The sequence below is a fragment of the Sphingobium sp. TomMM7A genome (genome assembly GCF_055397305.1).
The window spans coordinates 55535-110312 of the sequence record NZ_AP027311.1 but is presented as its reverse complement, the minus strand read 5'-3'; the positions used below and the strand labels follow the sequence as shown (position 1 = coordinate 110312).

At 64.5% G+C, this 54778-nt stretch carries 57 protein-coding genes and 1 riboswitch (2 of these 58 cut by a window edge); of the genes, 11 read left to right on the top strand and 46 right to left on the bottom strand.

Translation table 11 applies throughout. From position 1 onward, the window contains the following. Together nadA and ACZ5ZH_RS00555 are read right to left on the bottom strand one after the other, a co-directional pair. Nucleotides 1-234, bottom strand: the beginning of a protein-coding gene (gene nadA / locus ACZ5ZH_RS00560) for a quinolinate synthase NadA (protein ID WP_460987449.1). It extends 753 nt beyond the left edge of the window; the window shows 234 of its 987 coding nt (coding positions 1-234); the start codon lies at nt 232-234; its stop codon lies off the left edge, out of view. A gap of 73 nt (nt 235-307) precedes the next feature. Continuing rightward, on the bottom strand, nt 308-1186 hold the full coding sequence (locus ACZ5ZH_RS00555) for an MBL fold metallo-hydrolase (protein ID WP_464771834.1): 879 nt from the start codon (nt 1184-1186) through the stop codon (nt 308-310). An 89-nt stretch (nt 1187-1275) separates the two neighbouring features. Here ACZ5ZH_RS00555 and ACZ5ZH_RS00550 point away from each other — a divergent pair, with 89 nt between their 5' ends. Next, nucleotides 1276-2172 (top strand): tyrosine recombinase XerC, encoded by an 897-nt coding sequence (locus tag ACZ5ZH_RS00550; RefSeq protein ID WP_464771833.1) that lies wholly within the window; start codon nt 1276-1278, stop codon nt 2170-2172. 183 nt (nt 2173-2355) lie between these two features. Here ACZ5ZH_RS00550 and ACZ5ZH_RS00545 read toward each other — a convergent pair whose 3' ends face one another. The 4 genes from ACZ5ZH_RS00545 to rsmI all read right to left on the bottom strand — a co-directional run bounded on the left by ACZ5ZH_RS00545 (nt 2356) and on the right by rsmI (nt 5263). Beyond that, nucleotides 2356-2955, bottom strand: coding sequence for a DedA family protein (locus ACZ5ZH_RS00545; RefSeq protein WP_460987446.1), 600 nt, complete (start codon nt 2953-2955; stop codon nt 2356-2358). 111 nt (nt 2956-3066) lie between these two features. Beyond that, nucleotides 3067-4041: a glutathione synthase gene (gene gshB, locus ACZ5ZH_RS00540; protein WP_464771832.1), complete on the bottom strand. Its 975-nt coding sequence runs from the start codon at nt 4039-4041 to the stop codon at nt 3067-3069. Between the two features lie 29 nt (nt 4042-4070). Then, entirely contained in the window at nt 4071-4424 is a 354-nt protein-coding gene (locus ACZ5ZH_RS00535; protein ID WP_460987444.1) for a YraN family protein, read from the bottom strand. Further along, on the bottom strand, nt 4421-5263 hold the full coding sequence (rsmI, locus tag ACZ5ZH_RS00530) for a 16S rRNA (cytidine(1402)-2'-O)-methyltransferase (protein ID WP_460987443.1): 843 nt from the start codon (nt 5261-5263) through the stop codon (nt 4421-4423). The genes ACZ5ZH_RS00535 and rsmI overlap by 4 nt, the downstream gene beginning before the upstream one ends. A gap of 11 nt (nt 5264-5274) precedes the next feature. On the opposite strand from rsmI, the gene ACZ5ZH_RS00525 reads away from it, so the two are divergent. Beyond that, the gene (locus tag ACZ5ZH_RS00525) at nt 5275-6477 is read left to right on the top strand and encodes a penicillin-binding protein activator (RefSeq protein WP_464771831.1); all 1203 of its coding nucleotides are present in this window, start codon (nt 5275-5277) and stop codon (nt 6475-6477) included. Between the two features lie 99 nt (nt 6478-6576). Here ACZ5ZH_RS00525 and ACZ5ZH_RS00520 read toward each other — a convergent pair whose 3' ends face one another. Together ACZ5ZH_RS00520 and ACZ5ZH_RS00515 are read right to left on the bottom strand one after the other, a co-directional pair. Beyond that, on the bottom strand, nt 6577-7356 hold the full coding sequence (locus ACZ5ZH_RS00520) for an ABC transporter ATP-binding protein (RefSeq protein ID WP_464771830.1): 780 nt from the start codon (nt 7354-7356) through the stop codon (nt 6577-6579). Continuing rightward, entirely contained in the window at nt 7350-8345 is a 996-nt protein-coding gene (locus ACZ5ZH_RS00515; protein ID WP_464771829.1) for a FecCD family ABC transporter permease, read from the bottom strand. The genes ACZ5ZH_RS00520 and ACZ5ZH_RS00515 overlap by 7 nt, the downstream gene beginning before the upstream one ends. 95 nt (nt 8346-8440) lie before the next feature. On the opposite strand from ACZ5ZH_RS00515, the gene ACZ5ZH_RS00510 reads away from it, so the two are divergent. Further along, nucleotides 8441-9268 (top strand): ABC transporter substrate-binding protein, encoded by an 828-nt coding sequence (locus ACZ5ZH_RS00510; RefSeq protein WP_464771828.1) that lies wholly within the window; start codon nt 8441-8443, stop codon nt 9266-9268. Nucleotides 9269-9304: 36 nt separating this feature from the next. On the opposite strand, the gene ACZ5ZH_RS00505 is transcribed toward ACZ5ZH_RS00510, so the two are convergent. After that, the gene (locus ACZ5ZH_RS00505) at nt 9305-11140 is read right to left on the bottom strand and encodes a TonB-dependent receptor plug domain-containing protein (RefSeq protein WP_464771827.1); all 1836 of its coding nucleotides are present in this window, start codon (nt 11138-11140) and stop codon (nt 9305-9307) included. A 171-nt stretch (nt 11141-11311) separates the two neighbouring features. Continuing rightward, a riboswitch (cobalamin riboswitch) is annotated at nt 11312-11536 on the bottom strand. A 61-nt stretch (nt 11537-11597) separates the two neighbouring features. On the opposite strand from ACZ5ZH_RS00505, the gene mobA reads away from it, so the two are divergent. Beyond that, a complete protein-coding gene (gene mobA / locus ACZ5ZH_RS00500; protein WP_464771826.1) occupies nt 11598-12134 on the top strand; it encodes a molybdenum cofactor guanylyltransferase in 537 nt (178 codons plus the stop codon). Nucleotides 12135-12218: 84 nt separating this feature from the next. Here the strand turns inward: mobA and cobA are convergent, their stop codons facing one another. The 8 genes from cobA to ACZ5ZH_RS00460 all read right to left on the bottom strand — a co-directional run bounded on the left by cobA (nt 12219) and on the right by ACZ5ZH_RS00460 (nt 22420). Beyond that, nucleotides 12219-13001: a uroporphyrinogen-III C-methyltransferase gene (cobA, locus tag ACZ5ZH_RS00495; protein ID WP_464771825.1), complete on the bottom strand. Its 783-nt coding sequence runs from the start codon at nt 12999-13001 to the stop codon at nt 12219-12221. After that, nucleotides 12988-15600, bottom strand: a complete 2613-nt coding sequence (locus ACZ5ZH_RS00490) for a molybdopterin-dependent oxidoreductase (protein WP_464771824.1) — start codon at nt 15598-15600, stop codon at nt 12988-12990. Before ACZ5ZH_RS00490 ends, cobA begins: the two co-directional genes overlap by 14 nt. Before the next feature lie 124 nt (nt 15601-15724). Further along, nucleotides 15725-16075: a nitrite reductase small subunit NirD gene (gene nirD, locus ACZ5ZH_RS00485; RefSeq protein ID WP_464771823.1), complete on the bottom strand. Its 351-nt coding sequence runs from the start codon at nt 16073-16075 to the stop codon at nt 15725-15727. Nucleotides 16076-16080: 5 nt separating this feature from the next. Continuing rightward, nucleotides 16081-18588, bottom strand: a complete 2508-nt coding sequence (gene nirB, locus ACZ5ZH_RS00480) for a nitrite reductase large subunit NirB (protein WP_464771822.1) — start codon at nt 18586-18588, stop codon at nt 16081-16083. A 392-nt stretch (nt 18589-18980) separates the two neighbouring features. After that, complete coding sequence (locus tag ACZ5ZH_RS00475) at nt 18981-20225, bottom strand: nitrate/nitrite transporter (protein ID WP_464771821.1); 1245 nt, start codon at nt 20223-20225, stop codon at nt 18981-18983. Between the two features lie 226 nt (nt 20226-20451). After that, a complete protein-coding gene (locus ACZ5ZH_RS00470) occupies nt 20452-21654 on the bottom strand; it encodes a CmpA/NrtA family ABC transporter substrate-binding protein (protein WP_449471104.1) in 1203 nt (400 codons plus the stop codon). After that, nucleotides 21651-22232, bottom strand: coding sequence for an ANTAR domain-containing response regulator (locus tag ACZ5ZH_RS00465; RefSeq protein WP_449471103.1), 582 nt, complete (start codon nt 22230-22232; stop codon nt 21651-21653). The genes ACZ5ZH_RS00470 and ACZ5ZH_RS00465 overlap by 4 nt, the downstream gene beginning before the upstream one ends. Before the next feature lie 47 nt (nt 22233-22279). After that, nucleotides 22280-22420 (bottom strand): hypothetical protein, encoded by a 141-nt coding sequence (locus tag ACZ5ZH_RS00460; protein WP_464771820.1) that lies wholly within the window; start codon nt 22418-22420, stop codon nt 22280-22282. On the opposite strand from ACZ5ZH_RS00460, the gene ACZ5ZH_RS00455 reads away from it, so the two are divergent. After that, nucleotides 22419-23996 (top strand): ABC-F family ATP-binding cassette domain-containing protein, encoded by a 1578-nt coding sequence (locus ACZ5ZH_RS00455; protein ID WP_464771819.1) that lies wholly within the window; start codon nt 22419-22421, stop codon nt 23994-23996. The two genes, ACZ5ZH_RS00460 and ACZ5ZH_RS00455, sit on opposite strands and share 2 nt — an antisense overlap. Here ACZ5ZH_RS00455 and ACZ5ZH_RS00450 read toward each other — a convergent pair. Genes ACZ5ZH_RS00450 through ACZ5ZH_RS00440 form a run of 3 tightly spaced genes read right to left on the bottom strand, consistent with a single transcriptional unit; the run spans nt 23993 to nt 28180 of the window. Next, a complete protein-coding gene (locus tag ACZ5ZH_RS00450; protein ID WP_464772662.1) occupies nt 23993-25489 on the bottom strand; it encodes a DHA2 family efflux MFS transporter permease subunit in 1497 nt (498 codons plus the stop codon). The two genes, ACZ5ZH_RS00455 and ACZ5ZH_RS00450, sit on opposite strands and share 4 nt — an antisense overlap. A gap of 38 nt (nt 25490-25527) precedes the next feature. Then, nucleotides 25528-26676 (bottom strand): EmrA/EmrK family multidrug efflux transporter periplasmic adaptor subunit, encoded by a 1149-nt coding sequence (locus tag ACZ5ZH_RS00445; RefSeq protein ID WP_460987430.1) that lies wholly within the window; start codon nt 26674-26676, stop codon nt 25528-25530. Next, nucleotides 26669-28180, bottom strand: a complete 1512-nt coding sequence (locus tag ACZ5ZH_RS00440) for an efflux transporter outer membrane subunit (RefSeq protein ID WP_464772661.1) — start codon at nt 28178-28180, stop codon at nt 26669-26671. The genes ACZ5ZH_RS00445 and ACZ5ZH_RS00440 overlap by 8 nt, the downstream gene beginning before the upstream one ends. Nucleotides 28181-28269: 89 nt before the next feature. Between ACZ5ZH_RS00440 and ACZ5ZH_RS00435 the strand changes: the two genes are divergently transcribed. Both ACZ5ZH_RS00435 and ACZ5ZH_RS00430 read left to right on the top strand, forming a co-directional pair. Continuing rightward, a complete protein-coding gene (locus ACZ5ZH_RS00435; RefSeq protein WP_464771818.1) occupies nt 28270-28941 on the top strand; it encodes a TetR/AcrR family transcriptional regulator in 672 nt (223 codons plus the stop codon). Nucleotides 28942-28993: 52 nt separating this feature from the next. Continuing rightward, complete coding sequence (locus ACZ5ZH_RS00430; RefSeq protein ID WP_464771817.1) at nt 28994-29617, top strand: response regulator transcription factor; 624 nt, start codon at nt 28994-28996, stop codon at nt 29615-29617. A 13-nt stretch (nt 29618-29630) separates the two neighbouring features. Here ACZ5ZH_RS00430 and ACZ5ZH_RS00425 read toward each other — a convergent pair whose 3' ends face one another. The 5 genes from ACZ5ZH_RS00425 to argH are packed head-to-tail and all read right to left on the bottom strand — an operon-like array spanning nt 29631 to nt 34257. Beyond that, complete coding sequence (locus ACZ5ZH_RS00425) at nt 29631-30587, bottom strand: zinc transporter ZntB (protein WP_464771816.1); 957 nt, start codon at nt 30585-30587, stop codon at nt 29631-29633. Further along, entirely contained in the window at nt 30584-31342 is a 759-nt protein-coding gene (locus ACZ5ZH_RS00420) for a precorrin-2 dehydrogenase/sirohydrochlorin ferrochelatase family protein (RefSeq protein ID WP_464771815.1), read from the bottom strand. The genes ACZ5ZH_RS00425 and ACZ5ZH_RS00420 overlap by 4 nt, the downstream gene beginning before the upstream one ends. Further along, nucleotides 31342-32607 carry a diaminopimelate decarboxylase gene (lysA, locus tag ACZ5ZH_RS00415; protein ID WP_464771814.1) on the bottom strand — a complete coding sequence of 422 codons (1266 nt, stop codon included), beginning with the start codon at nt 32605-32607 and terminating at the stop codon, nt 31342-31344. Before lysA ends, ACZ5ZH_RS00420 begins: the two co-directional genes overlap by 1 nt. A 25-nt stretch (nt 32608-32632) precedes the next feature. Beyond that, the gene (locus tag ACZ5ZH_RS00410) at nt 32633-32893 is read right to left on the bottom strand and encodes a hypothetical protein (RefSeq protein WP_464771813.1); all 261 of its coding nucleotides are present in this window, start codon (nt 32891-32893) and stop codon (nt 32633-32635) included. Next, nucleotides 32890-34257 (bottom strand): argininosuccinate lyase, encoded by a 1368-nt coding sequence (argH, locus tag ACZ5ZH_RS00405; protein ID WP_464771812.1) that lies wholly within the window; start codon nt 34255-34257, stop codon nt 32890-32892. The genes ACZ5ZH_RS00410 and argH overlap by 4 nt, the downstream gene beginning before the upstream one ends. 58 nt (nt 34258-34315) lie before the next feature. Between argH and ACZ5ZH_RS00400 the strand changes: the two genes are divergently transcribed. After that, the gene (locus ACZ5ZH_RS00400; RefSeq protein ID WP_464771811.1) at nt 34316-34924 is read left to right on the top strand and encodes a TlpA family protein disulfide reductase; all 609 of its coding nucleotides are present in this window, start codon (nt 34316-34318) and stop codon (nt 34922-34924) included. Nucleotides 34925-35069: 145 nt separating this feature from the next. Here the strand turns inward: ACZ5ZH_RS00400 and ACZ5ZH_RS00395 are convergent, their stop codons facing one another. The 7 genes from ACZ5ZH_RS00395 to ACZ5ZH_RS00365 all read right to left on the bottom strand — a co-directional run bounded on the left by ACZ5ZH_RS00395 (nt 35070) and on the right by ACZ5ZH_RS00365 (nt 39862). Then, the gene (locus ACZ5ZH_RS00395; RefSeq protein ID WP_464771810.1) at nt 35070-35243 is read right to left on the bottom strand and encodes a Trm112 family protein; all 174 of its coding nucleotides are present in this window, start codon (nt 35241-35243) and stop codon (nt 35070-35072) included. Next, nucleotides 35240-35851, bottom strand: a complete 612-nt coding sequence (locus ACZ5ZH_RS00390) for an LON peptidase substrate-binding domain-containing protein (RefSeq protein WP_460987419.1) — start codon at nt 35849-35851, stop codon at nt 35240-35242. The genes ACZ5ZH_RS00395 and ACZ5ZH_RS00390 overlap by 4 nt, the downstream gene beginning before the upstream one ends. Nucleotides 35852-35862: 11 nt before the next feature. Further along, nucleotides 35863-36774, bottom strand: a complete 912-nt coding sequence (locus ACZ5ZH_RS00385) for a tetratricopeptide repeat protein (RefSeq protein WP_464771809.1) — start codon at nt 36772-36774, stop codon at nt 35863-35865. Nucleotides 36775-36856: 82 nt separating this feature from the next. After that, a complete protein-coding gene (locus tag ACZ5ZH_RS00380) occupies nt 36857-37699 on the bottom strand; it encodes a MipA/OmpV family protein (protein WP_464771808.1) in 843 nt (280 codons plus the stop codon). 72 nt (nt 37700-37771) lie between these two features. Continuing rightward, nucleotides 37772-38209, bottom strand: coding sequence for a DUF2141 domain-containing protein (locus ACZ5ZH_RS00375; RefSeq protein ID WP_464771807.1), 438 nt, complete (start codon nt 38207-38209; stop codon nt 37772-37774). After that, nucleotides 38206-38934: a sterol desaturase family protein gene (locus ACZ5ZH_RS00370; protein ID WP_464772660.1), complete on the bottom strand. Its 729-nt coding sequence runs from the start codon at nt 38932-38934 to the stop codon at nt 38206-38208. Before ACZ5ZH_RS00370 ends, ACZ5ZH_RS00375 begins: the two co-directional genes overlap by 4 nt. Before the next feature lie 40 nt (nt 38935-38974). Then, on the bottom strand, nt 38975-39862 hold the full coding sequence (locus tag ACZ5ZH_RS00365; RefSeq protein WP_464771806.1) for a prephenate dehydratase: 888 nt from the start codon (nt 39860-39862) through the stop codon (nt 38975-38977). Nucleotides 39863-40049: 187 nt separating this feature from the next. Between ACZ5ZH_RS00365 and ACZ5ZH_RS00360 the strand changes: the two genes are divergently transcribed. Further along, nucleotides 40050-40709: a c-type cytochrome gene (locus ACZ5ZH_RS00360; RefSeq protein ID WP_449471072.1), complete on the top strand. Its 660-nt coding sequence runs from the start codon at nt 40050-40052 to the stop codon at nt 40707-40709. A 101-nt stretch (nt 40710-40810) separates the two neighbouring features. Here the strand turns inward: ACZ5ZH_RS00360 and ACZ5ZH_RS00355 are convergent, their stop codons facing one another. The 4 genes from ACZ5ZH_RS00355 to ACZ5ZH_RS00340 form a co-directional block, all read right to left on the bottom strand. After that, entirely contained in the window at nt 40811-41152 is a 342-nt protein-coding gene (locus ACZ5ZH_RS00355) for an ArsC/Spx/MgsR family protein (RefSeq protein WP_464771805.1), read from the bottom strand. A 61-nt stretch (nt 41153-41213) separates the two neighbouring features. Continuing rightward, on the bottom strand, nt 41214-41882 hold the full coding sequence (locus ACZ5ZH_RS00350; RefSeq protein ID WP_449471068.1) for an aquaporin: 669 nt from the start codon (nt 41880-41882) through the stop codon (nt 41214-41216). After that, a complete protein-coding gene (locus ACZ5ZH_RS00345) occupies nt 41879-42247 on the bottom strand; it encodes an ArsR/SmtB family transcription factor (RefSeq protein WP_464771804.1) in 369 nt (122 codons plus the stop codon). The genes ACZ5ZH_RS00350 and ACZ5ZH_RS00345 overlap by 4 nt, the downstream gene beginning before the upstream one ends. 160 nt (nt 42248-42407) lie before the next feature. After that, nucleotides 42408-43724 carry a hemolysin family protein gene (locus tag ACZ5ZH_RS00340; protein WP_464771803.1) on the bottom strand — a complete coding sequence of 439 codons (1317 nt, stop codon included), beginning with the start codon at nt 43722-43724 and terminating at the stop codon, nt 42408-42410. A 153-nt stretch (nt 43725-43877) separates the two neighbouring features. Here ACZ5ZH_RS00340 and ACZ5ZH_RS00335 point away from each other — a divergent pair, with 153 nt between their 5' ends. Continuing rightward, a complete protein-coding gene (locus ACZ5ZH_RS00335; protein WP_464771802.1) occupies nt 43878-44558 on the top strand; it encodes a YiaD family glycine zipper/OmpA-like lipoprotein in 681 nt (226 codons plus the stop codon). A gap of 181 nt (nt 44559-44739) precedes the next feature. Here ACZ5ZH_RS00335 and ACZ5ZH_RS00330 read toward each other — a convergent pair whose 3' ends face one another. From ACZ5ZH_RS00330 to ACZ5ZH_RS00285, 10 genes are all read right to left on the bottom strand, one after another. Continuing rightward, nucleotides 44740-45357 carry a MarC family protein gene (locus ACZ5ZH_RS00330; RefSeq protein WP_464771801.1) on the bottom strand — a complete coding sequence of 206 codons (618 nt, stop codon included), beginning with the start codon at nt 45355-45357 and terminating at the stop codon, nt 44740-44742. Continuing rightward, complete coding sequence (locus tag ACZ5ZH_RS00325) at nt 45354-46004, bottom strand: YybH family protein (protein ID WP_464771800.1); 651 nt, start codon at nt 46002-46004, stop codon at nt 45354-45356. Before ACZ5ZH_RS00325 ends, ACZ5ZH_RS00330 begins: the two co-directional genes overlap by 4 nt. Further along, entirely contained in the window at nt 46001-46894 is an 894-nt protein-coding gene (folD, locus tag ACZ5ZH_RS00320) for a bifunctional methylenetetrahydrofolate dehydrogenase/methenyltetrahydrofolate cyclohydrolase FolD (protein ID WP_464771799.1), read from the bottom strand. Before folD ends, ACZ5ZH_RS00325 begins: the two co-directional genes overlap by 4 nt. After that, nucleotides 46891-47214, bottom strand: a complete 324-nt coding sequence (locus ACZ5ZH_RS00315; protein ID WP_464771798.1) for a DUF167 domain-containing protein — start codon at nt 47212-47214, stop codon at nt 46891-46893. The genes folD and ACZ5ZH_RS00315 overlap by 4 nt, the downstream gene beginning before the upstream one ends. Further along, a complete protein-coding gene (locus tag ACZ5ZH_RS00310; protein ID WP_196225267.1) occupies nt 47211-47501 on the bottom strand; it encodes a YggT family protein in 291 nt (96 codons plus the stop codon). The genes ACZ5ZH_RS00315 and ACZ5ZH_RS00310 overlap by 4 nt, the downstream gene beginning before the upstream one ends. A gap of 155 nt (nt 47502-47656) precedes the next feature. Continuing rightward, nucleotides 47657-48562: an acetylglutamate kinase gene (gene argB / locus ACZ5ZH_RS00305; RefSeq protein ID WP_230463238.1), complete on the bottom strand. Its 906-nt coding sequence runs from the start codon at nt 48560-48562 to the stop codon at nt 47657-47659. A gap of 190 nt (nt 48563-48752) precedes the next feature. Beyond that, a complete protein-coding gene (locus tag ACZ5ZH_RS00300; RefSeq protein WP_464771797.1) occupies nt 48753-50267 on the bottom strand; it encodes a Ppx/GppA phosphatase family protein in 1515 nt (504 codons plus the stop codon). 6 nt (nt 50268-50273) lie between these two features. Continuing rightward, a complete protein-coding gene (locus ACZ5ZH_RS00295) occupies nt 50274-52412 on the bottom strand; it encodes an RNA degradosome polyphosphate kinase (protein ID WP_464771796.1) in 2139 nt (712 codons plus the stop codon). 10 nt (nt 52413-52422) lie between these two features. After that, nucleotides 52423-53055: a P-loop NTPase family protein gene (locus ACZ5ZH_RS00290; RefSeq protein WP_464771795.1), complete on the bottom strand. Its 633-nt coding sequence runs from the start codon at nt 53053-53055 to the stop codon at nt 52423-52425. Then, entirely contained in the window at nt 53052-54254 is a 1203-nt protein-coding gene (locus ACZ5ZH_RS00285; RefSeq protein ID WP_464772659.1) for a heavy-metal-associated domain-containing protein, read from the bottom strand. The genes ACZ5ZH_RS00290 and ACZ5ZH_RS00285 overlap by 4 nt, the downstream gene beginning before the upstream one ends. 184 nt (nt 54255-54438) lie before the next feature. Here ACZ5ZH_RS00285 and purM point away from each other — a divergent pair, with 184 nt between their 5' ends. Next, a protein-coding gene (purM, locus tag ACZ5ZH_RS00280) for a phosphoribosylformylglycinamidine cyclo-ligase (RefSeq protein WP_464771794.1) crosses the window boundary here: on the top strand, nt 54439-54778 show its 5' portion. The gene runs 755 nt beyond the window's last position; 340 of the gene's 1095 nt are visible here — the first part of the coding sequence; it begins with the start codon at nt 54439-54441; its stop codon lies off the right edge, out of view.

Genomic DNA, 54778 nt, shown 5'->3' with positions numbered 1-54778 from the left:
TAGAATCTTGGCGGTCTCGGCCATGAAGCGGACACCGCAGAAGGCGATGACGTCGGCGTCGGTTTCCGCCGCCTTGCGCGAGAGTTCAAGGCTGTCGCCGACGAAATCGGACAGGTCCTGAATTTCCGGCTTTTGATAATAATGGCCAAGGATGACGGCGTTGCGTTCCTTGCGCAGCCGGTCGATCTCCGCGCGCAGGTCGGTCCCCTGCGGGATTCCGGTGATGGCGTTCATGTCCCTAACTCCTCACGGCCTTTGACCGCGCCACTAGCGGGCGGCGCGGCGGTTGGCCAGTAACTGTTTCCCCCTAGCGCAATTGCCAGCGGCCATCCCCTGCGACCTCCGCCACACCTCGGCCGTCCAGGTCGATGAGGTGGGCAAGGACCGATCGCCCGGCGGCGGGATGAAGGCGCGGATCGACGCCTTTATACATTTGCGCCACCATCGCCGGGATTTCGGACGCGCCGTGGCGCTGAAGGAAGCGCAATATCTGCCCTTCCCGCTGCTTGCGATGGCCCATCATACCGCGCACCAGACGGCGCGGATTGGGCACCGGATCGCCATGGGCGGGATAGTAGATCACATCCTCCCGATCGAGCAGCCGCTGCATCGATCGCATATAGTCGGCCATGTCCCCGTCCGGGGGCGAGATGACGCTGGTGGACCAGCCCATGACATGATCGCCGGTGAAGAGGGCGTGTTCCTCCAACAGGGCGAAGCAGAGATGGTTGGAGGTGTGGCCGGGCGTGGCGACGGCTTCGAGCGTCCAGCCCTCGCCTGTCACCTGTTCGCCATCGGCGAGGATGCGGTCGGGCGTATAGGAAGGATCGAAGGCGGCATCGGCGCGCGGGCCGTCATCGTCCAGCACCAGCGGCGCGCAGCCGACGATGGGCGCGCCGGTCTGTGCCGCGAGCGGCGCGGCGGCAGGGCTGTGGTCGCGATGGGTGTGGGTGCACAGGATTGCGCGCACGGGGCGGTCTGCAATCGCGGCGAGCAGCGCGGCGAGATGATCGGGATCGGCGGGGCCGGGATCGATCACCGCCACGTCCTCTGACCCGACCAGATAGGTCTGGGTGCCCGTATAGGTGAAGGGCGAGGGATTGGGCGCCAGAAGGCGGCCGATGCGCGGCGAGATTTGCAGCAGCGTGCCGGTGGGCATGTCGGCCATGTCAGGTGCGGTTGCCATGCGCTCCATGTGCCCATCTGGGCGGGATTTTCAAGGGCCGGTTGATCGGGGGATTCCGTTTGGGGACGCCATCGCCTAGACTTCATGCCATGAGCGCGAGCAGGGATCTTGTGGAGGCATGGCGGCAGCATCTGGCACTGGACCGGCGGCGATCCACGCACACGGTGCGCGCCTATATGGCGACGGCGGAGCGGTTGATCGCTTTCCTGACCGAGCATCGCGGGGAAGCAGTGACGGCGGCGGGCTTGGCGCGGGTGGATCAAGCCGACTTGCGCGCGTTTCTGACGGCGCGGCGGATGGACGGGATCGGCAATGGATCGGCGGCGCGGGAATTGTCGGCGGTGCGTGGGTTCCTGAGGTTCACCGGCGGCGAGGATGCGCGGGTGCCGCTGCTGAAAGGGCCGAAGGTGAAGCGGGGTCTGCCCCGGCCGATCTCCCCTGACGAGGCGGTGGCGCTGGCGGGTGAGATTGCGGAGACGGCGCGCGAGGGCTGGATCGGCGCGCGGGACTGGGCGGTGTTGTTGCTGCTCTATGGGGCGGGGCTGCGGATCGGCGAGGCGATGGGACTGATGGGCGACGTGTTGCCGCTGGGCGATACGCTGCGGGTGACGGGCAAGCGGGGCAAGAGCCGACAAGTGCCGCTGCTGCCGCAGGTGCGGGCGGCGATCGAGGCTTATGTGGCGGTTTGCCCTTATCCTATGGCGCGGGAGGAGATGCTGTTCCGGGGGGCTCGGGGTGGTCCATTGTCGGCGGCTTTGATCCGGCGCGCGGTGCAGGGTGCGCGCGGACGGCTGGGGCTGTCGGATCGGACGACGCCGCATGCTTTGCGGCACAGCTTTGCGACGCATTTGCTGGGGCGCGGGGCGGATTTGCGGTCTTTGCAGGAGCTGTTGGGGCATGCCAGCCTGTCATCGACGCAGATTTATACGCAGGTGGATGCGGCGCATCTGCTGGATGTTTATCGGAATGCGCATCCTCGGGCTTGAGTTGGCTAAGACAAACATAGTCCCCCTCCCGTAAACGTTCAAACGAGGCGCGTGACTCGTTTGAAGGGTTAGGGGTGGGCGCGAGCGTAGCGAGCTTCGACCTCGCCGTTACAAGACTCAATCCAACGTTGCGTCAGCCCACCCCCTAGCCCCCTCCCGCCTGCGGGAGGGGGAACAGCCCACTCACCCCCTCGGCTTCCAGGTTGCCAAGCGCCAGAGGTAGAGCGCAATTGCCCCGACCACGCACGCCATCGCCGCGGGCCCCACATATTTGTCGATGTCGCGGAAATTCTGGCCGAGGATGTAGCCCGCATAGGCAAGGATAATGTTCCAGATCAGCGCGCCGCTGGCCGTCCAGGCGAGGAATTTGACATGCCCCATGCGGAACAGCCCGGCGGGCAGCGAGATCATGGTGCGGAAGGCGGGCAGGAAGCGGAATACGAAAACGACGATCTGGCCATATTTGCCGAATATATGGTCGAGCGCCTCAACGTCCCGCCATTCCAGCGTGGCCCAGCGGCCGTAGCGGTCCACCAGCGGCTTGAGCCGTGCGAAGCCCAATATATGGCCGACCAGATACCAGAAATAATTGCCGACCGTGGTGCCCAGCGTGCCCGCGACGAGCAGCCACTCCATCGCCATGCGGCCTTGGCCGACGCGGATGCCGCCGATGCCCATGATGAGTTCGGACGGGATCGGGGGGAAGACATTTTCGATGACCATCAGGGCCAAAATGCCCCAATAGCCGCCTGCGTCGATGAGATGGAGGACCCAGTCAGTCAAGGCACGTCATTCCAGCGAACGCTGGAATCTCTTTTGGAGGGCACGGCCTGGGGCACGAGGTCCCAGCTTCCGCTGGGATGACGGGGTTTTTGTTAGACGGTTGAAGGTGGCTCAAGCAGCTACTCTTGCGGCGAGGCGGGCGTCGATCGCGTCCCAGATCATGCTGCCTGTGTCCGTACCGTTGAAGGCGTCGATCGACACGATGCCCGTGGGCGAGGTCACGTTAATTTCGGTCAGCCATTCGCCGCCGATTACGTCGATCCCGACGAACAGCAGTCCACGCGCCTTGAGTTCCGGCCCCATGGCGGCGCAGATTTCCAGTTCCCGGTCGGTCAGTTCCGTCTTGGCCGCCGATCCGCCCACAGCGAGGTTGGAGCGTATCTCGCCCTCGCCCGGAATGCGGTTGATCGCGCCTGCGATTTCACCGTCGATGAGGACGATGCGCTTGTCGCCTTGCGCGACGCCGGGGATGAAGGCCTGGACCATGAAAGGCTCGACCCATGAAGCGTTGAACAGTTCCACGAGCGCGGAGATGTTGGCGCCGGACTGGCCGACATGGAAGACCGCGTTGCCCGCATTGCCATAGAGCGGCTTGACCACGATCTCGCCATGTTCGGCGAGGAAACTGCGGACTTCCGCGAGGTCGCGGGTGATCATGGTCGGCGGCATGAAGCGCGCATAATCGAGCACGAACAGCTTTTCGGGCGCGTTGCGGACGGAGGCGGGATCATTCACCACCAGCGTTTCGGCCTGCACCCTCTCCAGCAAATGGGTGGCGGTGATGTAGCTCAGGTCAAAGGGCGGGTCCTGGCGCATGAGGACGACATCGACGTCGCGGCCGAGGTCGAGCATCTCGGGCTCGCCAAGGGCGAAATGATCGCCTCGAACCTTCTGCACCTTTACCGGGCGCGCCTTCGCCAGCACGCGGCCGTCGCGATAGGTGAGGTCGGGCGCGAGATAATGGTAGAGCCTATGCCCCCTCGTCTGCCCCGCCAGCATGATGTGGAAGGTGGAATCGCCCGCGATGTTGATCTCTTCCATCGGATCCATCTGCACGGCGATGGTGAGGGGGTTGAGCTCAGTCATGTCCAATCCTTTTTCCGGGGATGAAAGGATCAGCCCCCATGCCAGACATTCGCCAGATGGCGCGGCGGACGGCCCGGCGCAAGGAGGATCACGTCGATCCGCATGTCGTCGCCCGGCTTTGCAAGGTCATAGAAGAGCATTTCGGCGGCGGACGCGACGCGCGAGAGGCGGCGTTCGTCTATCGCGAGGTCGAGATCTGCGGCGGTGGCGCGGGCCTTTACCTCGACAAAAGCGAGCATCGCGCCGCGTCTTGCAACAAGGTCTACCTCGCCGGCGGGTGTGCGCAGGCGGCGGCCGACGATCTGCCAGCCCTTGAGCCGTAGCCACCATGCGGCGATGCGTTCCGCTTGGCGACCGCGTTTTTCGGCCTGTTGGCGTCTCACCCTTTGAGTTCCAGCGCGCGATCGTAAAGCGCGCGGCGGTCCAGGCCGAGTTTCTTGGCGACCTCTCCGGCGGCTTTGGAGACGGGGAGTCGTTCCATCGCTTCGAGGAGGGCGGCGTCGGCGTCTTCGGCGCTGGCGGGGGGGGCTTCGCCGGGTGGGCCGACGATGACGACGATCTCTCCCTTGGGCGGGGCGTCGGCGTAGCGGGCGGAAAGTTCCGTGAGGGTGCCGGTGCGGGTTTCCTCGAATGTTTTGCTGATTTCGCGGGACACGGCGGCTTCGCGGTTCCCCAGCCCCTCGGCCATCGCGGCGAGGCTTTCCGACAGGCGCGGGCCGCTTTCGTAGAAGATGAGCGTGGCGCGCAGGGTGGCGACTTCGGCCAAGGCGTCGGCGCGGGCCTTTTGTTTGGCGGGGAGGAAGCCCATGAAGAGGAAGCGGTCGGTGGGAAGGCCGGACAGGGTTAGCGCGGCGATGGCGGCGCTGGGGCCGGGCAGCGTAGTGATGTTGCGCCCGGCGGCGCGGGCGTCGCGGACCAGCTTGTAGCCGGGGTCGGAGATGAGGGGGGTGCCAGCGTCGGACAGGAGCGCGACCGATTCGCTCGCCATCCGCTCGATCAGGCGGGCGCGGACGCCTTCGGCGCTGTGGTCATGATAGGGGATCATCGGACGATCCGACCCCGCGTGACGCAGCAAACGTGCGCTCACCCGTGTATCTTCCACGGCGATCACATCGGCAAGGCGCAGGACTTCCGCCCCGCGCGGGCTAAGGTCTCCGAGGTTGCCGATCGGCCCCGCAACGATGTAAAGCCCGGGCTCCAGCCCAGAAGTTGTATCTTCCATAAGGACGCCAGATGACAGAGACGGATGCCCTCCGGCAAGCGGACATGTTCGCGGCAATGAAGCGCGGTGCGCGTATCCTGTTCGCCGCCAGCGCTTTGGCTCTCGCCGCCTGTCAGTCGATCGTGCCGCGTGGGCCGGGTCCGGTGCGGCCGACGGAGCCTGTTCCCAGTGGCCCTGATGTGACGCAGGGCCTGCCGACCGACGCGCTGCGCAATCGCGTCGCGCTGCTGGTGCCGATGAGCGGGCCGAATGCGGGCGTCGGACAATCCATCGCCAACGCTACGACGCTGGCGCTGCTGGATACCAAGGCCGACAAGGTGCGCATCACCACCTATGACACCAGCATGGGTGCGGCGGCGGCGGCGAACAAGGCGCTGGCGGAAGGCAATCGCCTGATCCTGGGGCCGCTGCTGGCCGAAGACGCGCGGGTCGTGGGTCCGATCGCCGCAAAGGCGAATGTGCCGGTGATCAGCTTTTCCAACGATGTGAGCGTTGCCGGAAACGGCGTCTACATCATGGGCTATAACCCCAACCAGTCGATCGAACGCGTCGTCGAATTCGCGAAGGGCAAAGGGCTGTCGAAGTTCGCCGCGCTGGTGCCCAAGGGCATGTATGGTGAGCGGTCGGGCACGTCGCTTCTGCGCGCGGTCGAGGGTGCGGGCGGGACGGTCGTGTCGATGCAGACGTTCGACCGGACGCCTGCTTCGATGACGGCGGCGGTCAAGAAATTGCAGGCGTCGTCCAGCTATGACGCGCTGCTGATCGCGGACAGCGGGCGGGTGGCGTTGCAGCTGGCGCCGATCGTGCGGAAGAATGGCGGGGCGACGGCCCGCCTGCTGGGCACGGAATTGTGGAATACGGATCGCGGGCTGGCGTCCGCTCCGGCTTTGCGGGGCGCGTGGTTCGCCAGCGTGTCGGATGGGCTTTATGGACAATTGGCGGGCAAATATCGCGCGCGTTATGGCAGCGCGCCGTTCCGGCTTTCAGCGCTCGGCTATGACGCGGTGCTGCTGACCGTGCGGATTGCGCGGGATTGGAAACCGGGGACGGTGTTCCCGGCGGCGCGGCTGCGCGATTCGGGGGGCTTTTCGGGGATTGATGGCGCGTTCCGGTTCGGGCGTGGCGGGGTTGCCGAGCGGGCGCTGGAAGTGTCAGAGGTTGGCGCCGGGACTTACACGGTGGTGGCGGCTGCGCCCAAGGCTTTCGCGGAATAACAGCCCCTTCTCCGTTCGCCCTGAGCCTGTCGAAGCCTTTTCCTTCTTAAAAGAAAAGAGAAGCCCTTCGACAGGCTTAGGGCGAACGGAGTGTGGTGGTTAGCTTTTGATCCGCCCGGTTGGCAGGATCAGCGGCCATTCGCCATCGGGCTCGATGCAGGCGGAGATGCCGTAGACTTGGGCAAGGCTCTGTTCCGTCAGGACGTCGAGCGGCTTGCCATCGGCTACAAGCTTGCCATTGTCCATCAGCAGCAATCGATCGCAATAACGGGCGGCCATGCCAAGATCGTGCAGCACCGTCACGACCAGCGAACCGGTGCGGGCTTCGGCCTTTAGTAGGTCCATGACATCCAGTTGATGACCGGGGTCGAGAGCCGCGAGGGGTTCGTCGGCGATGAGCGCGGGCGCGCCTACTGCCAGCGCGCGGGCGAGGAGGACGCGGGCGCGCTCGCCGCCTGACAGTTCGGTCGCGATCCGGCCCTTGAGGTGGAGGACATCGGCGCGGGCGAGCGCGGCGTCGACCAATGCCTCATCCTGCGGCGAGAGGCGGGACAGCGGGCCGAGATGGGGCATGCGGCCGAGCGCCACCAGCCGTTCCACGAGCAGCGGCCAGTGCAGCGTCTGGCCTTGAGGGAGATAGGCGACTCGGCGCGCTATGTCCTTTCGGCTGAGGCTTGTGATCGGCAGGCTGTCGATCGATACGGTGCCGTTTTCCGCGCGGACAAGGCCGAGCAAGGCGCGGATCAGCGTCGATTTTCCCGCGCCATTGGGGCCGATGATGCCGACCAGTTGCCCCGGCTCCAGCACCGTGGTTACGCCGGTCACGGCGGCATGGCGGCCGAGGCGGACGGACAGGTTTTCGGCGCGGATGGTTACCATAGCCGGCGCTCCCGCATCAGGTGGATGAGGAAGACTGGAACGCCGAGCAATGCGGTGAGGACGCCGAGCTTCAATTCGCTGCTGGTGGGGATCAGCCGGACACCGATGTCGGCCAGCGTGAGCAACGCCGCGCCGCCGAGCAGCGAGGGGAGCAGAATCGCCGAAGGGGAGCGATCCGTCAGGGGACGGACGAGGTGAGGGACGATAAGGCCGACAAAGCCGATCGCCCCCGACACCGCGACTGCTCCGCCGACGCCGATCGCGACGCCCAGCATCATGCGCAGCCGCGCCCTGGAGAGGTCAACGCCCAGTGCTTGGGCGCCCTCCTCCCCCAAGGTCAGCGCGTCGAGGCTGCGGCCGTCGGCGATCAGCAGCGCGGTGCCGATGAGGACGCAGGGCAGCGCGATCCAGACATGGGCGTAGCTGCGATTTTCGAGGCTGCCCATCAGCCAGCTCATAATCTCCATCGCCGCGAAGGGATTGGGCGAGAGGTTCAGCGACAGGCTGATGCCCGCCCCCGCGAGGGTTGCGACCGCTATGCCTGCGAGGATCAGGGTCAGGGGGCTCTCGGACGGACCAGCGAGCAGGAACAGCGCGGCGATGGCGATGAGGCTACTGATGATGGCGAGGGCGGGGAGGATGAGCGGGTGAAGCTGCGCGAGGCCGAAATATAGGGCGCAGACAGCGCCGAGAGCCGCCGCGTTGGAGGCGCCGAGGACGGAGGGTTCAGCGAGCGGGTTGCGGAGATAGCCCTGAAGCGCGGCTCCGGCGAGGCCAAGCATCGCGCCGACGATCAGGCCGAGCAGCATGCGCGGCAGGCGCAGGTCGATGAGGATAGCGCGGGCGACTTCGTCACCGCCGCCGGTGAGGACGGCCAGGATGCGGGCGGGAGAGAGTGGGACCGCGCCCAGTGTAAGGGAGCCGAGTGCTGCCAAAAGGGTGAGCGCGAGAAGGATGGGGAGCAGCAGGGGAGGGCGGCGGGCCTTCATGGCTTGCGCGCTCCAAGGCTGCTGATAGGGGTTGTAGTGCTGCGGCGAAAGCGGGAGCACGGCGCTTTGCGGAGGCTGGATTGGTGCGCAGAAGGATGTTGGCGATATGTTGTTTGGTCAGCCTGACCGGCGCTGCGCCCGCGCCGCCCAAGCGTATCGTGTCGCTCAACACCTGTTCCGACCAATATGTGCTGGCGCTCGCCGATCCGGGGCAGATCGCGGCCTTGAGCCCCTATGGCCATGATCCGGAACTGTCGGCGGCGATCGGGCAGGCGCGGCGTTTCCCCGTGCTGAAGCGTCCGGCCGAAGAGGTATTGGCGCTGCGCCCCGACCTGGTGATCGGCTTTCCCGATGGCGCTGGCGGCGTTGTCGGCGCGCCGGATGGGCGATGGCGCAAGCTCGGGCTGGCGAGCGCGGACAGTTTTGCCGCCATCCGCGACCAGATCCGGCAGGTGGCGGCCGTTGTCGGCCATCCCGCGCGGGGCGAGGCGATGATCGCGGGCATGGAGCGCGACCTTGCCGCCCTGCCCCGCTCCCGGCGCGGCGGCGTTGCGGCCTATTATCAGCGGCGCGGCTATATGACCGGGACCGGCACTTTGGTCGATGAGTTGATCCGGCGCGCAGGCCTCACCAATCTGGCTGCGAAACTTGGCAAGCCAGCGCTGGCGCAGGTGCCGCTGGAGGAGATGATCGCGGCCAGGCCCGACTATCTGATTGTGGAGCAAGGCAGCGAAAAGGTCGTCGATCAGGGGACGGAAATGCTGCACCACCCGGTGCTGCGATCCATCCCCCGCATCCACGTACCGCAAGCGTGGACCGTGTGCGGCGGCCTCGCCTATGTGCAGGCCGCGCGCAGCATCGTGGCGCAGGCGGACGCCGCAAGCAAAGGCAGGACGCAGCCAAAGGCCGCGCCCCGGCGATGAAGCGGGGCGGTCGCCCACCCCCTTCACCTTCTACCGTCAGAAGCGGACACGCACGCCGCCATAGGCCGATCGGCCGTAGGTGCTGTAGCCATAGACGGTCGCATATTCTTCATCCGTAACATTGTCGATGCGGCCGTAAATCTCCAGATGCTCGTTGATCGGCAGCGAAGCGCGCAGGTCCAGCCGCGCATAGCCATCGATCCGCTGGGTGGCGGATGCATTATTATAGCTGTCGCTGGCCATCAGCAGCGTCGCTCCGGCCGACAGTCCGAACTGCCAGCGATAGTCGGCAGCGAGGCTGACAACATTCGTCGGACGGCGCGGGAGGCGAGCGCCCGTGTCGCGGTTCCGCGCATCGACATAGCTATAGGAAGCCGTGACAGTCAGCGCTTCGACAGGCTTCAACGTCAGCATAGCCTCCACGCCCTTTGCGCGCGTGCGGCCGAGATTGAAATATTGCGACGTGCCGAAGTCGAAATCGATCTGGCCGTCGATGGTGCGGCGAAACGCGGTGACCGAGATCGTGGCCTGATCGCCGCCAAGCTGCTGGTCGATGCCGACATCATAGCTTTTCGACCGCTCCGGATCGAGGGCGGCATTGCCATAGGTGGGATCGTAAAGCTGATAGAGCGATGGCGCGCGGAACCCCTCACCATAGCTTGCGCGAATATTGGTGAGGCCATGGTTGGGCGAATAGTTGGCGTTGGCGCCGAAGGTGGTCGCTCCGCCGAACTGGCTGTGATCGTCATGACGCACGCCGCCGGTCAGGGCCAGACCGGCGAAGGGCTTGACCACGGCCAGGGCATGGACGCTGTCGATATTCGCGCCGGCATTGCTGTAGACATTCTGGCCTGCGAAGGAATCGAAGAAGAACGAGTCATATTCCGGCCGTTCATGTTCATATCCCAGCAGCAGCTTGGCCCTGTCGATGGGTTGGAAGACGGCCTGATATTCGAACCGCAACGTCTTTCCGGTAAAGCCGGAAGGCCCAAAGGGCGACTCATAGCTGCGCTCTGCACGGAACCAGGTGACCGCCGCCCGCTGCGTCAATTTGCCGTCGAAAGAGGCAAGGTTCAGCCCTGCATAGCCGATATATTGGTCAAGCTTGCTGCTGTCGGTCGTGTCGGCTGGCGCGCCGAAGAAGATGTCGGTGTCGAGGTCCGCATGGATATAATAGCCGCGCAGGTCGAGGCTGAGATTGTCGGTGAAGGCGAGCTTCAGCTTTGCGTTGGTGGCGATGTTCTCATAGCCGTCCTTCTCCGTGCCGCCTTTGGCTGCGGAAATGCCATCGGTACGGAAATACGCGACGCCCGCGCTGCCAGAGGCGATGCCTGTGCTGCCCGAAATGTCGGCCTTTGCGTTCAGCGTATCGGCATAACCATAATCCACCGAGGCGCTGCCGCCAAAGCGTTCGCCGGGTTCCTCCGACATGATGTTGACGACGCCGCCGATCGCCTGGCTGCCATAGACGACGGAGTTGGAGCCGCGCAGCACTTCGATGCGGCGGATGTTGCCGGTCAGCAGGTTGCCGAAGTCATAGGCATCACCGATGACGCTTGGGTCATTGATCTTGACGCCGTCGAGCAGCACCAGCGTCTGCGTCGTTTCCGCGCCTCGGATCGAAATGCCGGTGACGCCGCCCACGGCGTCAGCGCGGTTGAAGCGGACGCCCGGCGTGGTGATCAGCAAATCGACGACGCTGACATTCTGGCGCGTTTCGATCGTCTTTTCATCGATCACGGTCACCGCCTGCCCGACTTCATCGGTGGGTTGCTCAATGCCGAGCGCGGTGACGATGATCTCGCCCGAATCTTCGGCGAGAGCGGGGGTGGCGGCCAGCAGCGCCAGCAGTGAAATTCCGGTCCTGATCATATTTCTGTCTTCCCTGAGCGCCATGCGACATGAGCCCAGGGCCTGCCGCATGAGCGGCCGGTGCGCGGGAAGAAGAGACGCCAGCCCCGTCACGCGCACCGATGCGGCCCTGCGCCGCTTCGTCGCTCAGACGGAAAACACCGTGCCCGGACCTATCCCTGGACCCAAGGCAAGAGCGACCATGCGCCGGTAGGTTTCCTGGCTCGCGGGTCGTCGCGGTGATGCACGCCTTCCCGGACTTTTGGTCCAGTGGCCGGTCCCCCTCGCCTTCCCCTTTGAAGGCATGCGGGTTTCCCTGTGCATCGCGCTCGCCGCTTACAGTTGCAGGGACAGCCGCGGAGTTGGACGGTGATCCCGTCCGCACCGCATTCCCTTTCCGGCGCGATCTTTCGTGAACAGTTGCCCGCTCACGCCGCGCGCCATAGGGGAAGTTGAGGGTTCTGCCAAGGAGTGGATAATGCGATTGCTGGGTGCGGTGCTGGCTGGGGGACGATCCACCCGGTTCGGAAGCGACAAGGCTCTCGCGCTGATGCCGGACGGGCGCACGCTGATCGACCATGCTGTGGCGGCGATCGCGCCGCATGTGGAGGCAGTGGTGGTCTGCGGGCGGAGCGTCGAGGGGCTGACGGGGCTAGCGGATCGGCCAGCGGCGGACATGGGGCCGCTGGGCGGGCTGAACGCGGCGCTGCATTATGCGCGCAGTCAAGGTTACGATGCGGTGCTGACGACGGGGTGCGACATGCCCGTTTATCCGGCGGCTCTGGTGGAGGCGCTTGTGGGTGACAGTGGGGCGGTGCTGAAGGGGCAGCAACTGGCGGGGTTCTGGCCTGCCGGGCTTGCGGATGAAATGGATGCTCATCTGGGTGAGGAGAATAACCGCTCGATCTTCGGGTGGATCGAGCGGGTGGGCGCGCGGGTGGTGGAGCGGCCGGAACTGCTGCTGCCGAATATCAATCGGCCGGAGGATCTGGCGCGCTGGCGCGAGCCAAGCTGAGCTTGCCGAAGCCCCCTCCCTTCCTTCCAACTAAGTTCGGGGGCGTTCGGCAAGCTCAGGGCAAAAGTTGCGCAGAGCCGGTCTTCAAAGCTGAAGAGCGACGCTGGCTGCAACCCCTACAGGCATGGACGTGCCCGCCACCGCTTCGCCGATCAGCAGCAGGGTCGGGTCTTCGTCGCTGATCGTGGCGACCAGGAAGGCAAGCGCGGACAGCTTGCCGCGGATCAGGCGTTCGGTGGGGAGCGAGACGTTGACCGCCACCATCACCGGCGTTTCGGGATCGCGGCCTGCGGCGATCAGCTGGCGGCTGATCTCTCCGGCGGCGGCGCGGCCCATATAGATGCCAAGCGTGCCGCCGGGACGGGCGAGCGCCTCCCAGTCGAGCTTGAGCGGTTCACTGGCTTTGAGATGCGCGGTCACCAGCGTCAGGCCGCGCGCCTTGCCGCGCAGGGTGAGCGAGGCGCTGCCGCTTGCGGCAGCAGCGCTTGCCGTGGTGATGCCGGGGCAGATATGGAAGCGGATGCCGTCGGCGGCGAGATGCTCCATCTCTTCGGATGAGCGGCCGAATACCGAGGGATCGCCCCCCTTGAGGCGCACGACGCGCTTGCCTGCTTTGGCGGCGGCGAGGAGCAGGTCGTTGATGCTTTCCTGCGCCTTTGAATGGCGGCCGGAACGCTTGCCGACGCTGATCCGCTCGACGCCCTGCGGGATGAGGTCAAGTACGCCGGGGCCGACGAGGGCGTCGTAGAAGACGATCTCCGCGGCGGCGATCAGCTTTTCGGCCTTGCGGGTGAGGAGGTCCGGGTCGCCGGGGCCTGCGCCGACCAGCCAGACTTCACCGGGAGCGATCAATTCATTCGGCTGCATGAAGGGCCTCCTGCGGAATTTGGGCGAGGATGTTGGCGAGCGCGGGACGGCAGGACCCGCAATTGGTGCCCGCGCCGATCGCCTTGCCGATGGCGGGAACGTCGACCAGGCTCTGGTCGCGGATGGCGGCGACGATCTGGTTGAGGCCGATGTCGAAGCAGACGCAGATGGTCGGCCCTTTGTCAGGCTGGTTGCCGGGACCGCGCGCGGCGAGGACGGATGCGCCCACCTCTTCCGCCTCAAGCTGGCCGATGAGCCAGTCGCGCGAGGGGAGCAGGCCGGTGCGGGTGACGAAGAGGACGGCTGCCAGCTTGCCTTCGCGGATGATGGCGATGCGGCGGGTGCCGCGCGTCATGTCGACCGCTTCGACGCGGTCGCCTTTGGGCAGGCAGGCTTCAAGACGCACGGGGTCGCCATTGCCTGCGACTTCGTAGAGCGCGCCATCCGGAACGGTGACCTTCGTGGCCCAGAGGCAGGGGATTTTGGCAGGCTGCTCGCCGCGCAGGATGAGGAAGCCCTTCCACTCCGTCGCGACCTTTTCGATGCTGGCGGGCGTCGATTTGAAGCCGGGCTGGCCCGAATGAGGATCGACCAATGGCCGGGGCAGCAGGCCGGTACGGCCGCCGGTGGAGATTTGGTCGGTCCAGTGGATCGGCGTGAAGATTTCACCCACACGCTGGCCTTCGCTGAAAGCCACGCGGAAGATGCTGTTGCCCTGTGCGGTCTGGACGCGGGCGAGGTCGCCGTCGCAAATGCCCAGTTCCTGCGCGTCCTGCGGGTGGATTTCGACCAGCGGCTCCTCGCGATGGCGGGCGAGCTTGGCTGAGAGACCGGTGCGCGTCATCGTGTGCCACTGGTCGCGGTAACGGCCGGTGTTGAGCGTCATGGGCCACTGCTTGAGCGGCTCCTGAAGGTCCATCTGCTTGGTGAGGACCAGCCGCGCCTTGCCATCGGGGGTGGAGAAGCGGCCATCGGCAAAGGGCTTGTCGCCACCCCAGCGGAAGGGCTCCATCGCTTCATAGGCGTCGTTGCCGATGGTGGCCTGGGCACGGAGGTTGAGCAGGCGCTGGCCGTCATTCTGATAGGCGGTCAGGCGGGCATGTTCGCGCCAGATGTCGGCGGGCCGGTCATAGGCGAAGGCGTTTCGAAAGCCCATGCGGCGGGCAACTTCCTTGACGATCCACCAGTCGGGTTTGGCGTCGCCGGGGAGCGCCAGGAAGGGGCGCTGGCGGCTGATTGTGCGGTCGCTATTGGTGACGGTGCCGTCCTTCTCGCCCCATCCGGCGGCGGGCAGGCGGACGTCGGCATGGACGCTGGTGTCGGTGTCGGCGATGATGTCCGACACGACGAGGAAAGGGACAGATTCCAACGCTTCACGGACGCGGTTCGCGTCGGGGAGGGAGACGGCGGGGTTGGTGGCCATCACCCAAAGCGCCTTGACCCGGCCTTCGTTGATGGCGCGGAACAGGTCGACGGCTTTCAGGCCCGGCTTGGTCGCCATGTTCGGGGCGGCCCAGAAACGTCCCACCCGCTCAACATTTTCCGGCGCGAAGTCCATGTGGGCGGCGAGGGTCGAGGCAAGGCCGCCGACTTCACGGCCGCCCATCGCATTGGGCTGGCCGGTGATCGAGAAGGGCGCTGCGCCCGGCTTGCCGATGCGGCGGGTGGCGAGGTGGACGTTGATGATCGCGTTGACCTGATCGGTGCCGCGGATCGACTGATTGATTCCCTGGCTGAACAGGGTGACGGTGCGCGGCGTGGAGGCGAACAGCTTGTAGAACTGCTCCAGCAGCGCGGGCGCGATGTCGCAGGTCTTGGCGGTGGTCCAGAGGTCGTGGCCGACGCGGATATGCTCCCAGAAGCCTTCGGGGGCGTTCACATGCTCGGCCATGAAGGCAGGATCGGTGATGCCCTCGGCGTCACACCAAGCCAGCAGGCCGTTCATCAGGGCAACGTCGGTGCCGGGCTTCACGGGAAGATGCAGGTCCGCGCCTTCGCAGGTTTCGGTGCGGCGCGGGTCGATGACGACCAGCTTGGTGCCGCGCGCCGCGCGGGCGGCCTGAATGCGCTGATAGACGATCGGGTGGCACCAGGCGGTGTTGGAGCCGACCAGCACGATGAGGTCCGCTTCGTCGAGATCGCCATAGGTGGCAGGCACGATGTCCTCACCAAAGGCGCGATTGTGCCCGGCGACCGCGCTCGACATGCAGAGGCGGCTATTGGTGTCGATGTTGGATGTGCCGATGAAGCCCTTCATCAGCTTGTTGGCGACATAATAATCTTCGGTCAGCAGTTGGCCGGAGACGTAGAAGGCGACGCTGTCGGGGCCGTAGCGATCGACGGTTTCCTTGAACCGCTTGGCAACGAGGTCCAGCGACTTGTCCCAGCTGGCGCGCTTGTTGCCGATCATCGGGTGCAGCAGGCGGCCGGTCAGACCGACGGTTTCTCCCAGATGCGTGCCCTTGGAGCAGAGGCGCCCGCCATTGGCCGGATGCGCTTCATCGCCCTTGATCGTAACCGACCGGGGTCCGGTCGGCGTGGCCGAAATGCCGCAACCGACGCCACAATAGGCGCAGGTGGTGCGGATGGCCTGGTTCATGCTCTTACCTCTTCGTCCCGAGGAATAGGAATTGGGTGGAAGCGCTTGCCGCAAGGGATGGCCAACAAGACGCCCCCACCCGGGTCCCCGCCGTTTTGGCTAGGGACCGGAAGCTTGATGCCCGTCAGGCTGCTGCCTTCATCGCCGTCGGGCGAGCGATCAGGATGCGACCGCCCTCCTCTTTCACGGCGATCGTCGGCGTGCAGCCTTCGTCATTGCCCTGCGCCTCGCCCGTTTTCAGGGCGATGTTCCAGTTGTGCAGCGGGCAGGCGACGCTGTGGCCGTGGACGATGCCTTGGCTCAGCGGCCCCTTCTTGTGCGGGCATTCGTTGACCAACGCGAAAACCTTGTCGTCGCTGGTGCGGAAGACGGCGATTTCCTTTTCGCCTGCAATCTGCCCCCCTCCCAGCAAAACAGTGCGAGCGCCGCGCTGGGGAATGTCGGCCAGCGTTCCGATGTCGATCCAATCGGTCATGTCGTTCACTCCGCAGCGATGGCGATGGGTTCGAGATGCTGGTGCAATTCGCTCTCCGCACCAGCTGCGCGCTGCGCCCAGGGGTCTTCCTGACTGAAGCTTTGCGAATAGAGGAAGCGGCTGCGCAGAGCTTCGCGGCCTGCGTCGTCTTCCACGATCCGCTGCTTCACATAGTCTACGCCGACACGCTCGATCCATGGCGCGGTACGCTCCAGATAGCGCGCTTCCTCGCGGTAGAGCTGGGTGAAGGCGGCGCAGTAATCGAGCGCCTCCTGCTCGGTCGCGACCTTGCAGAGGAAGTCGGTGGCGCGGACATGGATGCCACCATTGCCGCCGACATGCAGCTCATAGCCTGAGTCAACGCAGACTACGCCAAAGTCCTTGATCGTCGCCTCCGCGCAGTTGCGGGGGCAGCCGGATACGGCGATCTTGAACTTGTGGGGCATCCACGATCCCCAGGTCATCCGCTCGGTCTTGACGCCAAGGCCGGTGGAATCCTGCGTCCCGAAGCGGCACCATTCGGAACCCACGCAGGTCTTCACCGTGCGCAGCGACTTGCCATAAGCATGACCCGACACCATGCCCGCGGCATTGAGGTCGGCCCAGACGGCGGGCAAATCTTCCTTCTTGATGCCGAAGATATCGAGCCGCTGGCCACCGGTGACCTTCACCATCGGCGCGTCATATTTCTCGACCACATCGGCGATCGCGCGCAGTTCACGCGGGTTGGTCAGGCCACCCCACATGCGCGGGACGACGGAATAGGTGCCGTCCTTCTGGATGTTCGCGTGCATGCGCTCATTGACGAAGCGGCTCTGCTGGTCATCGACATATTCGCCGGGCAGCGCGCAAAGCAGATAGTAGTTGAGCGCCGGGCGGCAGGAAGAACAACCGTCGGGGGTCGACCAGTGCAGCTTCTGCATCACCTCGGGGATGGAGCGCATATTCTGCGCGACGATCTCACGGCGGACATCGTCATGCCCAAAGCTGGTGCATTTGCACATCGTCTTCGGACCTGACTGGACGTCGTCGCCCAGCACCACCGCCAGCAGGTTTTCGACCAAGCCCGTGCAGCTGCCGCAGCTCGCCGACGCCTTGCAGGTGCCGCGCACCGCGTCGAGGCTGCATGCACCCTTTTCGATGCAGGCGACGACCTGGCCCTTGCTGACGCCGTTGCAGCCGCAGATCTCGGCATCGTCCGAGAGCGCCGCAACGGCCGCCTTAGGGTCCAGCGCGCCTCCTCCAGAGGCGAAGGCCTGACCGAAGATCAGCAGGTCACGGATTTCGCCGACATCTTCCTCGCGCTTGAGCAGGTCGAAATACCAGCCGCCATCGACCGTATCGCCGTAGAGCACCGCGCCGATGATCTTGTCGTCCTTGACGATGACGCGCTTATACACGCCGCGCGAGGCGTCGCGCAGGACGATGTCTTCGCAGCCTTCGCCGCCGGAGAAATCACCGGCGGAGAAGACGTCCAGACCCGCAACCTTGAGCTTGGTCGAGGTGACCGAACCCTTGTAGCCCGTATGCTGATCAGTGAGGCCGTCCGCGAGGCTGCGGCACATGTCCCACAGCGGCGCGACGAGGCCGTAGACATTGCCGTCATGCTCGACGCATTCGCCGACCGCGAGGACATCGGGGTCGCTGGTGACCATATGGTCGTCGACCTTGATGCCGCGATTGACTTCAAGGCCAGCTTCACGGGCGAGAGCGGTCGCAGGACGGATGCCTACCGCCATGACAACAAGGCTAGCGGGGATTTCCGTGCCGTCCTTCAGGCGGACGCCCTCGACCTTGCCGTCGCCGTAAATCGATTCCGTATTGGCGCCGGTCAGGATGGTCTGGCCCCGACCTTCCAGCGCGGACTTGAGCAGCCAACCCGCCGCTTCGTCGAGCTGCCGCTCCATCAGCGTGTCCATGAGGTGGATCACGGTCACCTTCATACCGCGCAGGGTCAGGCCGTGCGCGGCTTCCAAGCCGAGCAGACCGCCGCCGATCACCACCGCAGAGCCGCCCTTTCCGGCGGCTTCCAGCATGGTGTCGACATCCTTCATGTCGCGGAAGCTGATGACGCCCGGCAGGTCCTTGCCCGGAACCGGGATGATGAACGGATCGGAGCCGGTGGCGATCAGCAGCTTGTCATAGCCAACAGTGCGACCCGACTGGCTCGTGACGGTCTTCGCGGCGCGATCGATCGCCGTCACCGGATCACCGGCGATCAGTTCGATCTTGTTCTCATCATACCATTCGCGGCTGTTGATGACGATGTCATCGAAGCTCTTTTCCCCGGCCAGAACCGGCGAGAGCATGATGCGGTTATAGTTCACATAAGGCTCGGCCCCGAAGATCGTGACGCGATAGCGCCCCGCATCACGGGCCAGCAGTTCCTCAACCGCACGGCAACCGGCCATGCCGTTGCCCACAACAACCAGATGTTCGCGAACATCGTCGGAGGGCACGAAGATATCCTCTTCGTTGGCCGTCTCCGGTCCGGCGTTGTTCTGAAAATCCATCCCTTGACTCCAGACAATAAAAAAATCCGCCATCCGGACCCCTGGGCTTTGAACCCAGGAGTCTGGATGGCGGCTTTGCCATCATTAACGCTTTGACGATCCAACCCTGGATCACCGCAGCTATGTCAGTAGAGGACAACCTTGTCCTTCGCAGTGCAGCATAAATGAAACGCGGCTGGGGTCAAGCGATTCGGCGGAAAAGTTAGAGATTGCGCTCAGCTTCCACCTTTTCACCGTTTCCCCTGAGCTTGTCGAAGGGCTTCACTTCTTAGGAAGAAAAGGGTTTCGACAAGCTCAGCCCCAACGGAGGTAGAGCGGTTCTCATTGCCCAAAAACAAGGGCGGCGGCTCCTCTTTCGAGTGCCGCCGCCTCTCCTCTCCGGTAAGCGTTGATCAGATACGCGCGCCGGTGCTCCAGGTCGCGCGCCACTTGGCACGCACCAGCGAGATACCGAGGAACGCGACCACGGCGAGGCCCGCGAAGATCAGGAAGCCGGGGGCAAAGCTGCCCGTGAACTGCTTGGCGATACCCAGCGAGGATGCGAGGTAAAAGCCGCCAATGCCGCCCGCCATGCCGACCAGCCCGGTCATCACGCCGATTTCTTCCTGAAAACGCTGCGGCACCAGCTGGAACACCGAGCCGTTGCCCACGCCCAGCGCCAGCATCGCAGCGACGAAGAAGCCCAGGGCAGAGACCAGCGTCGGCGCATAGGATACGCCCGCCAGCGCCAATGCGGCGACGATATAGACCATCATCAGCGCCTTCACGCCACCGATCTTGTCAGCCAGCGCGCCGCCCATGGGACGAACCAGCGAACCAGCGAACACGCAGCCCGCGGTGCAGTAGCCCGCAGTGATCGGGGTAAGGCCGAACTGGTCGGTGAAGTAGATCGGCAGCGACGCGGCCAGACCGACGAACCCGCCGAAGGTCACCGAATAAAAGCCCATCAGCCACCAGGCGTCGGCGCTCTTCAGCGGGCGGAAATAATCCACCAGCTTCTTGGGCGCGGGCGCGTTGGGGGCGTTCTTCGCCATGATCAGGTAAAGGAAAAACACGATGGTCAGCGGGATGCAGGCGAGGCCCAGCACCGCGTTCCAGCCGAACAGCTTGGCAAGGATCGGCGCGAACAAGGACGCCAGAACCGTGCCCGAATTGCCCATGCCGGCAAGGCCCATCGCCTTGCCCTGATGCTCAGGCGGATACCAGCGGCTTGCCAGGGGGAGCGCGATGGCGAAGGAAGCGCCTGCAAACCCCAGGATGACGCCCAGCGCCAGCGTCCCGCCGAAGCTATTCACGCCCATGAACCAGGCGGTGAAGAGGCCAAGGATCACGATGACCTGGCTGATCGCGCCCGCCTGTTTGCAGCCAATGCGGTCGACCAACAGGCCGTTGACCACGCGAAGCAGCGCGCCCGCCAGTGTCGGCACCGCGACCATGAGGCCCTTTTCCGCAGGGGTCAGGCCCAGCGTCTTGGAAATGGAGGGCGCAAGCGGCCCGAGCAGCACCCACACCATGAAGGCGAGGTCGAAATAGAGGAAAGCGGCAATCAGGGTCGGCGTGTGGCCAGCTTTCCAGAAGCTGGTTGGCCCGGCTGTCCCCTCGCCGCCTTTCTCGCGATCCCAATAAGCAGTTGCCATGACGAGGTCCTTCAATCCAAGTGAAATGGACACAAAAAAAGCCGCTCTCCGGACGCCCGTTTGTGACGGGACCCGGCCAGCGGCTTTGCTGCAAATATTGTTTAAGGAGAGCGCGACCCCATCCTTGGGCGTGCTCATCCATGAACGCGCTTCGTCGCGCGACCTTTGCCTTATCTAATGATTCGTTTCATGTTGCAAGGCACAATTTTTTCAAGCGCCACGCGCGTTAGAAGCTCTTCAGAAAATCCTCGATATGTTCGGGGTCGAATGTGCGGCCGTCGAAGAAGCGGTCGGGGCCGAGCGTCAATTCTCCCCGCTTGGAGCCCACCGCCAAGGGGGATGCGACGGCGCCCTCCACCTTCATGCTGGCGCCGGGAATCGGCACATTGCTTTCGGCCAGCGCGCGGCGGAAGATGTCGGGGCGGAATACCGATCCGGCCTTGGCCGCGTTTTCAGGCGTATGATCCACCATCTTCCAGCGGGCGAGTTGCGAATAGAGCCATAGCGCCTGGCTACGCCACGGAAAGGGCGTCGCTTCGCGGGAGAAGAGCATGAAGTCGGGCATGTCGAGCGGCGGCATATCCGGCCGTGCGGTAATGCGGCCCGACAGTGCGCGCAGGATGAGGTCGGCGGGCTGATCGACGAAATGCGGTTGCGACAGGAGGTGGGCGAGCGCTTCATGATTCGCCGGGTCGTCGCACCAGGCGGCGGAACGGACCAGCGCGCGGATCAGTGCGTCCACGGTTTGCGGATTTTCCTCCAGCCATGGCGTCCGGAAGGCCAGCACCTTTTCCACGCCGCGCCGCCATATCCGTTCGCCAATCGCCACCGCTTCGGCAAGGCCCGCTTCGACAGCCGCGCTGCCCCAGGGTTCGCCAGCGATGAAACCGTCAATTTCGCCCCCGCGCAGGGCCTCAACCGTCAGCGAAGGCGGCACGACTCGCAACAGCACGTCGCGATCCGGATCGACGCCCGCGCTCGCCAGCCAGTAGCGCAGCATGATGGCATGGCTGGAAAAGCGGTGGACGACGCCGATCACCGGCTTGCGTTTCCATAGGCCGATAGCGGCGGCGAAGTCGTGGGCGGTGCCAAGCGGATCGTCGAGCCGTGCGGCGACATCAGGGTCGAGCGCCTGCGCGAACTCGCGCGCCATCACCAGCATGTTGCCGTTGACGTTGAGCTTATAGGGCGCCGACAGCGGCGCGGGCTGCTGGCTCAAACCCAGCGTCACCGCGATGGCAAGCGGCGCCAGCATGTGCGCGGCCTGCACCTGACCGAAGATCAGCCGGTCGCGCAACGTCGCCCAGCTAACCGTGCGGACGAGATCGAGGGCGATCCCCTCCTCCTCCGCGAAACCCTTTTCCCGCGCCACCGCCAGCACGGCGGAATCGGTCAGCGGCAAATAGGCGATGCGCAAGGATATCGTCATAGGCCCCCTCCCAACAAGTCGCTCGCGGTGATCAGTGCCTGGGCGACATCCACGATCTTTTTCCCCTGATTCATCGCACTCGACCGCAACAGCGCATAGGCGTCCGGCTCGTTGATGCCGCGCTGGCTCATCAGGATGGATTTGGCGCGGTCGATGATCTTGCGGTCGGAAAGCTGCGTCCGCGCCTCGTCCAGTTCGGTCTGGAGTCGGGCGAAGGCGTTGAAGCGACGGACGGCCAGCTCCAGCACCGGCTTCACCCGTTCCTTGCGTAGGCCATCGACCACATAAGCGGACACACCCGCGTCGATCGCCGCGCCGATCATGGACTCGTCGGACTGATCGACGAACATGGCGATCGGTCGGGCGAGCGCACGGCTGACGGAGAGCATTTCTTCCAGCGTGTCGCGGCTGGGGCTGCCCAGGTCCATCAGCACGACGTCGGGCGCCATGCGTTCGAGCCGCGCGACGAAGCCGCCGCGCGGGGGGACGATGTGGATATCGTCATAGCCCGCCTCACGCAGTCCTTCCTCGAGAACCGTCGCGCGCAGGCCGCTGTCATCGATGATGACGATTCGCATTGGACCCAGCCCTTTTGCTCTTTCAGTGACCGCGATGCTGCGCCGCGTCAATTGGGGGAGCGCGCTACGGTTGCCAGGGTGAGCGGCCTGCTGTATCGGTGCAGGCCAGTTTCCGGAGGATCGACATAATGGACATGCAACTGATCGCACAGCCCCAACGCTTTGCTTTCAGGAAGTTTTTTGTCCATGCCTGCGATTACTCTCTCTCATATCAGCTGGTCCGCGCCTGACGGGACATCCGTCCTTAGAGACCTTGATTTTCGTTTCACTTCCGAGCGGATCGGACTTGTCGGACGCAATGGCGTCGGCAAATCGACGCTGCTTGCGCTCATTTCCGGGAGGCTGAAGCCCAGCGGCGGCAGTGTTCAGCTGGACGGGACGGTGGCCGAACTGCGGCAGACGGTGCAGGTCGAGCCGGGCGAGACGTTCACGGATTTGTTCGGTGTTCGGGAGGCTATGGCGCTGCTCTCCAAGGCCGAGCGGGGCGATGCGGACATGGTCGAACTGGAAGCATGCGACTGGACGCTGCCTTCGCGGATCGAGGAAGCATTGGCGGAAGTTGGGCTGAGCGTAGAACCCGATACACCGCTCGCCCAATTGTCGGGCGGTCAGCGGACGCGGGCGGCGCTGGCCGGAGCGATCTTTGCCCGGCCCGACTTCCTGCTGCTGGACGAGCCGACCAATAATCTGGACGTGGAGGGGCGCGCGGCGCTGATCGCTTTGCTGGGGCGCTGGCGGGCGGGTGCGATCGTGGTCAGCCATGACCGGGCGCTGCTGGAGGAGATGGAGGCGATTGCCGAGCTGACGACGCTGGGCATCAGCCGTCATGGCGGGAATTTCTCCTCATGGCAGGAGCGCAAGGCGGTCGAACTGGCGGCGGCCGAACAGGACCTGGCCCATGCCGAACGGCATCGGAAGGACATCGCCAAGCGGACGCAGGTCGCGGCCGAGCGCAAGCAGAGGCGTGACGCCGCCGGAGCGCGCAAGGGGGCCAAGGGCGACATGCCGCGCATATTGATCGGATTGAGGAAGGATCGGGCCGAGGGATCGGGCGGCGAAGCGGCGCGGCTGGCGGAGCGTCTGCGGCGGGAAGCAACGCTGGCGGCAGAGACGGCACGGCAGCGGATCGAGGTGGTCGAGAGCCTGACCGTTGCCCTGCCCTCCACCGCCGTTCAGTCTGGCCAGAGGATCGTGACGCTGGACCATGTTACGGCAGGTCATGATGCCAGCGCGCCGGTGCTGCGGGAGCTGTCCCTGAGCGTCAACGGGCCGGAACGGATCGCGATCACCGGGCCGAATGGCGCGGGCAAATCAACCCTGCTGCATGTGATTGCGGGCAGCCTGCCTCCCTTGGCGGGGAAGGTCGAGCGGCCGGCGGCCTGCGCGCTGCTGGACCAGAGGGTGGAACTGCTCGATCCACGCGCCAGCATCGCAGATAATTTCGCCCGATTGCACCCGCAAGCGACGCATAATGAAGTGCGGGCGGCGCTGGCGCGCTTTCGCTTTCGGGCGGATCTGGCTTTGCAACAGGCGGGCAGCCTTAGCGGCGGGCAGTTGTTGCGCGCCGGGCTGGCTTGCGTGCTGGGAGGTGCCACCTTGCCGCCGCTGCTGATGCTGGACGAGCCGACCAATCATCTCGACCTCGACAGCATTGCGGCGATCGAACAGGGCCTGCGCGGTTATGACGGCGCGCTGATCGTGGTGAGCCATGACGCGGCTTTCCTGCGCGCTATCGGCATCGACCGGGAGATAGGCTTGCTCTAATGCGCCGCCGACATGTCCACCCGGCCGGTGGGCTTGGGCGCGAACCAGACCAGCGCGCCCGCAAGGAACAGGACCAGCGCCGCCACGAAGAAGACATGGTTCATCGACAATATGGTCGCTTGCTGATCGACCAGATTGGCGATCATCTGCGGCGTCTGCTCAGCCGACAGCCCGGAACCGGCAAGCTGCGATCCGACGCCCGGATCAAGTGCCGACACCATTTCATTGCGCGCGGTTCGTTGGCCATTGCCCCAGCCGGTCAGCACGATGGAGGTGGATATCGCGACCGCCAGCGTGCGCAGGAAGCTTTGCATGCCCGCCGCCGACGCGGTCTCTTCCGGCCGCACCGATCCCAGCGTCAGGGTGGTCAGCGGGATCATGAAGAAGGGCATGGCAAAGCCCTGCACGACCTGCGGCATGGCCAAAGTCCAGAAGTCGGCCGTGCTGGTCCAGCCCGAACGCCACATGGTGACCATACCCATCCAGATCACCGAACCCGATATCAGCAGGCGCACATCGATCTTGCCGACCGCGCGGCCCGCAAAGGGTGCGGCCAAGATCGCGGTCATGGCCGTGAAGGCGGTGACGAACCCGGCCGAATAGGCGGGATAGCCCATGGACATCTGAAGCCATTGCGGGATGATCACGATCCCGGCGAAATAGGCGCCGAAGCATAGCGACAAGGTCAGCACGCCCGATGTGAAGCCGATATGGCGGAACACCCGCAGATCGACGATCGGATGCTCCTCCGTCAGTTCCCAGATGATGAAGACGAGGAAGCCGATCCCGGCCATCACGGCCAGCGCGACAATCATCGGATCGCCAAACCAGTCATGGTCGCGGCCGGTGTCCAGCATGATCTGGAGGCAGCCGATCCAGAATATGAGCAGGGCGAGGCCGATATAATCGATGGGGAGCTTATGCCGTTCGGTTTCGGCCGGACGCAGCAGCACCATGGCGGCGAACACGCACACCACCGCGATCGGCAGGTTGATGAAGAAGATCCAGTGCCAGCTCCAATTGTCGCTGATATAGCCACCGATGATCGGCCCCACCGCTGGGCCAGCGAGCGTGGTCATGGCCCACAATCCCATCACCTTGGCCCGCTGTTCGGCGGGAAAGATGCGCATCAACAGGGTTTGCGACATCGGCATCAGCGGGCCGCCGCACAGCCCCTGTCCGATACGGCAGGCGACGATCATGCCGAGCGTCGTCGAAAGGCCGCAGAGAAGCGAGAAGAGCCCGAAGCCGATCATGCCCCAGATGAACAGGCGCACCGTGCCGAACCGCTGGGCGAGCCAGCCGGTAAGCGGCACACAGATCGCCTCCGCCACAGCATAGGACGTGATGATCCAGGTGCCCTGGTCAGGCGAAATGCCAAGGTTCCCAGCGATGTGCGGCACCGAGACGTTCGCGATCGTCAGGTCCAGCACGACCATGAAATTGCTGAGCGCCAGCACGAACCCGGCCAGCATCCGCCGCCGGGGGTCCATGAAAAATCTTTCCGCCGCCTCCGTCACCGCGTGGCTCCTCAGGCGCCCGAAAGGTCGATCTCGACCTCGGTCGAGAGGCCCACGCGGAGCGGGTGCGCAGCAAGTTCCTTGGGATCCAGCGCGATGCGCACGGGCAGGCGCTGAACCACCTTGATCCAGTTGCCGGTCGCATTTTGCGCGGGGATCAGCGCCAGCGACGATCCGGTGCCGCCCGAAAAGCCGATGACCTTGCCATGATAAACGACGTCGCCGCCGTAGATGTCGGCAATGACCGTGGCGGGCATGCCGACGCGCACGCGGCGCAGCTGCCGTTCCTTGAAATTGGCATCGACATAGACTTGGCTGAGCGGGACGATGCTCATGATCGGGCTGCCCTGCGCGACGCGCTGGCCGACCTGCACCTGACGGCGCGTCACCACGCCATCGATCGGCGCGCGGATGATCGTGCGGCCAAGGTCGAGCCGGGCATTTTCCAACTTTGCCTTGGCTGCGAGGACGGCGGGGTCCGTTTCGACCGTCGAACCACTGACAAGGGCATCATTGGCGGCGAGCTGACCTTCGGCCGCGCCCTGAGTTGCGCGTGCCGTCGCCACGCCTGCGCGCGCCTGTTCAAGGCCCGCGCGGGCGGCGGCAAATGCCTTGCGCGCGCTGGTGACTTCTTCGCCCGAGACAGCACCTTCGGGCGCCAGTGCCTCGCGCCGCTGAAGGTCGATGCGCGCCTTGTCATAATCGGCCTGCGCCGCGGCGAGCTGCGCGCCGGCCTGCGTGATGTCGGCACCGCGCGCCTGAACCTGGGCGGCGAGCGATGAACTGGTCGCGGCCGTCTGGCGGAAGCGGCGGCGCGCCTCGGCAAGGTCGGCCTCCGCCTGCGCAACGGCGATGCGGGCGTTGGTGGGATCGAGCCGCACCAATATGTCGCCGCGCTTCACCGCCTGCGTGTCAGTCACCCGCACTTCGACGGCCTGCGCGGAGATGAGCGGCGTCACCTGCGCGATCTCGGCATTCACATAGGCATTGTCCGTGCCGACATGATTGCGGCCGATCAGCAGATACCAGAGAGCATAGATCGCGCCGATGACGAACACGGCGATGGCAAGGCGAACCAGCCACTTCTTGCGCTGCTCCATCCGCGCGCTCTTGTCGGCGCTGCCGGTATCGGCGGTGAATTCAGGGGCTGCATCAGCCATTGGGCAGGTCCTTGGACGATGTGCCGCTGGCAGCGAAGCCGCCGCCCAGCGCGCGAATGAGGGCAATGTCAGTGGAAAAGGTCAGCGCTTCAAGCTCCGCGACGGATTGGCGGGCGGAAAGCAGCTGGTCCTCGACATTCAGAACGTCGAGGAAGGTGAACAGGCCGCCTCTGTAGCGCTTCTGCGCTATGGCATAGGCTTCCTCGGACGCGGCCAGCGCGGCGCGGGCCTCGGTCAGCCGCTGACCCAATATCCGGCGGCCGGTGACGGCGTCGGCCACGTCGCGATAGGCGCCGAGGACGGTCTTGTCATAATTGGCGACGGCTTCATCGAAGGTCGCCCGCGCGCCACGATAGCGGCCACGCAGTTCCCCACCATGAAAGATCGGCAGGCTGATCGCTGGCCCGACATTGCCGAACAGCGAATCCTTGCTGAACAAGGTGTCGAGGAAAGAGCGCGGACCCGACGTCGAGGGATCAAGGAAGGACGTATTGTAGCCGAGTGACTGCACCCCGACGAGGGCGCTGAGGCTAATGGCCGGGAAGAAGTCGGCGCGGGCGACCTTGATGCGCTTGGCGGCCGCTTCCGTGCGGGCAAGCGCGGCGGCGACATCGGGACGGCGTGCCACCAGGTTGGTGGTGACATCGGCGGGCAGGCCCAAATCCGTGACCTTGCCCAGATGCGGCTGCGTGATGGCAAGGCCGCGATCAGGGCCTGCGCCGATCAGCGCCGCGATCTGATGCCGCCGGACGGCGATGGATTGGTCAATGCCCGCCAGCACGGCGCGGGCGGCGGACACTGTCGCATCGGCTTGCCGCACGCTACCCCGCGTTTCCAGTCCGTTGCGCTGCCGCTCCGTCACCAGTTTCTGGCTGGCGGATCGGATGTCCAGCGCGCGTTGCTGGATAGCTCGTTGGTCGAACAGGCGGGCCAAGTCGGCATAAGCATCGGCGATGCCCGTCGTCAGCATCAGACGCGCCTGCTGCGCATCGATGCTGGCAGCCTCCGCCTCCGATGTGGCGGCAGCCAGCGCCGCCCGGTTCCGGCCCCACAGATCAAGGTCGAAATTCAGGTCGAGCGCGGCTTTTCCCGTACCCAACCAGCCTTTGGGCACAAAGTCCTTGGGGAAGCCCATATTATAGCTTTGCTTCGTCGCGGCGGCCGATCCGGTAAGATCAACGGACGGGAGCAGCGGGGCTCCGGCCTGCTGCGCGGCGGCGGATGCTTGGCGGAAACGCGCGGAAGCGGCAGCGATGTCGGGGGAGGCGGCAAGTCCCTCCTCCATCAACGCATCAAGTTGCGAGTCGCCATAGCTTTTCCACCATCCATCGGCTGGCCATAGCGCGTCGCCCTGCCCCAGCGTTTCCGACGCCGCGATGCTGGAGGCTGTCCGGGGCGCGGGCGCCTTGCCGAGATCTGGCACGGCCGCGCAGGCGGAAAGCGCCAATATCGCGACCGGCAGAAACCCGGCATGCGCGGAATTAATGAGACGATTTAGGGACATAAGAAACTGTACCATGTGGTATGAAAACCGCCTTTGCGCCTGCTGCACGGCCTTGTCAACAAGATAATCGTACTATATGGTACGCCTTTATGAGCGCCTCTACAGACCTTGCCTCCCTATCCCGCCGCGAAGCGAACAGGCGCGATCGCCGTGATGCGATCGTCGCGGTCGCCCGCCGGTCATTCCTGGAAAATGGCTATGCCGCGACCACCATGTCCTCCATCGCCGCCGAACTGGGTGGGTCGAAGGGCACCTTGTGGAGCTATTTCCCCGGCAAGGAGGAATTGTTTGCCGCCGTCCTACGCGACGCGACGGAAACCTATCATGCCAGCCTCGCCCAGCTTCTGGACACGGGTGGTCCACTTGATCAAACGCTCCTGCGCTTCAGTCATGATCTGCTGCGCAAGGTGACGTCACCAGACGCGATCGCCCTGCATCGGCTGGTGGCGGCGGAGTCGAGCCGCTTTCCCAAAATGGGCGAGATTTTCCTGGAACTCGCGCCCTTATATACGCGCAACCTGCTCGCCCGCTTTTTGGAGGCGGCGATGGAGCAGGGCCAATTGCGCCGCGCCGATGCCCAGCTTGCGGCGCGGACGCTGATTGTGCTCACCTTGTCGGGCAGTCATCAGCAGATGATCTGGGGCAATGGTCAGCCGCCCACGCCCGAGCAAGTGGAGGCCGATGTGGCTTTTGCGGTCGATTGCTTCCTGCGCGCCTATGCGCCCGAAGCGGAAGCACCTTCACACGAAAGATCGCATTAACCATTTCTTTGCGCACTTATCCTAGATCAAGGCGTGTGAGGAGACGCATGCCATGCAGTTTTTCAAATCCGCTGCGAGGACGCTTAACAAGGACGGCGACAACGCGAAGAGCGCTCGCCCGCTTCGTCGCCGCAGGCTTTTGCTGATCGAGGAAGACGACACGGCCCGCGCCGTGATCGCGCGTCGCCTTTCCCATCTCCATTATGACGTGGTGCTGGCCGAAAACGGCTTCGTGGCGCTGAACCGCCTTCTCTCCCGCTCTGTGGACATCATCCTGATCGACATGGGACTGGCGATCCTGCCGGGCATAGCCACATTGAAGAAAATCCGTGCCGCTGGCCTTGCCGGTCAGGCGAGTTTCGTGATGATCGCGGGCAAGCAGGATAACGCCAGCGTCGTGGAGGCTTTGGAAGCAGGTGCGGACGATTATGTCACCAAGCCTTTCGACTTCGATGTGCTGGACGCGCGGCTCCGCCATTTGTGCCAGCGCGCCGATGAGGTGAACGCCCTCACCCGGCACAATGCCGAACTCGACGCCCGCATTGCGCGACGCGCGGTGGAACTGGGCGAGACGCGCGACGCGCTTAAGGAAATGCAGGTCGACAGGGCGCGGCTGGTCTCATCGATCCAGGCGTTGAATGATGAAATCGCCCGGCTGAACGCTGCCCGCCCCTGAAACGATCAGGGTTTCAGCGCTTCAACCAGCGAGTCGCGGTGAACCAGCCGCCAATCCCGATCGCCATCGCGACGCAGACCCCTACCACGCCCCAAAAGGCCCAGGCTTCATGGGCAAAGGGAATGCCGTTGACGTTCATGCCGAGCAGCCCGGTCAGAAAGGTGAGCGGCAGGAAAACCAGCGCCACTACCGATATGATCAGCGCCTGCCGGTTCATCTGTTCCGCGCGCAGGTCCGTCAGCTCTTCATGCGCCAGCGCCGATCGTTCGCGCACCGCTTCCAACTCCTCCGCCATGCGGGCGCAGCGATCCGCCGCTTCCTGCAAATGCAGCCGATCATCGGGATGAAGCCAGGGCGCATCCGCCGCTGACAATCTTTCAAGCGCCTGCCGCTGCGGTGAGATGAAGCGGCGATAGCTTATCGCCGACGCCCGGATTTCCGACACCTGCCGCCGCACCTCGGCCGCGCCATTGTCGCTCAGCGCGCTTTCGATCTCGTCCAGATCATCGCCCAGTTGCGCGACTTCCGGATCAAGCGCTTCAGTGATTTCCTGCGCAAAGGCGGCGATAAGGTCGCCCGGATCGCGAATCTCTCCGGCCAGCATCTGCTTCACCACCGCCTCCATCGCCGCGAGTGGGCGGTAGCTGACGGTGATCACCCGCGCATGTTCGGCCCACAGGCGGATCGACACCAACGGATCGCCGCTTGCCTCGGCGTCCGCACCCAGACCGCGCAGGTTGATGAGCGCACCATGCGCCATCACGGTGCAACGCGGCCGGGTTTCCTGCGCCAACAGCGCCGACAGCGCCGCCTGCGGCATATGGTCGCAGCGCGAAACGATGCTTTGGGCATCCTCCCGCCAGCCATCGGCATGAATCCAGCTGAAAGGGGCATGGTCCGCCTGCGCGCAAAAATCATCGAGAGAGATTTCGCGCGCCGCTTCGCTGTTATAGACGAACACCCGGCTCATTGCGGCATCTCCAGCCAGAGCGAGAGCCCCTCCTCCGGTGTATCCGGCGGCATGATGGCGGGGATGCGCACAGCGTCGGCGCGAGCACGGTCAAGGATCGCCGCTGGCACATCGGGCCTATGATAGATGCGATCAGCCTCCCCAAGCAGGCGCGCCGCGCGGAGCGTCAGGTCATCGGGATCGCTCGACAGCAGGCACAGCGCGACAAGACGGGAGGGTTCCGCATCGCCCTGCTCCGCCAGCCAGCGGGGCACCTCGTCAGCGGAATCCTCGCGCAGCGGGTCGATCAGACCGCCAGCCGACAGGCCAGCGTCAATCGCGCGGCGGCGGGCGCTGGCATCGGGCCAGCGTGCGCGAATGGCGTCTCGGGCAGCGTGCAACGCGGTGGCAAGCCTGCCCAGCTTTTCCGGCAATATTGCCTCGATCCGCTGGCGCAGCGCCTTTGCCAGCCCCGCCGACGCGCCGCCCGTGCCGATGGCGATCAGCACGGGATCGCGATCGATGATGGCAGGCAGGGTGAAATCGCAAAGCTCCGGCCGGTCGGTCGCGTTCACCAGCACGCCCCGTGCCTTCAGCCGCGCAACCGTCGCGTCATCGCCATCCGCGACAATCGCGATGGCCGCGTCCTCAGTCTCCCCCACGACGCGCGCGCCCGCCCGTTCCAGAAGCCGCCGCTTGGCGTCCGCAGCCTCGCCGCTGCCCGTCAGGATAACGGCCCTGCCCTTCAACACCAGGAAGACGGGCAGGCTTTGCATCAGCCCTGCACCCAATCAGGAATGCTGTCCGCCTCGATCAGCGCCTCGATCGGCGGACGGGCGCGGACGACGGCCCATTTGTCGCCGGAAACCAGCACTTCGGGCGTCAGCGGGCGGCTGTTGTAGGTGCCCGCCATGGTCGCGCCATAGGCTCCCGCCGTCATGAAGGCGACCAGATCGCCCGCCTGCACCACGTCCATGTCACGGTGCATGGCGAAAGTATCGCCCGTCTCGCAGACCGGCCCCACCACATTGGCGGTCTCCCGCGCGCCCGAAGGATCAACGGCGCGAATATCATGCCAGGCATCATAGAGGCTGGGCCGCATCAGATCGTTCATCGCCGCATCGACGATCACGAACGGTGCCTGCGCACCCTGCTTGACGCGCACCACCCGCGACAGCAGCGCACCTGCATTGCCGACGATGACCCGACCCGGTTCGAACATCAGGCGCACATTCCAGCCCTCCGTGACCCGCGTCACCATCTCGCCATAAACAGCAGGCAGCGGCGGGATCGGGAGCGACGGGTCGTAGGGGACGCCCAGTCCGCCGCCCAGATCGGCGGTGCGGATGGCATGCCCAGCGGCGCGCAGCTTTTCGATCAGTGCGCCGACCTTCGTGAAGGCCGCCTCAAGCGGGGCAAGATCGGTCAGCTGGCTGCCGATATGGACAGCGACGCCCTGTACATCCAATCCCGGCAGGTCGCGGGCAGCGGCATAGCTTTCCAGCGCATGGGTGTAGGGGATGCCGAACTTGTTCTCCGACTTGCCGGTCGAAATCTTGGCGTGCGTTCCCGCGTCCACATCGGGGTTGATCCGATAGGCGACGGGCGCTTGTCTGCCCATGGACACCGCAACTTCCGACAGCATCTCGGCTTCCGGCTCGCTCTCCAGATTGAACTGGAAGATGCCGTGCTCCAGCGCCAGCCGCATCTCTTCGGCTGTCTTGCCGACCCCGGAAAAGACGATGCGATTCGCCGGGATGCCAGCGGCGATCGCCCGCAGCAACTCGCCGCCAGAAACCACGTCAGCGCCCAGCCCCAGCTTCGCCAGCGTCGCCAGCACCGCGCCATTGGGATTGGCCTTCACCGCAAAGGCGATCAGCGGATCGTCCAGCCGCGACAGGGCCTCTCGAAAGACATTGACGTGGCGCGTCAGGGTAGCGGTCGAATAGATATAGACCGGCGTGCCGACCGCCTGCGCGATGTCCGCCATCGGCACCTGCTCCACATGCATGGCGCCGTTCACATAGTCGAAATGGTCCAAGGCTCTTTTGTCCTAGCGAATCTTGTCAGGGCTGGTTTTCGGGCGGCAGGTTGAACGGATCATCCTTGCGCTCCTCCGACTGCGAGAGGATGTCGACGCTCCGCTCGGGCCGCGACTGCATGGATGGGATCATGAGCTGCTGCGCGGTGGGGGCAGCCACCGCGCCGACCGGCACCGCAGGCATTTTCTGCCCTGCGACCGGCTTTAACGGCTGACGTCCGCCACAGGCGGCAACCCCAAGCGCCAGCAGGGCGAAGGCGATGTTCCGGCTGATGGCGATCCTCATGCCTGTTCCTTCCGCGCCTGAGTGATCCGCGCGCGCACCTGATCGGGCGCGGTGCCGCCATGGCTTTTGCGGCTCGCGACCGACGCATCGACCGTCAGCACCGCATAGATGCGCTCATCGATGCGGGCGTCAATCGCTTTCAGCGTCTCGATCGGCAGGTCGGCGAGCGGCGTGCCCGCACTCTCTGCCGCCGCGACGGCGCGGCCGGTGATATGATGCGCCTCGCGGAACGGCACATTGGCTTCGCGGACCAGCCAGTCGGCCAGGTCGGTGGCGGTGGCAAAGCCGCTTTCGGCAAGGCCGCGCATGCGATCGGTGCGGAACGACACCGTCTCGATCATCCCGGTCATCGCCGCGATGGACAGGCCCAGCAGGTCATGCGCCTCGAACACTGGCGGCTTGTCGTCCTGCATGTCCTTGGAATAGGCGAGCGGCAGGCCCTTCATCGTGACGCAAAGCGCCGTCATGCAGCCCATGATCCGCCCGGCATGGCCGCGCACCAGTTCGGCGGCGTCGGGATTGCGCTTTTGCGGCATGATCGAGCTGCCGGTCGAATAGGCGTCGGGCAGCTTCACGAAGCCGAAGGGCTGGCTCGCCCAAATGATGAATTCTTCCGCCAGCCGCGACAAATGAAGGCTGCATTGGGTCGCCGCCATCAGATAATCGAGCGCGAAGTCACGGTCGCTGACGCTGTCGAGGCTATTGTCGGTTGGTTTGGCAAAGCCCAGCGCCGACGCTGTCGCATGGCGATCGATCGGGAAACCCGTCCCGGCCAGCGCCGCCGCGCCCAGCGGGCATTCGTTCAGCCGGTCGCGCGCGTCGGCAAAGCGGCTGCGGTCACGGCGGATCATCTCATAATAGGCCATCAGATGGTGGCCCAGCGTCACCGGCTGCGCGGACTGGAGATGCGTGAAGCCAGGCATCACCGCGTCGGCATGTTCCTCCGCGCGGGCGAGCAGCGCCTGTTGCAAAGCCTCCAGCCCCGCCCCTACCTCATCAATGGCGTCGCGAACCCACAGGCGGAAGTCCGTCGCCACCTGATCGTTGCGCGAGCGCGCCGTGTGCAGCCGCCCCGCCGCCGAACCGATCAGCTCAGCCAGCCGGGACTCGGTCACCATATGGATGTCTTCAAGGTCCAGGTTAACCGGCACGCCGTTCGCTTCATACTCGGCGGCGATGCGGTTCAACCCCTCGGTGATTGCCTGCGCGTCCTCGCCTTCGACGATGCCCTGTTTGGCCAGCATCGCCACATGCGCTTTCGACCCTGCGATGTCCTGATTCCACAATCGCTTGTCGAACGGGATGGAGGCATTTATCTCGCGCATGACCGAAGCCGGACCAGCTGCGAAGCGTCCGCCCCACATGCTGTTGGAGCCGTCTCCCGTGCGACCTTCCCCGTCCCGATCAACTTTGCCCTGCGTAATGACACTGCTCCTGCTGGCTGGCCTCGGCGCGTGCGATAGGCAATCGCCGGGCGCGGGGCAAGATCAAGCCAATAGCAGCGCGCCAGTCCCCCCGACAAGCGGCGAGGCGCCCAGAGAGGGGACGGCCGCCCCGCAAAGCGGCAAGGGCGCGTTCAGCTTCACGCTCGACCGTTCAAAGGCAGGCACCCGCGCCCCCGATTTCGCCTTCGCCGGGCCGGATGGCAAGGACGCCACCTTGCAGGACTTCGCGGGCAAGCCGTTGCTGGTGAACCTGTGGGCGACATGGTGCGCGCCCTGCATCGCGGAAATGCCAACGCTCGATGCCGTCGCCAAGGCGTACGGGGCCAAGGGTCTGGCCGTGCTGACCATCTCTCAGGACAGCCAGGGCGAAAGCGTGGTGAAGCCCTTCTTCGCCAAACATGCGCTGCCGCACCTCAAAAGCTTTATTGATCCGGAAAATCAGTTCGGCTTCCACTATGCGACCGGCATGCTGCCCACCACCGTGCTGTACGACCGGGAGGGCAAGGAGATGCTGCGCGTGATCGGCGCGATGGACTGGAACAGTAAGGAAGGCCGGGATCTGATCGAGACGGCTTTGGAGTCTTAGAGTCAAATCCTCCCCATGCCGAGCATGGGGAGGGGGACCATGCGAAGCATGGTGGAGGGGAAAATGGCACGACCTGCGCGTCCTTCCCCTCCACCACCGCCATTGGCGGCGGTCCCCCTCCCCATCTTTCGATGGGGAGGATTTTCTAACCTAGCGACCTCGCTTCCCGCACCACCAGCACCGGCACGCCATCACGCACCGGAAAGGCCAAACCCGCCGCCTCCGAAACAAGCTCGCTGCTCTCAGCATTCCATCGCAACGGCATCCGCGTCACAGGGCAGACCAGCTTCGCCAACAGATAAGGGTCCGGCGAAATCATTGCATCGTCGCCCCGCCATCAGGCTCCATCCGGCCAACGATCTGCATCAGCTGAATGATCCGGTCGCACCGCTCGCTTAGGCTGTCCGCCTCTAGCAAGGTCTGCTTGGCGGCAGGATCGAATGGCGCGATCTGGGCTATGCCGTTCACCAGCGACGTGTCGTCGAGCCGCGACACGGCGGTCCAGTCCACGACATAGCCCAATGCTTCGGCAAAACGCCGCGATTCCTGTTCAAGCGCCGCGCGCTCGACGGCGTGAAGCACCTCATCCTCCGGCGCTTGCTCGACATCGGCCTCGATCTGGCGAAAGGCGGTGGTGACGTCGAGTTCGCGGATCACCCGGAACCGCGCCAGCCCTTCCAATATGATGTTGAAACGGCCGTCATCCAGCACTTCGAATTCGCTGATCCGGCCCAAGCATCCGACATCGTACAGGGCGGGCTTGGCCCCCTCCCCGCGCGGCTGGATCATACCGATGCGCCGGTCCCGCGCCATGGCGTCATGGATCAGCGCCCGGTAACGCGGCTCGAATATGTGCAGCGGCATGTCCATGCCCGGCAGCAACAGCGCCCCGGACAACGGAAAGATGGAGACGCGGGCGCGGTTCACCGGCCGCGCCGTCAGGAAAAGAGGATCTGCGACAATTTCCGCCGCTGCCCCGCAACCCACGGGTCTTCAAGGCCGGTGGCCTCGAACAGCTTGAGCAGTTGCGCCTTTGCCGCGCCTTCATTCCATTCGCGGTCGCGGCGGACAATCTCCAGCAGTTCGTCGGCGGCCCGGTCCCGCTCACCATTCGCCATCAGGCCGCCCGCCAGTTCGAAGCGTGCATCATGATCGTCGGGATTGGCGGCGACCTTCGCCTCGACCCCGGACAGGTCGGCGACAGGCTTGGCGTCGCGCGCCAAAGCAAGAGCGGCGCGGGCGCGGTCTATCGCCTGATCCTTGGCGACATCGGCGGGCAGAGCGGCGAGCACGGCCTCCGCTTCATCCAGCTGCCCAAGCGCCACCAGTGCGCGGGCATGGCCGGAAGCGACATCCGCATTGTCAGGCACCATCTGGCCAACCTGCTCGAACACCGAAAGCGCCCGGTCGGGCTCCCCACCCGTCAGCATTTCCTCGCCCATTTCAATGAGCGGAGCGATTTCCTCCAGCTGCGTCTTCTCATCCGATTCGATCGGCAACTGCGCCAGCAACTGGTCGAGATATTGCTTCAGCTGCCCTTCGGTGCGTGCCTGGCTCAGGTCAGCGACCGGTTGGCCCTGGAACACGGCATAGACGGTCGGGATCGACTGGACACGAAACTGGGCGGCGATGAACTTATCCTCATCGACGTTGATCTTCACCAGCTTCACGCCCTTGGACGCGTAGTCGGCGCAAACCTTCTCGATGATCGGCGTCAATTGCTTGCACGGCCCGCACCATTCCGCCCAGAAATCGACGATGACAAGACTGGTGCGCGACGGGTCCACCACGTCACGGCGGAACGCCTCCACCGCTGCCTTATCGGTGTCGCTCATTCCTAGGGTCGCCACTGCCGTATTCTCCTGCCTTGTTGCGCTTGGGTGCCGCGTCCATACAGCGCCTTATGTGGGGCGTCACCCTATCCGCACAAGATCAGAAGGTATAGCCGACCCCGACCGCGCCGATCCATTGGTTCCTGGACCCCGCGATGCTGACGATGGGTGAGTCCGCATAGGCACCCAGCATCCGCGAATAGCCGCCCAGCGCGAACAGCGCCCAGCCTTTACGAATGTCGCCCGACAATGACAGGCCACCTGTCAGGTTGACGCCGACCTTCTTGAAACCCGAACCATCGCCCGCGCGCGAATATTCCGGCAGGCCGGACGCCAGCGCCCCGGCGGCATCGACATCATAATAATAGCGGCCATATTTCTTGCCCACATAATCGGCCGACACGCCCAGGCCCACGAAGCTGCGCGTGGAAAGCGGCGTGAAATATTCGATAGCTGGCGTCACGATGAAGCTTTCATGTGCGCCCGCGACATCCTTCGTCACGGCGACGCGCACCGACAGATTGTCGTAGGCGCTGGTGATGATGCCGGTCTTGCCGATGCCGACAAAGCCGCCAAGCTCCACCGCCTTATCGCGTTCGCCAAGGGCGCGCACCGCGGCATCCTTGATATTCTTGCGGCTCGATCGATCAAAACGGACGCCCGCCACCGGCCCCAATTGCAGGTCGATGTCCTGCCCCCGATTGGGAATGACGTCGAAATATAGGCTCGGCCCACGCGTCCAGAAGGCGAAGTCGCTCACCTTACCGCGCAGCTGCGGGACAGGGATCACCCGATAGTCGTCCGACCCTTCATAGCTGGGAATGACGGCGGCGCCGATCCCGACGGTCAGCACATTGCTGTCGTTCGTCTGGGCAAAAGCGGTGTCGGCGGCACCCAGCGCAATAAAGGCAAGGCCCGCGAACAATATCTGTCGATGGTTCATAAATCCCCTGTTCCATCAATATGGTCAGCGCCTAGAATGTTTCGCTGCCATTACAGTTCCGGGCGAATGCAATCAGAGGAAATATTTGACCTTTATATCCTGACGCATCGCCGACCCCGTCACGATGAATTGCGCCGATCGGAAACTGGGCGCGCCGAACCGGATGGCCGGGTTTCGGGAGAACCCTACGCCCTCGCGCGGAATACCGACGAAAGTGTCGAGCTTCCCATTGCCATTTTCATCATGGATGATCGCGACGCCATAGGTTCCGGGTGCCAAATCGCCCAACGGGATCGCCCCCGATGTGGCGGCGACGACCAGATGGCGCTTGTCGGGATCATGGCTGCAATCGGGAAAATAGGCGGGCGACCGGGCGACGCAGACGAGCAGGTTTCCCTTGTGCGATCGCAGGCCTTCAACCCCGATGCTGATCGGCTGCGGCTGGCCCACCGGCGCGGCGCCGGGCAGGATCAACATGGCCCCGGCCGCAAGCAGCAATTTTTCCTTCATCCGTGCGCCTTCCTGAAATCGCCCAGTCCCCGGTCGGTCCCGCACAGCCGGTCCCAGACACGGAAATAGAGCCCGTAATTGCAGCTATATTGTTCATGATGCCGCTGATGATGGCTGGCGGTGATCAGCCAGCGGCCCGCCGGTCCCTGCACAATCCAGCGCGGAAACATCTCCCACCCCATATGGTTCGACACGCCCATGATGGTCATGATCGTCAGCACCACGGCCAGCGCGCCCACATGGATGGGAATGAGGAACACCAGCGCCGGAATGACGATGGCGCCGCTCAGCGCTTCCCACGGGTGAAAGCTCATTGCCGCCCAGGCCGTTGGCGGGCGGCTCGCATGATGAACGGCATGGGCGGCGCGGAACAGGCGCGGCCGATGCATCCAGCGATGCGTCCAGTAAAACCAGCTGTCATGCGCCACGAGGTATAGCAGCACGGATATAGGCAGATACCAGAGCGGATAGGCAGCGGCGTCGGTATAAATGCGCGTCCACCCCTGCGCCTGCCATCCCCAGGCGACCACGCCCGCCGGAATGCCATAAATCAATGCCGATGCCAGCGACCACGCAATCTCCCGCCGGATTTGTGGGTCCAACCCGGCATATAATCCCGGCTGCCGGACCCGCGTCGCCAGCGCAAAGCCGCCGCTGGTGAGCAGGTAACGCACCGCCACGATCGCGCTCATGGCAAGAGCGGAAAGAAGGATCGCGGCCAGCATGGGATCGACTATAGGCAGCAGCGCCCGGCCCGTCACCCCATCAGGTCCGGGGCCGCGCCTGACGATAGCTGCCCAGCATGCGCACCCATTTGCTGTGGAATTCCAGTTCGGCGAGCGCGCGATCCACGGCGGGGTCGCCCGGCATGCCCTCAATGTCGCAGAAGAACTCCGTCGCGGCGAAGCTCGCGCCCCGCTGATAGCTTTCCAGCTTCGTCATGTTGACGCCGTTGGTCGCAAAGCCGCCCATCGCCTTGTACAGCGCGGCGGGGACATTCTTCACCTCGAACAGGAATGTCGTCATGACCCGCACATCAGGCTCCGGCATGGTCGGCTCGCGCGACAGCACAAGGAAGCGCGTCATATTGTCGTCGCTATCCTCGATATTCTCCGCCACCATCTTCAGCCCGTAAAGCTCCGCCGCCAGATAGGGCGCCACCGCGCCCTCCCCCGGCTTGCGCGATTCCGCGACCAGCGCCGCTGCTCCCGCCGTGTCGGCATAGGCCACCGGCTGGATACCCCGCTCGCGCAGATAATGGCGGCATTGGCCCAGCGCCTGCGGATGGCTGATCGCGCTTTTGACCGGGCTGTCATCCACCGCCATCAGGCAGTGGCGAATGCGCAGGAAATATTCGTCAACGATGTGCAGCCCCGATTCGGGCAGTAGGAAATGCATGTCGGCGACCCGGCCGTGCAGGCTGTTTTCGATCGGTATGATTGCCCGCGCCGCCAAACCATTGCGCACCGCGTCGATCGCATCTTCAAAGGCAAAGCAGGGCAGCGGCACCCAATCGGGCGCATAGCCAAGCGCCGCAAGGTGCGAATTGGCGCCCGGCGCGCCCTGATAGGCGATGGCGCGCGACGGGTCCGTTGCGGCCTTTTCGGCGAGTTCCGCGACCAGCGCGCGGGCGGGGGCAGGATAGTTTTCCATGGATGAAGCGCGCTTAGGCACTCCTCCACGCGCGCGCAAGCGTGTCGGAATCCCCGACTGACACCGGCGAAGGCGTTACAGCTTCCAACCATGCTTGCACGTTCGCTCTTGCGTCATTATGGCAGCGCGCTAGAGGGGGCGCGGAAACCAAGCCGCCAGAACAGAAATTCAAGGGAATCCAAGCGAAATGAGTGATCGTTTCAACACCATTGCAGGCTGGGCGTTGTTTGCGGGGATCATTGCGCTGGGTGGCGGCATCGTCAGCTCCAAATATTTCCATGACGAACGGCCCGAAAAGATGGGCTACGCGATCGAAGGCGTGGAGGCCGAGGGCGAAGGCGGCGCAGCTGCTGGTCCCGGCCTGAACACGCTTCTCGCCAGCGCGGATGTCGCCGCCGGTGAAAAGGTCTTCGCCAAGTGCGCGGCCTGCCACACCGTCAACCAGGGCGGCGCCAACGGCATCGGCCCCAACCTTTACGCAACCGTTGGCGAAGGCATCGGACAGGGCAAGGGCGGCTTCGCCTTCTCCGACGCGCTCAAGAAGAAGGGCGGCAACTGGACCTTCGAGAATCTGGATCACTGGCTGACCAGCCCGCGTGAATTCGCGCCCGGCACCAAGATGACCTTCGCGGGCCTCGGCAACCCGGCCGACCGCGCCAACCTGATCGCATGGCTCAACACGCAGGGCTCCAACCTGCCCCTGCCCGCCGCCGATGCCGCACCCGCAGAAGCGAGCGCAACGCCCGGCGAAGCCGCCGCCAATGCGACGAACGCTGCCGAAAGCGTCGAGGGCAAGGCTCCGGCCAACGCGGCTCCGGCGACCGGACCTGCCGCTGCTGGCAAATAATAGCGGAGGGGTCGGCCCCTCCTGTTGAACCTGACGGGCGCGGCAGTGAATGCCGCGCCCGTTGCGTTTGGGAAATGCGCCTTTTTGAAACTCGGGTCGTCTCAGGGCTTTACGACTTCACCATCCTCCTTGGTAAATCGATCAGGCTGGCGGTCCAATAGGGTCAATACGACCTCTGAGGGACGACACAGCTTTGTGCCCAGGGGGGAGACCACAATAGGGCGGTTCACAAGAATGGGATGCTCGACCATCGCCGCCAGGATTTGATCATCCGTGGCATCCGCGCCCATCAAGCCGAGTTCCGCGGCAGGCGTGCCCTTTTCTCGCAACAGATCACGCGGCGACGCGCGCATATCGGCGATCAGGCGCTCCAGTAGGGAACGGGTCCAGCCGATGTCGCGATATTCAATGACCTCGGGACGATAGCCCGCAGCCTGGATCATCGCGAGCGCGTTACGCGACGTGCCGCAATCGGGATTGTGATATATCCTAACGGGAAAGGTATCAGGCACGATACGGGTCCTCCTGTAAAAGCCAGCCAAACACCATCAGCGCGACTATGGCGCCTGCACTTTGGCCGCCGATGAACAAGGGGATCGATGATGGCGCAATCCCCGCAAAGCTGTTCGTCAGGCCGCGAGCCACGGTCACGGCGGGATTGGCGAAGGATGTGGACGCCGTGAACCAGTAAGCGGCCGTGATGTAGAGCCCCACCGCCGTCGGCGTGAACTCGGGTCGGGACCGCTGTGTCGTCAATATCGTCCCGATCAGGCCGAAGGTGGCGACGGCTTCCGCAAAACCCTGCCCCCAGCCGTCACGCAATTTTGTTGAGATTTGCAACACTGGCTCGGCGAACATCGCGTGCGCGGTCCATACGCCAACAACGGCGCCGCAAATCTGTGCGACCACATATTGCAAAGCCTTTTGGGGGGTGACTTCACCACGCAGCAGGAAAACAAGCGTTACCGCCGGGTTGAAATGTGCGCCTGACAGCGGCGCGAACATATGGATCAGGACGACGAGGCCCGCCCCGGTCGCCACCGTGTTCGCCAACAATGCAATCGCATCGTTACCGGCGGCAAGCCGCTGTCCCATGATCCCCGACCCCACGACGACGGCCAACAGCATGGCCGTGCCCAAGGCTTCAGCGGCAATGTTGCGGATGACTGTCATTGAGGCGAACAGCAATTTGCGGTGTCCACCATGGCGACCAAAGGCGCGCAGATTTCCGGACGTCCTGCGCAGCAGTCGGAAACGAGGAACTTCAGAAGATCACCCATCCCCTCATAATCGGCGGAGTAAATAACCGATCGCCCCTCGCGTCGGGACTGGATCAGGCCAGCGTGCCCCAGGATGGTGAGATGCGTGGAGAGCGTGCTTGGCAATGCCCCCACTTCGCGCGCTATTTCTCCGGCCGGGACACCCGAGGCACCCGCACGAACAAGCAGGCGGAAGACGGCCAGCCTGTGATTATGCGCCAATGCCGACAGTGCTTCGACGGCGTCCGGTAACGACATCTGCTGATTTTCACCTGCCACGGATGGCGACCTTCCGATTCGACTATTCGATAAAATCCGAAATATCGAATTATCTCGCCCAAGCCAATGGGTGCGTTCGCCTATCGGAATCAAGCGTCCTTATGACCGGCCCTGGTCACAAGCCGACCCGAATCTCCTGCAATGTCGCCAGAAGGCCGTTTTAACGCTCCGCGACCAGCAGCTTGTCGATTTTGCGCCCATCCATATCGACAATTTCAAATCGCCACCCCTGGTCGTCGATGAAATCACCGACCTCAGGCAAGCGCTTGAGCAGCCACAGCGCGTGGCCCGCGACCGTGGCATAATCCCGGTCCTCGGGCAGGTCGATACCGATCCGATCGGCGAGCAGGTCCATCGGCATCTGGCCCGACACCAGCAAGCTGCCGTCCTCCCGTTCGACAAGGTCAGGTTCATCATGCACGTCGCGATCGGACGCGAAATGCCCCGCGATGGCGGACAGCAGGTCGGCGGGCGTCGCGATGCCTTCGAAATGGCCATATTCGTCATGCACCATCACCATGGGCACGTCCGCACGGCGCAGCACTTCCAGCGCGTCCATCGCATCGACCTGATCGGGCACGACCTCCACACGGCGCATCAATGACTCCAGGTTCAGCCGATCTCCCCTGAACAGCGCGGTCATGATGTCGCGCGCCTGCACGACGCCGATAATATCCTCGACCGTTCCACGGCCCACCGGCAGTCGAGTGTGCGGCGTTTCGAGCAATCTCGCCCGAATAGTTTCATCATCCGCGCCGATGTCGATCCAGTCCACATCCATGCGCGGCGTCATGACTTCGCGCACCGGCCGGTCGGCCAACCGCACGACGCCCGAAATGATCGCGCGCTCGCTTTCCTCGATCACGCCAGACCGGCTCGCCTCCGCGACGATCAGGTGCAATTCCTCGGCCGTCACATGATGTTCCGACTCCCGCGTCATGCGCAGCAGGCGGAAGATGAGCGCGCTCGACCCGTCCAGCACCCACACGATCGGCGCGGTGATCTTGGCGAGCCATAGCATCGGCGTCGCCATCAGGACCGCAATGGGTTCAGGCGAGCGCAGGGCAAACTGCTTGGGCACCAGTTCACCGATGATCAGCGAGGCATAGGTGGTCAGGCCGATGACCAGCGCAAAACCCAGACTCTCGGCGCTATTGGGCGACAATCCGAATTGCTGGAGCCGCTCGCCAACGGGTCCGCCAAGGCTCGCGCCGGAATAGGCGCCAGCGATGATGCCGATCAGGGTGATGCCGATCTGGACCGTGGACAGGAACTTGCCGGGGTCGCTCGCCAGCATCAGCGCCGTGCGCGCGCCGCGACGACCCGCCTTCTCCATCGCCTGCAACCGGGGGCGGCGCGCCGACACGATCGCCAGTTCCGACATGGCAAAAACGCCATTCAAAGCGACCAGCGCCAGAATGATGACGAGGTCTGCCCAGGGAAAGGGCGTCGGAGCGTGCGGGGGGATCGTGGCCATGGTGGTCAGCTACGCCCTATAACCCTGTTCCTTACAGTTTCACAACCGTCCCCTCACCTGCGGTTCAGTTCGCCTGTGGAACAAAAAGCGGGCTTTGACGATTGGGGCCTGCATCCGCGCTTTCGGGTGCAAGACAAAAAGGGAACTGAATCTATGCGGATTTCTCATCGCATCATGGGTACGGCAGGTCTGGCCGCCATGCTCGCCACCGCCGCCTGCACGACCGACCCCAACACCGGGCAGCGTCAGATTTCCAAGGCCGCGATCGGCGGCATCGGCGGCGCGCTGGGCGGTTATCTGCTCGGCGATCTGGTCGGCGGCAAGCGTGACCGCACGGAAAAGATCCTGGGCGCGGGCATCGGCGCGGTCGCGGGCGCAGGCATCGGCGCTTACATGGACGCGCAGGAACGCAAGCTGCGCGAGGAAACCGCTGGCAGTGGCGTGGACGTGATCCGCGATGGTGACAATCTGGTGCTGCGCATGCCATCGGGCATCACCTTCACCATCGACAGCGCCGCCGTGCAGCCGCAGTTCCGCCCGACGCTGGACGAAGTGTCCTCGGTCCTCTCGCAATATCCCAAAACCTATATCGACGTATACGGCCACACCGACAGCGACGGTGCGGACGCCTATAACCAGACCCTGTCAGAACGCCGCGCCCAGTCGGTCGCTGACTATCTGACCAGCCACGGCGTCCAGTCGGCTCGCATCGCAACGCGCGGCTTCGGCGAAACGCAGCCCATCGCCTCCAACGCCACGGTCGAGGGCAAGGCCAGCAACCGCCGCGTCGAAATCAAGATCGCGCCGGTCACGGAAAGCGACGTCCGGGCTTAAGCCTGCCGCCACTTCGAACGGAGCCGGGACGCGCCACAAGCGCTCCCGGCTTTTTCGTGGGCGAGCCGCCTCCCCAAAAAATACCGTTCGCCCTGAGCCTGTCGAAGGGCTCTTCTTTTCTTCTAAGAAGTGAAGGGCTTCGAAAGGCTGAGCCCGAACGGGGAGAAAGGCAAACCGAACCTCAAAAACTCGCCTTCAACCCATCGATCACGAACTGCGCGGCCAGCGCCGCCAGCAGAACGCCCAACAGCCGGGTAATCACTGCCTCGATCTTGCTGCCCAGCCGCGCCATGATCGGCCCAGCGGCCAGCAATGCGCCCAGCATCAGCACCAGCGTCACCAGCACCGCGCCCATGACGACCAGCCGCTCGCCGAGTCCTTCGGCCTGCGACATCAGCAGCATCACCGTGGCGATCGATCCCGGCCCGGCGATCATCGGCATCGCCATCGGGAAAACCGACACATCCTCGACCTCAGGCGTCTCGGCGATCTTGTGCGCGCGGTCCTCGCGCCTTTGGGTGCGCTTTTCGAACACCATGTCCATGGCGATGATGAACAGCATGATCCCGCCCGCGATCCGGAAACTGTCGAGCGCGATGCCCAGCACCCCCAGCAGCTGCTTCCCCCACAGCGCAAAGATAAACAGGATCACCGCCGCGATGCCAACGGCGCGGATCGCCATCGCCCGCCGCTGCGCATGGCTCGCACCGGTCGCCAGGCTGGCATAGATGGGCGCGCAGCCGGGCGGATCGATGACCACGAACAGCGTGACGAAGGCGGAGATGAACAGCTCGATCATGCCCCCGGCGCCGCCACTTTGTCGTCGATCACAAGGTCATAGCCGGTCCCGTTCCAGACCCGCACGCTGACATGGCGGCTGCCATCGGCCGCAGCCTCCGCATTCCACAACAGGCTTTCATCGGCAGGTGGCACCGCTGCTTTCGCCTTGGCGCCCACCATCTCAGGCGCTTTGCCCCGCTTGCAGGTGGCGACCTTCCCCACCAGAAACTCCGACGCAGGACGCGGCGCGGCCAGCGTATCGCCATGGTCGAGCACCCATTTCCAAGCGCCCTGCTTGTCCCGCCGCCAGATCGTCGTGAAATAGCCGACCGTTCCATCCGGCCGCTGCCAATTGCCCGTGCTCGCCGCCAGATTGCCGTCGCACGACACATGGATGACGGACGGCGTCCAGCTGACTGGCTTGGGCGGATCGGCGCGTCCTTTCAACCATTGTTTCGCCAACACCCTCTGCGGCACGAACATCACCGCATCCTCGGCGGCGGTCTCGCGAAAGGCGGTCCATTGCCCCTTGTCCCGCGCCAGACGGTTGAAGGCGATTTCGGCGGCAAAGACGGAACTGGGATCGGGCTGATGCCGCATCGGGGGCCGCGCCGCGACCAGCCCGATAAGGCAAGCCGCGATCAGGACGGCCCGCTTTGCTTTCACAGCCCCTCCGGCTTTGCCAGCCCCGCGCGCGCATGAGCCGCCACCAGCGTATTGCGCAGCAGCACCGCGATCGTCATCGGCCCCACGCCTCCGGGCACCGGGGTAATCGCCCGCACATGGGCCAGCGCTTCGGCCGTGGCGACGTCGCCGACGATCCGGCTCTTGCCATCCTCGGTATCCGTCACGCGGTTGATGCCCACGTCGATGACGGTGGCGCCCGGCTTGATCCATTCGCCCTTCACCATCTCGGCACGGCCCACCGCCGCCACCACGATGTCGGCGCGATGCACGACCGAAGCCAGGTCCCGCGTGCGGCTATGCGCGATGGTCACAGTGCAATTCTCAGCCAGCAGCAATTGCGCCATCGGCTTGCCCACGATGTTGGACCGGCCCACGACCACCGCCTCCATGCCTGACAGGTCGCCCAACTCATCCTTCAGCAGCATGATGCAGCCCAGTGGCGTACAGGGCACCAGCGCCTCCTGCCCCGTCGCCAGCCGCCCGGAATTGACGACATGAAACCCGTCCACATCCTTGGCCGGGTCGACCGTGCCGATCACCGCCGCCTCGTCAATATGGTCGGGCAGCGGCAATTGGACGAGGATGCCGTCCACCCGGTCATCGGCGTTCAATTCCTCGACCAGTTCGAGCAACGCATCCTCGCCGATGCTGGCGGGCAGCTTGAACTCCAGGCTTTCCATGCCCGCCTCGACCGTCATCTTGCCCTTGTTGCGGACATAGACGGAACTGGCCGGGTCATCGCCCACCAGCACGACGGCCAGCCCCGGCTTGCGCCCCGTACGTTCGACAAAGGCGGCGACGCCCTCCGCCACTTTCGCGCGCAGCGTGGCGGCGAAGGCCTTTCCGTCGATGATCTTGCCGATGGTCATGCTGCCTCAACCCGTTCCTTGATGATGGCGGACAGGCGCGCCAGCGCGTCGACACCGCCCTTGATACGAAGCCGCTTTAGCCGGTTGGTGTCACCCGATTCCAGCGAAATCGCGCTACGTGGCCAGTCCAGTCCCTTGGCGAGCAGCGCGATGAGCGCCGTGTTCGCCCTGCCCTTTTCCGCGACGGCGCGGACGCGCGCGCCCAGCCATTGCGCACCCTTCTCGTCCGTCCAGCACCCGCCGATATCTTCACGCGCCGCGCCCGGCGTCAACCGGACAGAGAGCAGCAGGTCGTTTCCGTCCTGCCTCCAGACGCTCACACCAGCCCGAAGAGCGGCGGCAATATGGCCTGTCGGATGATGAGGATGGCGAGCAACACGACCATCGGCGACAGGTCGAGCGCGCCAAGGTCAGGCATCACCCTTCGGATCGGATTGTAGATTGGCGCCGTCATCCGGTCGAGCGCCACGATGATCGTGCGCACGATGTCACTGGACGTGTTGATGACATTGAAGGCGATCAGCCAACTCATGATCGCCTGGATGATGATGATCCACCACAGCACATCGAGCAGGATGACAATGATCTGATAGAGCGCGTAGGCCATGCGGTCTCCAAATTGACTGCCGCTGCTCTAGCCGAGCGGGGGAGGCCGCGACAAGGGTTCCTGTCGTCATCCCAGCGGAAGCTGAGATCTCAGGAGAGGAAGCGCAACCGGGCCTAAGATCCCAGCTTTCGCTGGGATGACGGTGCGAGAATCCCTCACCGCCGCACTAAAGTACCCGCACCGCGCTTCGTGAAAATCTCCAGTAGCATCGCATGCGGCACCCGTCCGTCTAGAATGACGGCAGCGTCCACGCCGCCCTCGACCGCCTTCACGCAGGTTTCCAGCTTCGGAATCATGCCGCCGCTGATCGTGCCATCCTCTTGCAGCACCTTGATCGCCGCCGGGTCGAGGTCAGTCAGCAACTGCCCCTGCTTGTCCAGCACGCCCGCGACATCGGTCAGCAGGAAGAAGCGCGAAGCTTGAAGCTCCGCCGCGATCGCGCCCGCCATGGTGTCGGCATTCACATTATAAGTGTGTCCGTCAGCACCAATGCCCACCGGCGCGATGACCGGGATGATGCCGCTCTGCGTCAGCGTGTCGAGGATCGACCGATCGACCTTCACCGGATCGCCGACAAAGCCGAGGTCGACATTGCGCTCAATCCCCGAATTGGGATCGGGCGCCCGCGTATCGCCGACCTTCTCGCACAGGACGAGCCCGCCATCCTTGCCGGAAATGCCCACAGCCTTCCCGCCCGCGCCGGAAATCCAGCCGACGATTTCCTTGTTGATGGAGCCCGCCAGCACCATTTCGGCAATCTGCGCCGTTTCCCTGTCGGTGACGCGCAGGCCGTTCACGAAGTGCGATTCGACGCCCAGCTTCTTGAGCATCGCGCCGATCTGCGGCCCGCCGCCATGCACGACGACGACATTGATGCCGACCGCCTTCATCAGGACGACATCCTCGGCAAAGTCGCGCGCGGCTTCCGGATCGCCCATCGCATGGCCGCCATATTTCACGACGAACGTCTGCCCCGCATATCGCTGCATATAGGGCAGCGCCTCCACGAGCGTTTCGGCCTTGGCGAGGAGAGCGGGGTCGGGGGCGTGCTTGCTGTTCATGGGCGCGCGCAATAGGGCCTTATAGATGCGGGGGCAAGTTGGCGGCATCGGAAGCCGCTATTATCTACCCCTCGTCACCCCGGACTTGATCCGGGGTCCCGCTATCCAAGGATAACTGGCGGATGAAGGTAAGCGGGACCCCGGATCAAGTCCGGGGTGACGATGTCAATTGCCTAAGATTCACCACCACTCACCAGGCCATCCGGTACTTAACCCCCATGGCCTGCGCCAGATGCCGCTGCCGCCGCTCGACCGCCTCGCCAAACAGGTCCATGTCCACGCCTTTCAGCCGCAGTTCGAGCGTGTCGCCCAACATCTCCAGCTTCGACGCCAGCAAAGGCCCCTCGACCCCGCCCGACAACCGCTGGCCAAGACGGATAGCCAGCCCCCACAAAGTCGCCCTTTTGAGCGCTGCGGCAGAAGCCAGTTCGCCAATGCCTGGGACAGGGGCAGCAGCTCCACCGAAATTGCTATGCAACGCCTGCGCCAGCATCGCCCGTTCGCAGGCCGTAATGCCCACCCAATTGCTGTGCAGGGCAATCTCCACCCCACGTTCCGCCCGGAAATCCGGATTGGCGCGCCAACCCACATCGGCCAGCAGGCAAGCGGCCCGACGGATGCGCCGCCAGGACGGCTCATCGTCGCGGAACAGCGGCCCAATCCAGCGGTCGATCATGTCGCCATGGCCCGCGAAGCGCCCCTGCGCCTCGCCCTCCGCCTCCGCCGCCACCAGCAGCGGATCATGCGTACGAATGTCAGCGGGCAGATCCTCGAACAGCAGCCCTTCGCGCAGGCCATAGGCCGACACGACCAATTCACTCGACTTCAACTGCCGGACGACCACCGACAGCAACGCCGCCGCATCGGGCAAAGTCGGCACGCGCGATCCGGTGATCGACGGAATATCCTTCAACCGCGCCCGGCCCACATGCGACACGATCCGCGTCAGCTGCTCCGCGCGGGCGGCGGGCATCGCATATTGATGCACCACCGGCAGCGGAAAGTTGGTCAGCTGCATGTCGAACCGGGCCAGAGCGCGCCACGACCCGCCCACCAGATAGAAGGGCAGGTCAGGTCCGGCATTCCAGCCCGCCTTCGCCAGCATCTTCTTCACCTGCCGTTCCAGAACGGCCGGCCCCTTCGCCCGGATCTGCGGCAGGCGCAGCACGCCCAGCGGCAGCGATATCGTCTCATGCACCGCGCCGTCGCGTACCCGCGCCAGTTCCAGACTGCCGCCGCCCAGATCGCCAACAATGCCGTCCGCGCCGGGGATGCCCGACAGAACGCCATAGGCCGCCGCAACCGCCTCCTGCCTCCCGGACAGCAACTCGACTTCGAGGCCCATGTCCTTGGCGCGCAGGATGAACTCTTCGCCATTGGCGGCATCACGCACGGCGGCGGTGGCGACGCAGCGCACGTCCCGCACCTCCATCTCGCGGCACAGATGGGCAAAGCGCCCTACCGCCCGCAATCCGCGCTCCATGGCTTCCGGCTCGATCCGTCCCGTCCGCCCAAGCGACGCGCCCAGCCCCGCCATTACCTTTTCATTGAACAGGATGAAGGGGATGCGCCGTGGCCCGTCATAGACGACTAAGCGCACGCTGTTGGACCCGATGTCGATGATGGCCGTACGCGCCTTGGCATGGGCAGGTGAGGTCACCATCGTTTCAGCGATGGCGCGCACCTGGCTCAGCATCGAATTCATGACCGTTCAGGCCCGTCCGCGCAGGCGCAATGTCGGCACCGCCCCACTATCCAGCGACGCACCCCGGCCTGACAAAGACGGGTTGGTCATGAAATAGCGGTGCAGGTTGAACGGGCGATCCGTCGAATCGACGCGGGCATAATGGCCGTCGCTGTCCAGCTCCCAACTCTGTTCGGTGTCGATCAGGTTGGCGACCATCACCTGGTCCAGAATCTGGTCGTGAACGGTCGGGTTCTCCACAGGAGCCAGAAATTCGACACGGCGGTCAAAGTTCCTCGGCATCCAGTCAGCCGAGCTGATGAACACCTTCGCGCCATTATTGGGCAGCGCCTTGCCATTACCGAAAGCGGTGATGCGGCTATGTTCCAGAAAGCGGCCGACGACCGACTTCACCCGGATATTTTCCGACATCCCCGGCACGCCCGGCCGCAGACAGCAGATGCCGCGCACGATCAGGTCGATCTGCACTCCCGCATTGCTGGCGGCATACAGCTTCTCGATGATCGCCGGATCGACCAGCGAATTCATCTTGGCCCAGATATCGCCGGGGCGGCCAGCGCGGACATGCTCGATCTCCGCATCGATAAGCTGACAGAGCCGATCGCGCAGGTCGCGAGGGCTCATCACCAGCTTTTCAAGGCTCTGCGGTTCGACATAGCCGGTGATATAGTTGAACAGCGCGGCGGCATCGCGGCCATAGGCGGGATCGGCGGTGAAGAAGCTCAAGTCAGTATAGATGCGCGCGGTGACGGGGTGATAATTGCCCGTGCCGAAATGGCAGTAGGTGCGGAACGCCTCGCCCTCCCGCCGCACGACCATCGACACCTTGGCGTGCGTCTTCCAGTCGATGAAGCCATAGACCACCTGCACGCCCGCCCGCTCCAGCGCGTCGGCCCACATCAGGTTCTGCTCTTCATCGAACCGCGCCTTCAGCTCGACCACCGCCGTCACCGACTTGCCCGCCTCCGCCGCGTCGATCAGCGCACGGATGATCGCCGACTGCTTGCCCGCGCGATACAGCGTCTGCTTGATCGCGACGCAATCCGGGTCGGACGCAGCTTGTTTCAGGAACGAAACGACGACGTCGAACGCTTCATAGGGGTGATGGACGACAATGTCCTTCGCCCGGATCGCCGCAAAGCAATCCCCGCCATATTCGCGAATGCGCTCGGGGAAGCGCGGCGCATAGGGTTCGAACTTCAAGTCCGGCCGGTCTTCCTCGACAATGCCGCTCAGGTCGCCGATGCCGACAAAGCCCTCGACCTCGGCAATGATCGCCTCATGCCCCTGAAGCATGTCCTGCAACATTTCCTCGACCGGCTCGGGGATGCGCTCCTCAATCTCCATGCGGATCACGCGGCCCCGGCGGCGGCGCTTGATGGCGCTGCGGAAATAGCGGACCAGATCCTCCGCCTCTTCCTCAATCTCGATGTCGCTGTCGCGGATGATGCGGAACACACCGCTGTTGCGCACCCGATAGCCGGGGAAGAGATCGCCCGAAAAACGGCGGATCACCGCTTCCAAAGCCATGTAGCGCGCAGGCGTGCCCGGCATGCGGACAAAGCGGGCGAGCGAGGACGGGATCATCACCAGTTCGCGGATCGGCTGCTTGTCCGACAGCCTTTCGAGGTCAAAGACGATCGAAAGCCCTTGATTGGGGATGAAAGGAAATGGATGCGCCGGGTCCAGCGCCTGTGGCGTCAGGATCGGAAAAACCTGGCTCAGGAAATGCTCGCGCAGCCATGTCTCGCTGCCCGCATCGATCTCGCTCGCAGGACCCATGACCTCGATCCCGACCCGCGTCAGCTCACCATGCAGCGCGCCCCAGACCTTCTGCTGCGCCGTCATCAGCCGCGCGGTTTCATCGGTGATCGCGGCAAGTTGCTGCGCGGGGGTCAGCCCATCGGCCGACCGCATATCGACATCCTGCAACTGCTGGCCTTTAAGGCCCGCCACGCGCACGCTGAAGAACTCATCCAGGTTCGCGCCGGAAATCGACAGGAAACGCAGCCGCTCCAGCAGCGGATGGGCGCGGTTCATCGCCTCTTCCAGCACGCGCTGGTTGAACGCCAGCCAGGACAGCTCCCGGTTGAAATAGCGGTCGGTAGGCAGTGTCAGGCTGGCGGACGGATCAGCTTCGGCCACGTCTCTCTCACTATGATGAGGGGTGCGGATCGTCCGCCACTATAGGCAAGAAACCCGCCGCTTGCAGGCTCTCTTTGGCCATAGCGACAGAAATCTTACGTCCCGATGACAATGCCGCCTCGTTAAGCAGGCGAACAGCCTCGGCAATCGCGGCATAGCTGCGCTCGATCCGGCGCAGCAGCCACTCCGGCAAATCCTGCGCATAACGCGAACCGGCGCGGCCAAGCGCCCGTTCGACAAGCGCCCGGGCAAGCGGCTCGTCCGGCTGCTCGATCGCGACATGCGGCGCGGCGGCAAGGCGCGACCGGAGGTCCGGCAGAGCCACGTCCCACAACGTCGGCGCGCTGTCCCCGATCAGCAATAGCGGCTTGGCGCTCGTCTGCGCATCATTCCAGGCGTTGAACAGCAGCCGGTCGTCCTGCCCCTGCGCATCGTCGATCACCGTGCCGCCGCTCATCGCGGCGAAACGGCGGCCCAGCATCGATCGCCCCGACCGGGCCGGGCCACTCAACACGCTGATAGCCAAGGGCCATTCGCGCCAATTTTCCAGATGGCGGACGGCCACATGATTGGCCTCGCTGACCAGGAAGTCATCGTCCGTCCCCTGCCCTGGCCATTCGAACGGCAGGCTGATCTGGCTCATTGCGGCGCCGATGTTCCCGCCCCGCCAAGCGCCGCGCCGCCCCGCCTGATGCGCAGCATATTTCCGGAACCGGACACGGTGAAGCCCCGCGCCTGAAGCCCGGCACGCAGCGCATCCACGCTGCCGTCGAAGCTGACCTGCATCACGGAAGTCCCGCCCAGAGCAAGGCTGCTGGTCGCCGCCGACCTGACACCCACGATAGACCGCACCGCCGCCTCGCCTTGCGCCACCGATCCTACATCGGGCGTGTCGAACTGGATCGAAACGCTGCTGGTCGTCGCCGACGGCACCGGCGTTTCGGTCGTCTCCAATGACTGTTCGGTCCCATTTTCGATCGCGAGCGCGTCCGGATCGACCGGCTCCTCGATGATCAACGAGGGGTCAGGACGCAAACGACCGTCATTGAGCGCAGCGGTATAAAGCTGATCGATTCGCCGCGCCGCTTCATCCATCATCTGCGGGATCGCGCTTTCGGCGGTCGCGCGTAGGGAGAAGCTGCCGATCAACGTATCGTCCGGCCCATAGCGCGCCGTGAAGGTGCCCCTCACTGGACCACCCGGATATTCCCGCTGAAGCCGCGCGATCGGCACCACCACATCGGCCGCGCCATATTGATCCAGCAACACGCGCCACCAAAGCCGCCCGCGACGCCCCACCTGACCGGCATTCAGCAGGATCGGGTCAGCGATCGATCCGCTCACCCGCACATAATCGATCGCGCTGTCCCCGGTACGGAACCGCGCCCAGACCTTCTGCCACTCATTGATCCGCTCATAGGACACGGCGGACCCGCCATCCCACATCACCGGAATGACCAGCAGCGGCGGCGAGCGCATGACATGACCAGATACGCCCAGCAGCTGCCCCGTCCGCGCGCGGTCGAACAAAATGCCCAGCGTCGCGATGTAGCGGGTCGGCCCGACCTGCTCATATTCGATCTCCACGCCGGAGATCATGGCCTCAAGCTGCGAATCGGAAAGGTTCGGCACCCCGGCCGCGCCATGGGTGCGCGTCCACAGCATCCGCCAGCCCTGCCGCTGCGCCAGCCGCCAGCCCGCGAGGCGCGCGCTGTTGGCGTCCTTGCCGAGCACATCGACCTTGATGCCGCTGACCTGATAATCGCCCCCGCTCGCGATCGGCGGCACGCCGCGTTCGCCCTCCATCTGCGCGAACAAGGCCGCGGCAGCTAGGCCCAGCATGATCGCGCCGAGAATCTGGACGGGCCGCGACAAGCGGCGGATCAGCGACGAAGGCCGGAAAATATGGCTTTGGAAGGCAGTGGACAGGCTCACGCGCGCCCTTTTGGCGAGATTTCCCCCATCTGCCAAGCGGCAACCCATTTGCCGTTCCGTTTTCCGCATCATTGCTATAGTGGGCGCGGGCATGAGCGACACCGAATCCTACAGCTACGCCAAGGCTGGCGTCGATATCGCAGCGGGCAACGCACTGGTCCGCGCCATCGCCCCCTTGGCCAAGGCAACCCGCCGTCCTGGCGCTGATGCTGAACTCGGCGGCTTTGGCGGCTTCTTCGACCTGAAGGCCGCTGGCTATGACGACCCGCTGCTGGTCGCGGCCAATGACGGCGTCGGCACGAAGCTCAAGCTCGCCATCGACCATGACCGCCATGATGGCGTGGGCATCGACCTTGTCGCCATGTGCGCCAACGACCTCATCGTCCAGGGCGCCGAGCCGCTCTTCTTCCTCGACTATTATGCCACCGGCA

What these genes read in the sequence shown, in the direction of transcription:
- ACZ5ZH_RS00555 (WP_464771834.1), bottom strand. Translation starts at nt 1,186, where the DNA reads ATGGCAACCGCACCTGACATGGCCGACATGCCCACCGGCACGCTGCTG.
- ACZ5ZH_RS00550 (WP_464771833.1), top strand. Translation starts at nt 1,276, where the DNA reads ATGAGCGCGAGCAGGGATCTTGTGGAGGCATGGCGGCAGCATCTGGCA.
- gshB (WP_464771832.1), bottom strand. Translation starts at nt 4,041, where the DNA reads ATGACTGAGCTCAACCCCCTCACCATCGCCGTGCAGATGGATCCGATG.
- rsmI (WP_460987443.1), bottom strand. Translation starts at nt 5,263, where the DNA reads ATGGAAGATACAACTTCTGGGCTGGAGCCCGGGCTTTACATCGTTGCG.
- ACZ5ZH_RS00525 (WP_464771831.1), top strand. Translation starts at nt 5,275, where the DNA reads ATGACAGAGACGGATGCCCTCCGGCAAGCGGACATGTTCGCGGCAATG.
- ACZ5ZH_RS00520 (WP_464771830.1), bottom strand. Translation starts at nt 7,356, where the DNA reads ATGGTAACCATCCGCGCCGAAAACCTGTCCGTCCGCCTCGGCCGCCAT.
- ACZ5ZH_RS00515 (WP_464771829.1), bottom strand. Translation starts at nt 8,345, where the DNA reads ATGAAGGCCCGCCGCCCTCCCCTGCTGCTCCCCATCCTTCTCGCGCTC.
- ACZ5ZH_RS00510 (WP_464771828.1), top strand. Translation starts at nt 8,441, where the DNA reads ATGTTGGCGATATGTTGTTTGGTCAGCCTGACCGGCGCTGCGCCCGCG.
- ACZ5ZH_RS00505 (WP_464771827.1), bottom strand. Translation starts at nt 11,140, where the DNA reads ATGATCAGGACCGGAATTTCACTGCTGGCGCTGCTGGCCGCCACCCCC.
- mobA (WP_464771826.1), top strand. Translation starts at nt 11,598, where the DNA reads ATGCGATTGCTGGGTGCGGTGCTGGCTGGGGGACGATCCACCCGGTTC.
- cobA (WP_464771825.1), bottom strand. Translation starts at nt 13,001, where the DNA reads ATGCAGCCGAATGAATTGATCGCTCCCGGTGAAGTCTGGCTGGTCGGC.
- ACZ5ZH_RS00490 (WP_464771824.1), bottom strand. Translation starts at nt 15,600, where the DNA reads ATGAACCAGGCCATCCGCACCACCTGCGCCTATTGTGGCGTCGGTTGC.
- nirD (WP_464771823.1), bottom strand. Translation starts at nt 16,075, where the DNA reads ATGACCGATTGGATCGACATCGGAACGCTGGCCGACATTCCCCAGCGC.
- nirB (WP_464771822.1), bottom strand. Translation starts at nt 18,588, where the DNA reads ATGGATTTTCAGAACAACGCCGGACCGGAGACGGCCAACGAAGAGGAT.
- ACZ5ZH_RS00475 (WP_464771821.1), bottom strand. Translation starts at nt 20,225, where the DNA reads ATGGCAACTGCTTATTGGGATCGCGAGAAAGGCGGCGAGGGGACAGCC.
- ACZ5ZH_RS00470 (WP_449471104.1), bottom strand. Translation starts at nt 21,654, where the DNA reads ATGACGATATCCTTGCGCATCGCCTATTTGCCGCTGACCGATTCCGCC.
- ACZ5ZH_RS00465 (WP_449471103.1), bottom strand. Translation starts at nt 22,232, where the DNA reads ATGCGAATCGTCATCATCGATGACAGCGGCCTGCGCGCGACGGTTCTC.
- ACZ5ZH_RS00455 (WP_464771819.1), top strand. Translation starts at nt 22,419, where the DNA reads ATGCCTGCGATTACTCTCTCTCATATCAGCTGGTCCGCGCCTGACGGG.
- ACZ5ZH_RS00460 (WP_464771820.1), bottom strand. Translation starts at nt 22,420, where the DNA reads ATGGACAAAAAACTTCCTGAAAGCAAAGCGTTGGGGCTGTGCGATCAG.
- ACZ5ZH_RS00450 (WP_464772662.1), bottom strand. Translation starts at nt 25,489, where the DNA reads ATGGACCCCCGGCGGCGGATGCTGGCCGGGTTCGTGCTGGCGCTCAGC.
- ACZ5ZH_RS00445 (WP_460987430.1), bottom strand. Translation starts at nt 26,676, where the DNA reads ATGGCTGATGCAGCCCCTGAATTCACCGCCGATACCGGCAGCGCCGAC.
- ACZ5ZH_RS00440 (WP_464772661.1), bottom strand. Translation starts at nt 28,180, where the DNA reads ATGTCCCTAAATCGTCTCATTAATTCCGCGCATGCCGGGTTTCTGCCG.
- ACZ5ZH_RS00435 (WP_464771818.1), top strand. Translation starts at nt 28,270, where the DNA reads ATGAGCGCCTCTACAGACCTTGCCTCCCTATCCCGCCGCGAAGCGAAC.
- ACZ5ZH_RS00430 (WP_464771817.1), top strand. Translation starts at nt 28,994, where the DNA reads ATGCAGTTTTTCAAATCCGCTGCGAGGACGCTTAACAAGGACGGCGAC.
- ACZ5ZH_RS00425 (WP_464771816.1), bottom strand. Translation starts at nt 30,587, where the DNA reads ATGAGCCGGGTGTTCGTCTATAACAGCGAAGCGGCGCGCGAAATCTCT.
- ACZ5ZH_RS00420 (WP_464771815.1), bottom strand. Translation starts at nt 31,342, where the DNA reads ATGCAAAGCCTGCCCGTCTTCCTGGTGTTGAAGGGCAGGGCCGTTATC.
- ACZ5ZH_RS00410 (WP_464771813.1), bottom strand. Translation starts at nt 32,893, where the DNA reads ATGAGGATCGCCATCAGCCGGAACATCGCCTTCGCCCTGCTGGCGCTT.
- argH (WP_464771812.1), bottom strand. Translation starts at nt 34,257, where the DNA reads ATGTGGGGCGGACGCTTCGCAGCTGGTCCGGCTTCGGTCATGCGCGAG.
- ACZ5ZH_RS00400 (WP_464771811.1), top strand. Translation starts at nt 34,316, where the DNA reads ATGACACTGCTCCTGCTGGCTGGCCTCGGCGCGTGCGATAGGCAATCG.
- ACZ5ZH_RS00395 (WP_464771810.1), bottom strand. Translation starts at nt 35,243, where the DNA reads ATGATTTCGCCGGACCCTTATCTGTTGGCGAAGCTGGTCTGCCCTGTG.
- ACZ5ZH_RS00380 (WP_464771808.1), bottom strand. Translation starts at nt 37,699, where the DNA reads ATGAACCATCGACAGATATTGTTCGCGGGCCTTGCCTTTATTGCGCTG.
- ACZ5ZH_RS00375 (WP_464771807.1), bottom strand. Translation starts at nt 38,209, where the DNA reads ATGAAGGAAAAATTGCTGCTTGCGGCCGGGGCCATGTTGATCCTGCCC.
- ACZ5ZH_RS00370 (WP_464772660.1), bottom strand. Translation starts at nt 38,934, where the DNA reads ATGCTGGCCGCGATCCTTCTTTCCGCTCTTGCCATGAGCGCGATCGTG.
- ACZ5ZH_RS00365 (WP_464771806.1), bottom strand. Translation starts at nt 39,862, where the DNA reads ATGGAAAACTATCCTGCCCCCGCCCGCGCGCTGGTCGCGGAACTCGCC.
- ACZ5ZH_RS00360 (WP_449471072.1), top strand. Translation starts at nt 40,050, where the DNA reads ATGAGTGATCGTTTCAACACCATTGCAGGCTGGGCGTTGTTTGCGGGG.
- ACZ5ZH_RS00355 (WP_464771805.1), bottom strand. Translation starts at nt 41,152, where the DNA reads ATGATCCAGGCTGCGGGCTATCGTCCCGAGGTCATTGAATATCGCGAC.
- ACZ5ZH_RS00350 (WP_449471068.1), bottom strand. Translation starts at nt 41,882, where the DNA reads ATGACAGTCATCCGCAACATTGCCGCTGAAGCCTTGGGCACGGCCATG.
- ACZ5ZH_RS00340 (WP_464771803.1), bottom strand. Translation starts at nt 43,724, where the DNA reads ATGGCCACGATCCCCCCGCACGCTCCGACGCCCTTTCCCTGGGCAGAC.
- ACZ5ZH_RS00335 (WP_464771802.1), top strand. Translation starts at nt 43,878, where the DNA reads ATGCGGATTTCTCATCGCATCATGGGTACGGCAGGTCTGGCCGCCATG.
- ACZ5ZH_RS00330 (WP_464771801.1), bottom strand. Translation starts at nt 45,357, where the DNA reads ATGATCGAGCTGTTCATCTCCGCCTTCGTCACGCTGTTCGTGGTCATC.
- folD (WP_464771799.1), bottom strand. Translation starts at nt 46,894, where the DNA reads ATGACCATCGGCAAGATCATCGACGGAAAGGCCTTCGCCGCCACGCTG.
- ACZ5ZH_RS00310 (WP_196225267.1), bottom strand. Translation starts at nt 47,501, where the DNA reads ATGGCCTACGCGCTCTATCAGATCATTGTCATCCTGCTCGATGTGCTG.
- argB (WP_230463238.1), bottom strand. Translation starts at nt 48,562, where the DNA reads ATGAACAGCAAGCACGCCCCCGACCCCGCTCTCCTCGCCAAGGCCGAA.
- ACZ5ZH_RS00300 (WP_464771797.1), bottom strand. Translation starts at nt 50,267, where the DNA reads ATGAATTCGATGCTGAGCCAGGTGCGCGCCATCGCTGAAACGATGGTG.
- ACZ5ZH_RS00290 (WP_464771795.1), bottom strand. Translation starts at nt 53,055, where the DNA reads ATGAGCCAGATCAGCCTGCCGTTCGAATGGCCAGGGCAGGGGACGGAC.
- ACZ5ZH_RS00285 (WP_464772659.1), bottom strand. Translation starts at nt 54,254, where the DNA reads ATGCTGGGCCTAGCTGCCGCGGCCTTGTTCGCGCAGATGGAGGGCGAA.